Annotated in this window: 45 protein-coding genes (1 of these 45 running past the window's edge); 9 read left to right on the top strand and 36 right to left on the bottom strand. The window is 31.1% G+C overall.

Translation table 11 applies throughout. The features are described 5' to 3' along the window. The 26 genes from FIA58_RS00225 to FIA58_RS00100 form a co-directional block, all read right to left on the bottom strand. Positions 1-382, bottom strand: partial view of a tetratricopeptide repeat protein gene (locus tag FIA58_RS00225; protein WP_140958808.1) — the beginning only. The gene continues 1382 nt to the left of window position 1, outside the view; only the first 382 of its 1764 coding nucleotides appear in the window; its start codon is at positions 380-382; its stop codon lies beyond the left edge, outside the window. Positions 383-607: 225 nt separating this feature from the next. After that, positions 608-1153, bottom strand: a complete 546-nt coding sequence (locus tag FIA58_RS00220; protein WP_140958806.1) for a hypothetical protein — start codon at positions 1151-1153, stop codon at positions 608-610. Positions 1154-1186: 33 nt separating this feature from the next. Further along, positions 1187-1573: a hypothetical protein gene (locus tag FIA58_RS00215; protein ID WP_140958804.1), complete on the bottom strand. Its 387-nt coding sequence runs from the start codon at positions 1571-1573 to the stop codon at positions 1187-1189. A 24-nt stretch (positions 1574-1597) separates the two neighbouring features. After that, positions 1598-2215 carry a hypothetical protein gene (locus FIA58_RS00210; protein ID WP_140958802.1) on the bottom strand — a complete coding sequence of 206 codons (618 nt, stop codon included), beginning with the start codon at positions 2213-2215 and terminating at the stop codon, positions 1598-1600. A 7-nt stretch (positions 2216-2222) separates the two neighbouring features. After that, positions 2223-2894: a hypothetical protein gene (locus tag FIA58_RS00205; protein WP_140958800.1), complete on the bottom strand. Its 672-nt coding sequence runs from the start codon at positions 2892-2894 to the stop codon at positions 2223-2225. Positions 2895-2913: 19 nt separating this feature from the next. Further along, positions 2914-3681 carry an N-acetylmuramoyl-L-alanine amidase gene (locus FIA58_RS00200; protein ID WP_140958798.1) on the bottom strand — a complete coding sequence of 256 codons (768 nt, stop codon included), beginning with the start codon at positions 3679-3681 and terminating at the stop codon, positions 2914-2916. A gap of 536 nt (positions 3682-4217) precedes the next feature. Beyond that, complete coding sequence (locus tag FIA58_RS00195) at positions 4218-5921, bottom strand: eCIS core domain-containing protein (RefSeq protein ID WP_140958796.1); 1704 nt, start codon at positions 5919-5921, stop codon at positions 4218-4220. Between the two features lie 208 nt (positions 5922-6129). Next, positions 6130-7656, bottom strand: a complete 1527-nt coding sequence (locus FIA58_RS21270) for an eCIS core domain-containing protein (protein WP_208022730.1) — start codon at positions 7654-7656, stop codon at positions 6130-6132. Continuing rightward, positions 7637-10444 (bottom strand): eCIS core domain-containing protein, encoded by a 2808-nt coding sequence (locus FIA58_RS00185; RefSeq protein WP_165928818.1) that lies wholly within the window; start codon positions 10442-10444, stop codon positions 7637-7639. The genes FIA58_RS21270 and FIA58_RS00185 overlap by 20 nt, the downstream gene beginning before the upstream one ends. A 186-nt stretch (positions 10445-10630) precedes the next feature. Next, the gene (locus FIA58_RS00180; RefSeq protein ID WP_165928817.1) at positions 10631-12001 is read right to left on the bottom strand and encodes an ATP-binding protein; all 1371 of its coding nucleotides are present in this window, start codon (positions 11999-12001) and stop codon (positions 10631-10633) included. Then, positions 11992-13656, bottom strand: coding sequence for a contractile injection system tape measure protein (locus FIA58_RS00175; protein WP_140958792.1), 1665 nt, complete (start codon positions 13654-13656; stop codon positions 11992-11994). The genes FIA58_RS00180 and FIA58_RS00175 overlap by 10 nt, the downstream gene beginning before the upstream one ends. Before the next feature lie 6 nt (positions 13657-13662). After that, entirely contained in the window at positions 13663-16131 is a 2469-nt protein-coding gene (locus tag FIA58_RS00170; protein ID WP_140958790.1) for a hypothetical protein, read from the bottom strand. 51 nt (positions 16132-16182) lie between these two features. Further along, positions 16183-17238: a phage baseplate protein gene (locus FIA58_RS00165; protein ID WP_140958788.1), complete on the bottom strand. Its 1056-nt coding sequence runs from the start codon at positions 17236-17238 to the stop codon at positions 16183-16185. A gap of 36 nt (positions 17239-17274) precedes the next feature. Then, positions 17275-21414 carry a baseplate J/gp47 family protein gene (locus FIA58_RS00160; RefSeq protein WP_140958786.1) on the bottom strand — a complete coding sequence of 1380 codons (4140 nt, stop codon included), beginning with the start codon at positions 21412-21414 and terminating at the stop codon, positions 17275-17277. A 20-nt stretch (positions 21415-21434) separates the two neighbouring features. Further along, the gene (locus tag FIA58_RS00155) at positions 21435-21857 is read right to left on the bottom strand and encodes a hypothetical protein (RefSeq protein WP_140958784.1); all 423 of its coding nucleotides are present in this window, start codon (positions 21855-21857) and stop codon (positions 21435-21437) included. An 18-nt stretch (positions 21858-21875) separates the two neighbouring features. Next, complete coding sequence (locus tag FIA58_RS00150) at positions 21876-22292, bottom strand: GPW/gp25 family protein (RefSeq protein WP_140958782.1); 417 nt, start codon at positions 22290-22292, stop codon at positions 21876-21878. A 199-nt stretch (positions 22293-22491) separates the two neighbouring features. After that, positions 22492-24201 (bottom strand): type VI secretion system tip protein VgrG, encoded by a 1710-nt coding sequence (vgrG, locus tag FIA58_RS00145; protein WP_140958780.1) that lies wholly within the window; start codon positions 24199-24201, stop codon positions 22492-22494. A 2-nt stretch (positions 24202-24203) separates the two neighbouring features. After that, positions 24204-24926, bottom strand: coding sequence for a CIS tube protein (locus FIA58_RS00140; RefSeq protein WP_140958778.1), 723 nt, complete (start codon positions 24924-24926; stop codon positions 24204-24206). Between the two features lies 1 nt (position 24927). After that, the gene (locus FIA58_RS00135) at positions 24928-25095 is read right to left on the bottom strand and encodes a DUF5908 family protein (protein WP_165928816.1); all 168 of its coding nucleotides are present in this window, start codon (positions 25093-25095) and stop codon (positions 24928-24930) included. Position 25096: 1 nt separating this feature from the next. Continuing rightward, the gene (locus FIA58_RS00130; RefSeq protein WP_140958776.1) at positions 25097-25585 is read right to left on the bottom strand and encodes a phage tail protein; all 489 of its coding nucleotides are present in this window, start codon (positions 25583-25585) and stop codon (positions 25097-25099) included. Positions 25586-25588: 3 nt separating this feature from the next. Further along, positions 25589-26038, bottom strand: coding sequence for a phage tail protein (locus FIA58_RS00125; RefSeq protein ID WP_140958774.1), 450 nt, complete (start codon positions 26036-26038; stop codon positions 25589-25591). 71 nt (positions 26039-26109) lie between these two features. Then, complete coding sequence (locus tag FIA58_RS00120) at positions 26110-26583, bottom strand: phage tail protein (protein ID WP_140958772.1); 474 nt, start codon at positions 26581-26583, stop codon at positions 26110-26112. Positions 26584-26629: 46 nt separating this feature from the next. Beyond that, positions 26630-28264, bottom strand: coding sequence for a phage tail sheath family protein (locus tag FIA58_RS00115; protein ID WP_140958770.1), 1635 nt, complete (start codon positions 28262-28264; stop codon positions 26630-26632). A gap of 89 nt (positions 28265-28353) precedes the next feature. Further along, positions 28354-29127: a hypothetical protein gene (locus FIA58_RS00110; protein WP_140958768.1), complete on the bottom strand. Its 774-nt coding sequence runs from the start codon at positions 29125-29127 to the stop codon at positions 28354-28356. Beyond that, positions 29124-29708, bottom strand: a complete 585-nt coding sequence (locus FIA58_RS00105; protein WP_140958766.1) for a DUF4255 domain-containing protein — start codon at positions 29706-29708, stop codon at positions 29124-29126. The genes FIA58_RS00110 and FIA58_RS00105 overlap by 4 nt, the downstream gene beginning before the upstream one ends. A gap of 110 nt (positions 29709-29818) precedes the next feature. Further along, the gene (locus FIA58_RS00100) at positions 29819-31519 is read right to left on the bottom strand and encodes an alpha/beta fold hydrolase (protein WP_165928815.1); all 1701 of its coding nucleotides are present in this window, start codon (positions 31517-31519) and stop codon (positions 29819-29821) included. 639 nt (positions 31520-32158) lie between these two features. On the opposite strand from FIA58_RS00100, the gene FIA58_RS00095 reads away from it, so the two are divergent. The 5 genes from FIA58_RS00095 to FIA58_RS00075 all read left to right on the top strand — a co-directional run bounded on the left by FIA58_RS00095 (position 32159) and on the right by FIA58_RS00075 (position 37796). Then, the gene (locus FIA58_RS00095) at positions 32159-32587 is read left to right on the top strand and encodes a MarR family winged helix-turn-helix transcriptional regulator (RefSeq protein WP_140958762.1); all 429 of its coding nucleotides are present in this window, start codon (positions 32159-32161) and stop codon (positions 32585-32587) included. Next, positions 32584-33660, top strand: a complete 1077-nt coding sequence (locus FIA58_RS00090) for a serine hydrolase domain-containing protein (protein WP_140958760.1) — start codon at positions 32584-32586, stop codon at positions 33658-33660. Before FIA58_RS00095 ends, FIA58_RS00090 begins: the two co-directional genes overlap by 4 nt. A 196-nt stretch (positions 33661-33856) precedes the next feature. Continuing rightward, positions 33857-35107, top strand: coding sequence for an alpha/beta hydrolase-fold protein (locus FIA58_RS00085; RefSeq protein ID WP_140958758.1), 1251 nt, complete (start codon positions 33857-33859; stop codon positions 35105-35107). Between the two features lie 47 nt (positions 35108-35154). Continuing rightward, positions 35155-36561, top strand: coding sequence for a S41 family peptidase (locus FIA58_RS00080; protein WP_140958756.1), 1407 nt, complete (start codon positions 35155-35157; stop codon positions 36559-36561). Between the two features lie 1058 nt (positions 36562-37619). Continuing rightward, positions 37620-37796 carry a histone H1 gene (locus FIA58_RS00075; protein WP_140958754.1) on the top strand — a complete coding sequence of 59 codons (177 nt, stop codon included), beginning with the start codon at positions 37620-37622 and terminating at the stop codon, positions 37794-37796. A 191-nt stretch (positions 37797-37987) separates the two neighbouring features. Here the strand turns inward: FIA58_RS00075 and FIA58_RS00070 are convergent, their stop codons facing one another. The 6 genes from FIA58_RS00070 to FIA58_RS00045 form a co-directional block, all read right to left on the bottom strand. After that, positions 37988-39169 carry a peroxiredoxin family protein gene (locus FIA58_RS00070; protein ID WP_140958751.1) on the bottom strand — a complete coding sequence of 394 codons (1182 nt, stop codon included), beginning with the start codon at positions 39167-39169 and terminating at the stop codon, positions 37988-37990. A gap of 141 nt (positions 39170-39310) precedes the next feature. Further along, positions 39311-40612 (bottom strand): M20 metallopeptidase family protein, encoded by a 1302-nt coding sequence (locus FIA58_RS00065; protein WP_243754615.1) that lies wholly within the window; start codon positions 40610-40612, stop codon positions 39311-39313. A gap of 74 nt (positions 40613-40686) precedes the next feature. After that, complete coding sequence (locus FIA58_RS00060; RefSeq protein WP_140958747.1) at positions 40687-41277, bottom strand: Crp/Fnr family transcriptional regulator; 591 nt, start codon at positions 41275-41277, stop codon at positions 40687-40689. A gap of 435 nt (positions 41278-41712) precedes the next feature. After that, entirely contained in the window at positions 41713-43275 is a 1563-nt protein-coding gene (locus FIA58_RS00055) for an AsmA family protein (RefSeq protein WP_140958745.1), read from the bottom strand. A gap of 138 nt (positions 43276-43413) precedes the next feature. Next, a complete protein-coding gene (locus tag FIA58_RS00050; RefSeq protein WP_140958742.1) occupies positions 43414-43845 on the bottom strand; it encodes a DUF4252 domain-containing protein in 432 nt (143 codons plus the stop codon). Between the two features lie 105 nt (positions 43846-43950). Continuing rightward, entirely contained in the window at positions 43951-45915 is a 1965-nt protein-coding gene (locus FIA58_RS00045; RefSeq protein WP_243754614.1) for an endonuclease, read from the bottom strand. Between the two features lie 178 nt (positions 45916-46093). Here FIA58_RS00045 and FIA58_RS00040 point away from each other — a divergent pair, with 178 nt between their 5' ends. Both FIA58_RS00040 and FIA58_RS00035 read left to right on the top strand, forming a co-directional pair. Beyond that, entirely contained in the window at positions 46094-48913 is a 2820-nt protein-coding gene (locus FIA58_RS00040; protein WP_317167842.1) for a gluzincin family metallopeptidase, read from the top strand. A 177-nt stretch (positions 48914-49090) separates the two neighbouring features. Next, positions 49091-51496 carry an alpha-ketoacid dehydrogenase subunit alpha/beta gene (locus tag FIA58_RS00035; protein ID WP_140958740.1) on the top strand — a complete coding sequence of 802 codons (2406 nt, stop codon included), beginning with the start codon at positions 49091-49093 and terminating at the stop codon, positions 51494-51496. A 54-nt stretch (positions 51497-51550) separates the two neighbouring features. Here the strand turns inward: FIA58_RS00035 and FIA58_RS00030 are convergent, their stop codons facing one another. After that, complete coding sequence (locus FIA58_RS00030; protein WP_140958738.1) at positions 51551-52672, bottom strand: cysteine desulfurase family protein; 1122 nt, start codon at positions 52670-52672, stop codon at positions 51551-51553. Between the two features lie 371 nt (positions 52673-53043). Between FIA58_RS00030 and FIA58_RS00025 the strand changes: the two genes are divergently transcribed. After that, positions 53044-53457: a hypothetical protein gene (locus FIA58_RS00025; protein ID WP_140958736.1), complete on the top strand. Its 414-nt coding sequence runs from the start codon at positions 53044-53046 to the stop codon at positions 53455-53457. A gap of 386 nt (positions 53458-53843) precedes the next feature. Further along, on the top strand, positions 53844-54254 hold the full coding sequence (locus tag FIA58_RS00020) for a hypothetical protein (RefSeq protein ID WP_140958734.1): 411 nt from the start codon (positions 53844-53846) through the stop codon (positions 54252-54254). A 70-nt stretch (positions 54255-54324) separates the two neighbouring features. On the opposite strand, the gene FIA58_RS00015 is transcribed toward FIA58_RS00020, so the two are convergent. From FIA58_RS00015 to FIA58_RS00005, 3 genes are all read right to left on the bottom strand, one after another. Further along, positions 54325-55584, bottom strand: coding sequence for an aminotransferase class I/II-fold pyridoxal phosphate-dependent enzyme (locus FIA58_RS00015; RefSeq protein ID WP_140959777.1), 1260 nt, complete (start codon positions 55582-55584; stop codon positions 54325-54327). 262 nt (positions 55585-55846) lie between these two features. Continuing rightward, the gene (locus FIA58_RS00010; protein ID WP_140958732.1) at positions 55847-57334 is read right to left on the bottom strand and encodes an aminotransferase class V-fold PLP-dependent enzyme; all 1488 of its coding nucleotides are present in this window, start codon (positions 57332-57334) and stop codon (positions 55847-55849) included. A gap of 123 nt (positions 57335-57457) precedes the next feature. Then, positions 57458-57671 (bottom strand): T9SS type A sorting domain-containing protein (locus tag FIA58_RS00005; protein WP_140958730.1); only part of this gene is annotated, 214 nt, incomplete at its 5' end.

The following is a 57671-nucleotide window of genomic DNA, read 5'->3' as shown; positions in this document are numbered from 1 at the left end:
GCGAAACCTTTAAATAAGCTAAAGCTTTATTTTGAAAACCTTGAGACCAATAAGCAACACCTATTATACGATTTGCCTTTGCTAATCCAAAGGCATATGATAATTGCTCTGATAGTTGTAAGGCTTGCTCTCCATAACGAATGGATTCCTTAGCATCTATAATCCAATATTTATAGCCAATAGCATTAAGAAAATTTATTTGTATAGTGTCCTTTTTTTTATGCTTTTTTAATTGAATAAGTAGACTATCTAAAGGTTTTTCTTCTTGAGACTCTGCTGCTGCTGCAAAATGTACAGATAATATGACGACAAAATAGAAGGCAAACTTTCTTAGGAATAAATATCTTTCTGATTGGGATAAAAGAAAACGTAAAAAATTCATGAACTGTTATCTTTATGTATTATTACTTTTTATAAATGCATTGACCAACTACAAATTTAAGTTGAATTAGCATAAAAAGTAAAAAAAACATAAAAAGGTAACTACTCTTTCATGTGTTTTATAAAATCTTTAATGGCAACACTATTTTTTTTATAAGTTACATAAATATAATAGTATTTTTATCATATTAGTAACTTATATTATAAAAGGATATAGTACTCGTTCTCATAAAGAAATACCAATTAAAATACCTACTCCTACTCCAGCAACGCCTATGAGCACTTTTTCAAAAACCGTTTTTCTTCTTTCGCGTTTAGTGGCTTTTTCAACAAGTTCTAAGCTAGTGGTTGCACTCTCAAGACTTTTTACGGTATAGTCTAATGCTTTTTGGGTATTATTCAGTGTAGCTTGGGTTTTTTCATAAACTATTTGGTCTAGACTATCCGTTTGGGTAAAATTGATTTCCAATCTACGTTCAAGATCAATGTTTCTACTAAGGGTTTCTGTATACTTTTCAATAAGATCTTTGGTCATTTTATCTTGATTAATCGTACTTTGGTACACATTTTTAATGGCCAAAAAGGATTTTTTGTTTACCAAATATACATCTGCTGTTCTAAAGAGATACAGACTGTCTTGTTTTACTATAAAAGGTTCTCCAATTCGATTGGCATATGATTCAGGAATTTCTATTATTTTTAAAGTATCCATTTCTTGACCGAATGTGATGGATACGGTTCCCAAAAGGAAAGCAATGGCTATTTTTCTCATGATTTTATTTTTTTAGAATAGTACCAACAAACTTTATTGATGTAAACCAAAAAGACCATCTAATAAGAGACGATCTTTGTCCAATTTCTCATTCGTAAGGACTATAGAATCTTTAATCTTTTGTAAATCTTCCCAATCTTTAGCATTGTTTCTTTTGAAAGAAAGTATCAAAGAATCTCTTGTATGTATCAAAAAGTCTTTCTGAACTTTCATTTGTTGGAATTCTTGTTTTGTTTTTTCCAATTGTACTTTCGTTGCGAGTATCGAATCTGTAGCAAATTTCAGTTCTTCTTTTGCCTTTTCAAGTTCTGTTGTTACTACTTGCCAATTGGAACTAGCAGTAAACATAAAATAGCCTATGATGACTAAAAACAGTAGTGCAATACTCTGAAGAATGGTTTGAATGGGAATGTTTTTCATCTGTCTGTCTTTTTAATCTTCTTATTAATGCTCCTCAGGTTCTGAAATACTAGTATCTACTACTTCTTCATCATTTATCTTATATTTTTGTTGATACAAAATGATTAGGTTACAGAATGAAATAATAAATCCAGCAGAAAACAAATAACACAGAAATAAAAATAACATTAGTTGTATCCTATTAGACATAATACTTTTCTTGGTCCAAGCTCTTTCTGAATCGCCTAACAAAATCAGCATACGTTCATTTCTATCGGGTAAAAATCCATGTGTTTTTTTAAAACGCTCAAATGGATTATTTTCTAGCAATACATTTCCTATTACAATATCTTTTTCTACATAAGGTAATGTTTTGGCTTCTCTTGTAAAGTAATATGTCATATAACTGCTTATAAAGAGCACAAAAAAGAGAATAGACAACCGCATCCATATTTTTATAACTTTATTTTTCAAAGAAAATAAAATGAGAAAACCAGCAATTACTGTAGCTATAAACACTCCAAACTCCATCAAAAAAGAGGTACTTTTGTCTGAGGAGTACCAAGATGGTAAAGGAATAACCAAAGCACCAGTTACGGAGACAATCCAAGTACTCAGTAGCGTAATTTCTTTCCAAACTTCTTTTACTTTAGAAACAATCATATAGGTCTTATTTAGGTGTTTTTAAAACCAATTTTTGGGGTTCTCCAGAACCATCACTCATAATAAGATGCAGTTCTGGTGTTCCTACTCGTCCTTCTTTTTCCAACCAAAATAAATAATACCCAGGCACAACTTCTAGTGAAGCATTTTGCGTAGGTCTGTTAAATCGAAACCGCTTGATGGCTAAATCCTGTTCATAAGATAATTTTCCAAAAACGAAAAAGCCATCGTCCTCATTAGAATCTACAGTAACTTTTATTCTAGTATTGGCATCACTTGTAGCACTGCTATTAATGGACTTTAACTTGCTATCATAATCCAAATAGATGGCATTTAAAACAAAGGCTCTATCTTCCATGCTAGCAAAATTGTCATCTAACCGAACTAAGACTTTTTGTGCTTCTTCTAAAGTAGTCATATACGCTTTTGTTAGCTTGTATTTAGCATTACATTGTACTAATGCAGGAAATAATTCTTTACTCTTTTCTTCCAACTTTATAAAGGCAGTGGTAAGACTATCTTTTTCTGTTGTTGCTATTTTTTCTGCCAATTGATTCATGGTTTGTTGGGTAGCAACCAACAAAGCATCAAGCTCATTATTGGTTGATTTATAACTAGAACAACTCGTTACAAAAACCAAAACACTAAAGGAGAATAGCACTTTATAAGTATTTTTCATATATGTAAATTTTATTTAATTAAAATCTTTCTCCAATTTTTTCCCAGTCAAAAGCGGGGCCAATATCCCATTTACCAGAAGACCTATAATTGACGTGTGACACTATACCTTTGAAATTTACCAACTCACTTTCTTTTCCAGTCACATATCGTTTGTCTTCTGGTAAAAAGACGTGTGGAATGTTGTATTCAGCTGTTAGATAACGAAGTAAAAGTTGTAGGCTATCGTATTGTTTTGGTGTAAATTTGGCATAATAGAGTTCGCCTCTAAAAGGAGTCTCTAACTTGGTATAGTACTGAGTCTCTTGAAGGTCACAATACACATCTGTATCGCTGTATACAGTGACTAATTTATTGTCAATTCTTTTTAAGTAACCAATGTTAGAGAGTTCTATGGCAATGGAACGTTGGCTACCCAAAGTATTCCCACCTATAGCACCAGAACCTAAATGATAAGACCAATAAGCAGAAGACCACAAATTAAGAATAGTACCCTCTCTTGCAATAATAAACGGAGTAGATACATGATTGTTTGGCTTAGACAAAGCCGCTACATCGCCTTTTAAATACCCTGCTGTATAATGCAATACAATTTGCGTTTTGGTGTTTTTTTCTTGATAATAAAACGAACTATCTCCATTTATACATCTACACTGTAAGTAAGGCATGGATTGTTCGCTCCCCTTTATAGGTATGCTCATTTGAGTTAACAGAAATTGTTTTCCGTCTGAATCTTTACCTGTTTCAAAAAAGGTGCTTTCATGATTGGGAATACTAGTGGCTTTCATGTTTTTGTTTGCTTTACAAGAATTAATAATACATGTGAAATCTATTCAAATGTACTTAGATGCCTTTGGAAGTACTATCACAAAAACGCCAAATGAGAGGAATTTTACGACATTGGTTTTATAAAAGGAGGTGAGAAGAGTATTATTAAGTCGATTGGATTTAACCTATTGTAATTACTAAATTTATAGTTACAAAAACTAAATAAAATATAGCAAATACTAAATTTAATAGAGCAAACATTAAACTTAATATGTCAATTACTAAATTTAATAGAGCAAACACTAAACTTAATATGTCAATTACTAAATTTAATAGAACAAATACTAAACTTAATATGTCAATTACTAAATTTAATAGAACAAATACTAAACTTAATATGTCAATTACTAAATTTAATAGAACAGACACTAAACTCAATATATCAATTACTGAATTTATAGCTACGAAAACTATAAATTACAACAAATAAAAAAGCGAACCAAAAAAATCTATTTTGCTTCGCTTTTTATTTGATTCTGATACTTCTATCTTTTGGTTATAAAATACTAGCGCCTTTACTCAATTCTTCTAGTTCACATACCCTTTCATAATTTTTATTTGTAATGACTTTTAGTACAGCATTACGATGATGTGTAAAAAAAGCATCATTCATACCCCTAAATAAAATCATAAAGGCAAATTTATTATTGATCTCCGTTATAATACTTTTTATAGGATTACTAATTGTAATGTCTTTTTCTTGTATATCATTTAAAGTATAAATACTATCAACAAACCTTTCAATATAAAACCGATCATCGGTCTCTTTTCTTTCTTCTTTTTTTAAGTGATCTATACTCGATCTAATTAGTCTAGCTGCTATAGCAATCTCTCCCATCCTATTTCCTATATCCTTTTCTTGATTTCCTTTAAGTCCTTTTGAATATTCCCTAATATCCTCATTGAAATCAAAAATAGAAACCAAATCATATTTAATAGTATTTCTAAAGTGTTCCTGAATTTCCTGAACATGATACTGTCCAATTAACCAAATACCATTTACCTCGCGTTTTTTATTAGCCAATTCATGCATCGCTCTAGAACGAATGAAATTATGAGATATTTCTCTCCCATGCGGAATATCTTTTATCAATTTACTAATAGCTATATCTATATTATCAATAATTTTAATAAAACCTTCTTTATCTTTCTCTTCTAAAATTTTTTTTCTATCACCCTCTTCAAAATCAGTTTCACATAATACAAGGTATCTAGTAAAATCATGATTCTTCATGTCTTGAATCTCGCTAAACAGATTAGTATCTCGAATACCTGCATTTTCTAAATCTCGTTCTATTTCACTTTTCGCAGTGACAATTGCTTTTATATATACTTTTAAGGAACCATGTGAAGTTGTACCCTCCTTCTTTAGTTCTTCTATAAGAATAGTATAATAATACTTGATTCTATCAATGTCACTAACAGCTAAATGTTTAGGGTTCTCACTTTTAATAGCTTCTCCTTCCTTAATTCCAGGCATTTGGTCTTCTGTCCAAATCCATTTGTCAGATTTAGTATCTCCTTCTTGTTTCTTGATATTTTTAGCAAACTCCCCTTCAATTTCTCTATGCTGTGGTGATTTATTGTGAAGCTCTCCAGCTACGGTTAGACCTTTTTCTTTTGTTTTATAACGCTGCACAAAATTGGAACCTATTGATTTTTTAATTTTTAACTGTGTGGGTTCCACTACTGTAGTAGGGATGAACTGTGTTGCCCTTCCTCCCATTACATCTGCCTCTCTCTCTAACGCATCATCATCATTAATAGTCACTTTACTTTTTAACTGCCTTGTAGGCTTTACCCGTCCTTGCTTTTGCTGTACTACATGCCAAGCTTCGTGAGGCAAGTACTTTTCTTGTCCAGATGCCAAATGAATATCCGTGCCCTGTGCATAAGCGTGTGCTTGTAATTGTGCTGGTTTACTAGAATTGTAATGTACTTTTACATCATCCATACTATAACCAGATAAATTTTCAATACCTGTTTTTAGGTTGTCGGGTAAGCCTGTGTTATTTTTTCGTTGTATGGGATTTGTAGTATTCTCTGTAGCAGCACTCATGGAGTCTTGCAACTTACGCTGAACGGAAGTAGACTCTCGGTTATCTACCAATTGTGTTGTACCGCCATTACTAGTTTCTTGCTGTACTCTTTGTGTAGGACAACTTTGCTGTTCTTGGGTTATATCCGTTTGTGTTTTCATAGTTTATAAAACAAAATATTTTGCTATTTTATTTTTTTGGAAAGCCTACTATTGTTTGTGACGTTGTGTTATTCTCTTTGTTCTTAATGCTCCGAAGTCAGGAGACTTCGTAGAGCGGGAATTAGCTTCTGTAAACAGAATCAGTATATTTAACTCCTATCATCTTATTTATAGCTATAAGAATCTTTCGACTCTCTGACAGCACACCTTACGGCTGCGGAGGCAAGATCTCAGATTCAGAATCATGCCCTTTTATTAATAAGTAAACACTATCCATCATCGTTAAAAGTAACCCCTTCTGCGACTCTCTCATATTCTTACCCACTACCCAATAGGCATCCATAAAAAGTATTACTATAGTTTCATATTCTTTTTTAAACAACTCAGTAGAATTATTTTTAAGTTCTTTTTCATACCAGGGCCCAATAGTATTAGTAAAATAATCTAAAAATAAACCCAAAAATTCTTTTGTAGCAGAACGACCAATTACTCTATCAACACGAGGATTTACTGTCTTAAAACCTTCTTTAGATGAAATAAAATCAACACGTTGGCTAAAATCTTCTGGTAATTCATTTTTTTTCAATCCTTCAGTACTGCGATAGTCCGTGCGCAATGGCTCTCCAGTCTGGTAAGCCATTTTATTTTCTGTTATTAGTATATTATGTGCTTCAATTAAATATTGACCAGCAGTGGAATCTGCTTTTACACTTGCGGAAGCTCCTAATTGATCAAATTGTACAAAATGACCTAACTCATGGTATAGGGTTGTTGCAGCCGACATATAACCAAAATGAGTACCTTTATTCTTTTTAGATGGCGTTACAATTTTGAAATTAGACTGCGGGGGAGTTTTGCTTGTATCTAGTATACGCTCCCTGTTTTCATTCTTTGGAACTGACTCGGTTTGATTGATGTTTATGTTTAAAGAATTGTCTTTCGGATTATAATAAGCCCCTCCATATTGATCCTCCACATTAGAAAAATTTACAATAATGTCTACATCTGGATTCAGAATAAGTCGTCGCACCCTGTCATTATCATCTGTAAAATTCAATATTTTTTCTTCTAATTCTCTTAATTCTTCTTTCGCTTTTTTCAGGTCATATCCATCTTTAACACCGGGTATTAACTTTCTTTGTATTGATGTATATCGAGATGTTAACAATTTTGTTTTTCTTAACGGTTTGAATGCCTTTGGGTTTTCTACCTTTTCTCCCATCACATCGGCTTCTTTCTCTAACCCCGCATCATCATTGATATTTACTTTGCTTTTTAGTTGCTTAGTAGGTTTAACTCGTCCTTGTTTTTGCTGTACCACATGCCAAGCTTCATGAGGCAAATGTTTTTCTTGTCCTGGTGCTAAATGAATATCAGTGCCTTGCGCATAAGCATGAGCTTGTAATTGTGCTGGTTTACTAGAATTGTAATGTACAAGTACATCATCCATACTATAACCAGATAAATTTTCAATGCCTGTTTTTAGGTTATCTGGTAAGCCTGTTTTGTTGGCTTTTCGTTGTATTGGATTTGTAGTATTCTCTGTAGCAGCACTCATGGAGTCTTGTAACTTACGCTGAATAGTAGTAGACTCTCGGTTGTCTACCAATTGTGCTGTACCACCATTACTAGACTCTAGTTGTACACGTTGTATAGTTTCTTTTTTGGGTTCTTGGGTTTTATCGGTATGTGTTTTCATAGGTATATTTTGCAAACTAGCCATTGTTAAGGACAAGTGCTTCGAAATGTAAATTTTGTTGATGATAAATACATATGGTGTTTTGAAGATTAAGAAGCGAGTCGGCGTGAACAAAAGTTCTTTTACCAAATCCAGTAAATACCTCATGGTATTGATTCCCTGGTTGTACAATACAAATGTTTATATGGTATAATTCACTTAACGCGCCTATTTCTGAATCAGTAGCCCAACTTCCTTCCTTTTTCATAAAATTGAAATAGTTTTTCTGGTTGTCAAATGTATTTTCCCCAGTTCTGACACTTCTTCTACCTTCAGTGATAATGTTCCACGCATTGTTTTCTTTCTGCCGATAGAATTTAATTACACTCTTCCGGAGTTTGAATGCACTTATTGTTAATCCTCGGTGATGTTGAAGCAATTGCGAAATTGAATGGAACAGACAATCTCCTCCACCGGGATTATTTAGGCGATCAAAGTGTTTTATAACATCTGTCATTTCCTTCTTTTTTTTGTTTTTAAAAAAAGATTTCATCGACACCCAAGCATTTGATAACGAGAGGCTAATTTTAGTCAAACTACCTGATGGGTCGATCGTAGAAACCTCATCTCTTAAATATTGTTGACCTCGTTTAATAAGATGTATTAACTCCTTTTTAGATCTTCCAATCATAAAATCCTGCATATACATAGCCGTTGGAGCAAGGTCATTATCGAGTAGTAGTTTGTTTAGTAGCAATATTTGAATGGTCCGTCCATTGGCATCTAAAAATGGGTGAATGACACCTAATCGCCGGCAGCAGTCAATAATGATTTCCAACTTTTCATCCTTAGTCTTTGCATTTCCAATCTCAGCATTATATCTATCGATGGAATATTGAAGCAATTTTTCCGTTGATTTTTCTACATTAATTCCTTTACCTGAATGCCAACTATTTCCATTTCCTCCAGGGTCTTTAAGAAAATAAGACTTCTTTAATTGCTTGTCTAAATCAGCTATTAATTCGCCCAACTCTTTGCTCCCCTCAGGTGTTCCCTGATTTATACCCCATCTATTACTTTGATTCTTAATCCCTGGGGTTTGAAGAAATTTAGCATTTAAGAATAATGGTTTGTCTATGATTAAATCAGTATCTTTTTCAAGATTCTCAAAGTCTATATGTTTTTCTAAAATTTCTCCCTCTATTCCTTCATTTGTCACTTTTGAAGTAGCTTTATCGTGCAGTAGTGTCAGAAAATCAACGGATAACTCGTTACCAGCCTCTCTAACAATTAGGTAGAGCCCCTTCATCATAGATGCCATAAAACCCTTGGATCTGTTGTAAAAGTGTTTGTCTTTATACTTATGGACATTCCCATCAATTAACATTTTCCAATAGTTCTCCTTACCTATACTTTTTAATGGATTAAGTAAAGGGTTTGCATCTTTTTTATTAACTTCATTCTCTATCAAAGTCTCCAATATTTCGGTTTTCTTCAAATGAAATATCTTATGTAAATTAATGGTTAGCCCTATAGTCGTATCATCACTTTTTGTTATCAATTCATCTTCTAGCTTTTCAACGGCTTCAAGTGCTTCCTCTGTATTAGGAAGGTTATTTATAAGTTCTTGGATTACATTCTCTTTTGGCGAGTTTACGCTACGCAATGCAATATTTAAATCCAACAATGACCTTTCTGTGCCATTTTTATTTATATCATTGATAATCTCTAATAGTCTTGCTCCCTTATTAACATCTACTTCATTTAATTGTGCGGAAATATTATCTAATTCTTTGACGTTTTGTCGATCTATAATTCTCGGTAGTTCGCTGGTCGTATTATAAAATGCATCACCATTAGACAATAGAATTATTCCAAGGATATTACCTAGTGAGAATAATTCTTGAAATGCTTTGATGCTCAGTTTATGTTCGTTGGTCTCTTTATTATCGTTCTCTTCTTCTTGTTCAAACAAATTAATCCCTGTAAGAGGTAAAAATACTTTCTCAATTACTTGAATACTTACATCATTTCCGATCAGATTATTCATGTTTTCTTCCAAGACTCGAAGATCATCTATGCTCAACTTGACCAATAGGTTTTTGACATTTTTGGCAGTTTTATAAGAAACTCCATAATTCATAAATAATGTGGTTAACATTCTTTCTATTGACTGTTTTTTTTGTTTAGAATATCTAGAAAACGGACCAAATGAGGTAAGATTACTTAGCTGAGATTCTTTAGACTTTTTTTTCTTTCCTTGTTCTTTTCTTTGTACAATAAAACTAGACGAGGGTTTAGCACTTCCCCCTGTAGATACTGATTTATTATGAAATGATTGAAATACAGCTGAAGCTACTCTATCCCCCATCACATCCGCCTCTCTCTCCAAACCTGTATCATCGTTAATATTAACTTTACTTTTTAATTGCTTAGTAGGTTTAACTCGTCCTTGTTTTTGCTGTACCACATGCCAAGCTTCATGAGGCAAATGCTTTTCTTGTCCTGATGCTAAATGAATATCTGTTCCCTGTGCATAAGCATGAGCTTGCAATTGTGCTGGTTTACTAGAATTGTAATGTACTTTTACATCATCCATACTATAACCAGAAAGATTTTCTATTCCTGTTTTTAGGTTATCAGGCAAGCCTGTGTTATTTTTTCGTTGTATTGGATTTGTAGTATTCTCTGTAGCAGCACTCATGGAGTCTTGCAACTTACGCTGAATAGTAGTAGATTCTCGGTTGTCTACCAATTGTGCCGTACCACCATCGCTAGCTTCTTGTTGTATTCTTTGTACAGGAGTAGTTTCTTTTTCTTGGGTTATGTCGTTTTGTGTTTTCATAACTTATTTGCTTTTTATTATATTGGGTTACGATACAATTTTTCTCCATTAGCATTCCGAAAAATCACTCCGCCTGACGAGCATGTTTTACTTTTTTTGCGTCACATCGAGTGTTTTTTGTGCAGCAATAGCGGAACAAAAAATGTATCGAGATGCTTTTATACTAACTACTCAAATTCACGGTTTTTATCCATTCAAAATAATACCTTCCTTTTGTAACTCTTGCTGTATGGCGGTTTCAAGTTCTTTTTGTGATATGGTTTGCTGTTGTTGGGTTACGGCTCTTAATGTGGCTTTTCGTACTACATTAATCATCACACCACCAGCTAAGGCATACTTTTCGGCAATGTCTCTTAAATCTATGGCAGGATCTAAGGGCAATTTAGCAGAAAAAGATTGTTGCCACAGTTGAAAACGTTCTTCTGCATTAGGCATTCGAAAAGCTACCATCGATTGAAAACGACGGGTAAAGGCATCGTCAATGTTTTCTTTCAGGTTGGATGCCAAAATAACAACACCCGGAAAATCTTCTATGCGTTGCAACAAATAGCCTATTTCTTGATTTCCGTAACGGTCATTAGCACTAGTTACTTGTGTCCGTTTGCCAAAAAGGGAATCAGCTTCATCAAAAAATAAAATCCAGTTGTACTTTTCTGCTTGGTCGAATACCTTGGCTAAGTTTTTTTCGGTTTCTCCAATGTATTTAGAAACCACCATACTGAGGTCTAATTTATAAACCGGTCTATTAGTACTTTTTCCAAGTAAGGCTGCCGTCATGGTTTTACCAGTTCCTGGTGGACCATAAAAAAGGCTTTTATACCCTGGTTTTAGGAGTTTGCTTAATCCTAAGTCATGCATCAATATATCTCCATATTCCACCCACTGCTGAATTTCCAGTAAACTTTCAGCCGTTTTTTTACTCACGATAATATCATCCCATTCCATGTTTGTGGTAATTAGTTGCGCTGGAAAGTCTTCACTATAAGAAGGATGATAGGGTTCACCGCTTATAAGAGGTTCTACATATTCATTGGCAACCAACCAAGTACCGCTAAGTCTAGGCATCCCTTTTTTCTGCCCAACCCCTTTGATTATCTGACTGCTAGTCAAAATATGATTAGGGCTAAAAATATAATGATAGCTCAAGCGTTTTCCTAAATCGTCTCCTGCCAAAATAAACAGAGCGGTTTCTGCTGTAGGAATTAAACCTGAATGTCCTTCTAAAAAGAGACCTCCAAACTCACTATACCTTCGGTCATAATGGGTATTTTTGGTCATTAGAATATCCAATACTGCTGGTTTTATATGAGGTACCAATGCCAATATAAGCACCAACCTTTCTGCTGGGTTTAGTTGGTTTTTTTGCAGAAATTCGGCATAATAACCTTCTTCATGGGCTATGTTTGGAACAGGCAACTCAGCTATCGATTGATACGGTGTTTCCTGATGGAAATGAAGTGCCAACTGCGTTTCTATAACTAGGTTTAGCCACTCTAGTTCTCGGGTTACGACCACTGCATTCTGTTCGATTACTTTATTTAAAACAACTACATCCATTCTACTAGTATAATTTCGTTCATCCATGGTAATTTTATAGTATTAAAACTCCATGGTAATTTTTCTAAGGTAATATCATAAGTTTCTTTTTTGACTTGTAACAGCCAATGACCGTCTCGACTGCGTAGCAATCCTTCTCTTTGCAAATAAGAGGCACGAAATCCAGCTATGGATAAGTTTTTCCAATGCGGTCCTCGTTGCATCACAGCTTGTAATAAACCATCAATTATAGCTTTTTCATCTTCTTTTAAGGGTTCCACTGGAACAGTATCAGAAAGAGGTATACCACAGAGTACTTTGTTTAATGGCAGTAACCCTTCAAATAGACTTTCCTCGTCTTCTTCTACTATATATTGTAACAGACAAGCGGCTTTATTTTTAGCAAATACATCCTTAAATTCCTTTTGATTTAGTAGTTCCAAATTTTCAAAAAACCGTGGTAGAAAAGGCCATAAAAGTACCAATCCTGCATTTTGCACCGTAATAAAATCAGTATCTTCAAAAGACGATTGCAATTGTTCAATAACCATAGGTTTAGCTTCTGGTTGTAGTTTCTGGATCGTTTTTTGTATCAACTGAACATGTTGTGCAATAGGTAGCAGCAGGGTTTCTGTTAAACTGGCACTACTTTTTTCTAAACTTGTTTTTGCTAGAGCCAATTCTTGTTTATTCTTATTTTGTTCTAAATCAAGGTTTACCAATAATTTCTCAAACGTCTTTAATAAATGAGATGGTACTTGTAAAAAAGAAGAGCTGAGTGCAAATACAGCTAGTTGACTAAAAAATTGTTGCCAGACGGAATTATCAAGATGTTCGTTTCGTTGTTTTTCTATCAATACTTGAATTTGATGTCTGTTTTTGTTTGGATTTTCAGTGTGTTCTTTTGTGGAATGAATTCCTAATGCTAAAAGGGTTTGTGCTACACTTTCTTTTAGTAAGCTCTCATAGTTTTCAACTAACAGTATCTGGTGAAAAACAGTTTTCCAAAAGGTAATTTCTATCTTGCTATTGTTCCCTGTTTTTTTCTTTTTTGCTAGTTGTTCTTTTACTTCTTTTAGTCCTTCTTGTTTTACCAATTCTAAATTGTGTAGGGAAATATCAGTCAATAACTGAAGGCACTCTAAAATCTGTTCTGCTGTACAAGTGAGTAAAAATCGTTCCAGATATACTGTATTGAGATGAAGTTGGGATAGCATTTTGATAAAACCAGTCTCACGTGTTTGAATCAATACTGCTACTTGTTCTTGCAAAAATACTTTGCTAGATGCAGTAGCCCACCAAGGTAATAGACTCGTTTTTAGAAAATAACCCAAGATGCGTAAGGGTGTTTTTTTTGTTTCGGATATTTTTTCTGCTTCTACTTCGGTAACGGATTGCGAAATCACAACAGCTGCGAGTTCTTCTTTCAGTTTTTCTTCAAATACAGTGGTTAGGTCTTTCATTTCTAACACTCCTAAATCGATAGTTAATGTATCAATCTGTAACGATTTTTGTTGGGTTCCTCCAAAACTAGTAGTCAATAAAGTATCAATTATAGGTATCCATTTTTCTCTATATAAGGTACTCAACTTTTGCTGTTCCTCAAATACATTTGTTGTTATAGGCAGTTGTATTTCTAAAATCTGCTTATTAATAATATGTTTTTGACGGATCATAAACTGTTATTTTTGGTTATTAATACGTCCTAAAAAGGTTTGAAAGCTTTTGTCGAAATCTTGCATTTCTGTACTATCAAACCACTTAATATACGCAGTGATATGTGCTGGTGTCTCTTCTCTTACAGTTTGCTCCACAAATTTTCTAAAGGAAGTATTTTGGTATCTTTCCATCCATTTTGGGAACACAAAAGTCAACTGTAAGGAATAAGGATCATTTGGTATTGCCAATGGCATCCATCTTCCAGTAGTTTCTCCTTCGCTAAAAGGTACCGCTATTTCAAAACCATTTTCAAATACTGCGAGTACTTGGTACACACCATTATAGTGTTGTGTTCTGGTTATTTCTATAAAATCATTTACTTGTAAGCTGTTTTTACCCACTTCGCAAAACGTACGATCTGATGAAGAAGCAACTTCTTTAAAAACACCTATGTTTGCTGTTTTAATAAAATAACGTATATCTTGTTCATGTTGCCAAAGACCAGTAGCAGTTGCTTCTTGAAAAGGGGCTTCTATTTCAAAATAGTTATCTCCAATGCTACTTATAGTATAATTTTCCTGATAGATTTCGTTAGCTGAAATTTGTATCTCTTCACCTATTTTTAATGTATGACTGCTAACCATACATCGTGTCATTGCAACATTAGTTTCTACAGCTTCAAAACTGATAATTTCTTTTGGACTGTAGGATACATTAAGAGCAAATGGATAAGATTTGCGTGGTCTTAATAGAATATGTTCTACCATATGAAAACCTTCTGTATTTCCATCTCCAAGATTTCTACGAGTATACTCTTCAATACCTAATTTTCTAGCAATACGTTTTTCCAAACCTGAAATATTATCATTTTGCCAATAGGTTTTGGTATAATCATACGCTGTAGCTCTGTTTGCACTTAAAATAGGATACTCTTTTAAGAAAGTAACTTTGTCTTTAATCAACTTTTTATCTGTAGCATGTGTAGTTTCAGAAACATCTTGCAACAGCATACCATATCCTGTAAATTTTTCTCCAAAACGAGCTAATAAATGATTTAGAAACTTGTTTTTACGTTTTAATTCTTCGGTAGAATCTGCTGTCCTTTCTTCAAGATATTGCTCATAACTTTCTTTGCTTACTAAAACATCTTCTAAACCAGCAACACTATCAAGTAACGACTGATTAAAGTAGGTACGTGTATCTTGATCGTCAAAACTCATTAACTTTTTAAAATTGGCTAACTGAGAGAAATAATTGCCCAAGAGTTGTTCAAAAAACACCAAATAAGCAGTTAGTTGTTTGGCTTGAGCCTTTCTACTTTCTGGTGCTGAATCTGGTAATCCCATCACTCCTATACCGTAATTAGAAGGGAATTGATTTTGAATAGAAAAATAATTTTCTAAATGCTGTTCCTTTGTTTCTTCTGTAATAATATCACGTTCCTTTATGGGTAATTTTTTAGAAAATCCTTCTTTTTGTTTTTCATTATATAAGGTTTTGATAAGTACTTTATCTAGATTTACGGTAAGCCCTTTTGCCATAAAAAGCAATTTTTCTAAGGTACCTTCTACATCAAGTTTAGGAACTTTGGTGGTATCTAGTGGTAAGATCCAAGTTCTAACTAGATTAGATCCTGTAGCAAGGGCTAATTCATCAATAGCTAAAACTTCCACCTCATCCATGATTTCACGAATAATATCTGAGGTTTGTATTTCTTTTTTTCTTTCGTGTTTTAGTAAGTCGGCTTCATCTATAAACCCATGATCAAGTGATGGGCCATCAAAGATTTCCTCAGTTTTCTTTCCTTTTTTTAACAACTGCTGTAAGGTATAGAAAGGAATTTGCGGAGATAAGTTTGTAGCAACTCTATGCAATATAGCTACAACCAATTGATTGATATCATCTACCGTATCTGCAATTTCAATAGCTCCTTCTAATCTAATTTGTTGAGGTTCTAGAATTTTTATTACTTCAAAATCTTCGCATATGGAACGACTAGCTTGCAATCTATCTTTTACATTCGTTAATAATTGAGTACCTGTAATTTCAAACAAGGGATCTAATTCAACAAATACACGATACAACCCTTTGGGTACAAACGTTTCTTGCAGTTCATTAGTTATCTCGTTTTGTGTTACTTTTTCTACCCAAGCATTCTTTACCCCTTCTATATCCATTACTATTTTTCGCAGATCTAGTAAAGTAACTGGTTTTGTAGACAATATGGTTGCAGCACTATACAAATCGGTATAGGAACTGTTGGTATTACTACCTAATAACTCTTTAATATCATAATCCATACGATAAGCCAAATCAGTAATAGCATAGCATACTTGTTCTAATATTGTAATACCTGGATCGTGGATATTATGGTCTGTCCATGTGTTTCCTCCTAATTGTTGAATTAACTTAATTCCTTCTTCTCGTAGAAATTCGTAACTCAAGGCGGAATTTTTTGGTACTTCTTTGGATATAGTTACTAAGTCTGTCATCTTATAGTATATTTTAAGTTGGATCTAAAAACGGATTTAGCCGTTTCCGTATTAGAGTTTGATTATATATGCTAATACATAATAAGGCGGTCGGTTTTCGTGAGGTTGGTTCCCTCCAGTTGGGTTTGTTTCAAAAGAATGACTATGAATACCTGCTGCAGCAGTAGTCCTAGTTAAAGCACCATAATAAGCGTTTGAACTTCCTGTTCCTGTCCCATCTCCCTTTTTTGTTGCCCCTGTGAAACTGTGTGCGTGATTGCCTGAATTACTAGTAGTTCCAGCATGACTATGAGCTGGTAATTGTCCTGTGGTTAGTAGTACTTGATTCGCTCCTCCCGTTTTTCCTGTTACATTATAGTCTCCTGTATTTTTATCAAATCCTACAATAAATCTTCCTGATAAGTTAGGAGTTCCATTAGTTCCATCACATAAGGCCCATCCTACAGGAATGTCTTTTCCTGACCACATAGAGATTAGTCCTTTAGGAAGACGAGTATCTATATAAGTTTTTACTGCTTTTTGTGTAGCAATGGCATCATTACTAGCTTTATCACTATCCAGATCAATATTACTAGAAATATTATTAGCCCTAAAGTTTCCGTCAACATGTAATGAACCTTTTATTGAGACACCATTTTGTTGCGTTACTTCTAAAATTGTTTTATGCTCATTAGTAGCATCCACTACTGCTAATAAAGAAGCGTCATTATTACCTTTTATGGTTAGTTTCGCACTAGGTTCTATAGTACCAATTCCAACATTACCAGTACCCGATTTGATAAATAAACGACTCTTCCCAACACTGTCTTTGAAATTCAATCCAGGTTGGTTACTTCTAGGGTTTTCTGAGTCAACTCTTGGATTAAGATTAAAAGTCCAATCTGGAGTATCTTCACTAAAGCTTCGATACAAACCCAAAACTTCCTGAGTTCCTACATCTTCGCCTTGTGCTTCAATAGCTAATGGGTTACCTTGTAGTTTAACTATTCCATCTTCTACCTGATTAATCCCCGCTTCTATAAAATCTGCAAATTGCTTTTCTGTAGGCTTATCATTTGCTTTAAAATAGTGTTTAAGTTCTGTACGGTTTTTTTTATCAATTTCCATGTGTTTATTATTTTATATGTTTTTTTAATGATTTGTTTATGTCTTGTTACTAAAATCATTGGCTACCTCAAAGTCTAGTTGTATTTGCATGTAATTGATCCCTTCAAAACTGTCTTCATCATAGCCTTTTTCATCGACTATATCAATGAAATGATTGGCAGCAGAAACCATCACCATATCTGGACGAGAAGGGATTACTATAGATTTACCATCATTACTACTTCTAACATCTGTAAAGTCTATACCATCTTCACTTTGAAATAATTTTAAATTGGCTACATAATCGATATAAGGACGTTCTGCAATAAAATTAATAAGTACACTTGCATGAAGATTACCACCAATATTTATATCACTATCGTGATCGTATGCCCAAGGAGACAAAAAGCGTTTTATTTCTTCTACCAATTTTTCTTTATAAAATTCTGGGTCATACTCTGGATAAAACTTTACAGTGCATCTAGTTAACACCTGTAAATAAAAAGGATTAATGACCTCTAGTTCTGCATGTATAGGCATATGGTTGTTCAGAAAATTATGAATCTGAAATAGCGTATCTGCTGCTACTTTTGGTGCAAAAGGATCAAAAGGAAGTTTTCCTTTTATATCGGGTATAACAATAACATCGACCTTACCTAATTGCTCTCTAGACGGAAGACATTTTGCCTTATAGACTTGAGGGAATTCATTTAAAACCATGTGTTCATAATCCCACATAGTAAGCGCTCTATTTTTATGTCGAAGTCGTTCACTAATACGCTCATACATAGCATTACCTTCTTCGGCTGGTTTTCCTTTACTAGAAGTGAAAGGTTGAATAATGTTTTCAATTTCAGGAATAGGAACTAAAGATTCGGTAATTGTATTGGCTAACAGTGGTTTTTCAAAATGAGACGGAGCTATTACAGTACTTGAAAACGTAGCACTAATCACTTGACTTTTAATACTTATAGTATCAGACACTCCAGTAATAGTATTAGGTGTACTTATTTTAAGCCAATGTAAAGCTTCTGGCATCAATGTGCCTCCTTTAGTTGCATCCGCTGGAATGCTAATCTTAACAACTCCTGTATTAACGAGTCCGTTTGTGCTGTCTGATATGATAGCTGTTGCTTTTAGAGTTATCCATTCATTATTTCTTAAATAACTCCATTGTAATTTTGGTTTCTCTACATCTGGATTACCACTTCCTTCTGCCATTTGAAATAAAATGGATAATGTTTGAGGAACTTTAAGCGCTTCCAAACCTAAATAAAGAGCACCTTCATCATCATACTTAGGTAATAAATTAGGTTCTATAGCTATATCCAAAGCATCAAAACCAAAAGGATGAATGTGGAAAAGTGCATCTACACTTTTGGTAGCTGTTTTTTCTACTAAAATATCGGTATAAGCAGTATATCCAATTTGAATATTTTTAAGCTTAGGCTGATAAGGTATTTCAATCTTTAAACTTTTTATTTCTGGTTTTATAGAAAAGGCTTGCCTCGTAAATAAGGTATTGTATATCGTGTGCTGAAAGTCTATAGGATCGAGTTCTAATTTAAAATAACGATCCCATTCGAGCACTTCTTCTTCGTCTACTCTTGCGGTAGTGTTTGACTTATAGTGATAACTTGGTGTGGTCTCTTCTATTCTTGATGCCATACTGGTTATATTGATTTTACCTTCATTAGAAAACAACGCTATAGGTTTTATAGGTACCTCAACATTTTTGTCATGAAAAAAAAGAGTGGCTTTAAAGTTGCTGTTATCTGTAATGATGTACTCATCCTCTTTAAGTGCTGGATTATCACTATCTATTAACCAATAATTTTTGTAATATTCTTTAAAAGATGCTGGTTGTTTTATCCATTGTAAATTCAAACGCAACTGATCTAGTTTTTTTAAGCAAATTTCTTCATTGGCCAAGTAAAAACTATCTCCTGTTTCGGGTTGAAAACCAAAAGGTTCAAATGGTTTTTTTATATCGATACTATAATGATCATTTTGTAAGGTGATATTATTTATACTTTCAACAGCTACTCGAACATGTGCTTTTTTCAATACTAGATGTGCTAGTTCTTTATAATAGCTTGTATAATTTTTCTGCTTTATTGCATCTTCTAAAAAATGATTTAATAGCACCATCATTGATGGATACTCTGATTGAATAAACGAAGAAGCGCTATCTTGTTCAAAGGGAACGACAGGAAAGTCTTCTTCTTGAAGTGCTACTTCTATTTTTAAAGCATTTAAGTAGACTTGATTGGCAGCATATTTTTGGGATCTATCCAAATTCTCAGTAAGATCACCCACTTCAATTACTTTTACTTTGGTATCAGAAATAAATTCTTTTATCTCATAAATAACATTGGTATCACTTACCATAAATTTACCTATATCTTCATCATCAAAACTCTTTCCACTATTTATTGTAAGGATTGTATCTTTAACCACTATATCGTAAATACCCTCAGATTCTAATCCTAGATAATTTCCTAATGTAAAAGATACTTTTTCAGGTGTAAACCATTTATTATTAGTTGAGAGCTGTACTTTAAAAGGGGTCTTTTTATCAAAAATGGTCTCTAAATTATCTATAGTAACATTTTGTAATCCTAAATCTAACAATGTCGATATTGTTCTTTTACCTTCTTTTACTAATAAAGTAGGAGAACTAATCGCAAAACCTATTGTCGCTGGTTGTAGTTCTTGGTCTGATTCAGTTTCTACTTTATTACCAAAAGTCTTGAAACGTTTACTTTCTTCTTCCTCTCCATATTGACTAAAGGTAAAAGCAGTAGCGTCTGACGTAGCATAGATGTCAGAAAATTTTTCTATACTAGGTGATGATAAGATTACAGATCGTATTTGACGATCGGCAAATTCTAGAAGGCAATAAACTTTTTTCCAATCCTCTTGTGAAGCATTTTGATTCTTACTAGTCTCTATCACAACATTAAAATCTTCTTTTTTAAGTTTAAGATGCTCCACTATATATTCTAAAGCTAAATCTGAATTTTGACCTACAGTATTTAAATCATCATAAATAGTATTAAAAGAAGCTTGGTGGCCTTGATATAAAGGCAAGTTATCTCCTGGTTCTGGATTCCCATATACTTTTTTTAGCATTGGGTCAAACCCTTGTTCTTCATGAATTACTTTTAATTCCTGTTGTCTTATGTGTTTCGTTTTATTTTTATAAGCATCATCAAGCGTAGTGTACACCATTTGCCAATCTACTGGTAAGCCTTCTTTCTCTTCTTGATTCTTCTGAATAATTACATTAAAATCACCTATTGAAAGAAATAATTGTTCTGAAACATAAGAAAGTGATTTAGCTTCTCCTTTCTGTACTGAATCAATTAGTGCCTCAAGATTATTTACACCATCTGGTAACTCGGGAAGTGCATCTCCAGGTTTTGGGTGTCCCAACGCAAATTCCATCATACTGGTAAGCCCTAAATCCTCAGTATTTTCATTATTTATGTGTACTTCTTTGATGGTAAGAAACTGTTTTTCTACAAAAATATTTTTTAGTTGTGTTATTTTGGCTTGACTAATAATAGTGTTTTCATTAGTAGAATAGTGCAACTCGTTTCCCAATTCATCTTCTCCTGCCAGTAATACCGTTCCTTTTTTTACTTCTAAAGCCTCACAATTTTCTACTAATTCTAGCAAAACATGCACTACATCTGGAACAGCCTCTTTAGGTGTGAGACCTAAACGTTCTCTGAAATAAAAGTCAAGGTGTTTTTGTGTCAATCCATTAATCTGAGATTTTACATAGTTTAGCAACTTCAAAAAAGTCATAAACAAAACTAAATGAGGTCTAGATAACTTTTTCACCTTTTCCTGATCCTTTAGAAAATGTTCTGGATCTTCAACATAAGTTGCTAATTGGTTAGCCCATTGTTCACGTAAATTTCTTCTTTGACTTCCAATTTCTGGTTCTTTGTTGTAAACTATTGGATCATCAATTAAAAAAGCTTCCCAAGTTTCTCCAAGTATCACTTCGTTATTGGTATTAAAAAAGTGAAGTTCTTTGGCTAAACGTTGTGCTTCAGCAATTAACTGTTCCATGCTACGCTCTTCCACTGGTATGTAGTCTGGTTGGATAGCATCTGTTTTACGATCTTCCTGACTGGTTCCATCCCTAAAAAGGAGGTTATGAGATTTTAAACTATTGATCATCTTTTCTAAAACTATATTTATTAAGTAGCCTTTATTTTAGTATTATTTGCTATAAATTCTCCTTTAACTATATAGAATGGTAAAGGATCAGGTGCATTTGTAGGTGGAGGCTGTTTCGCTGGAGATTCTACTTCAAAAATGGCTATAAATAGTTTACCTTTCAAAATAAGACTTTTAGTACCACTTTTGGTTTTCTTAGTTAACTGTTCGGGGCTTAAGCTTTGTATTTTTAATTTTCCAGAACCTGGTATCATAAATGGTGGCACGGTATAAGAACAGGATATCTCTACTTTCTTTTCGTCTCCTTCTATACAAACCTTTTTACCATTAATAGTTGTTTCTCCAGTAGCTTTGATAGCTGTTACTGGTAAAGGAGGCAGTAACATAATAGGTCCTGAACTTGAGAAAACGACGCTATCACCATTCCTAATTATTTGATTCATTATTAATTAATGTGTTTATTAAAGGGTAAAAGCTCCAGTTGATGCCTCATTAATATAAAAAGGATACACCAAATTGAAACGATTGTTTGTAGTACGAACTATATAATCTACAGCGATATGTACTACTCCATTTTCTATATCCATATCCTTAACAGTCACTCCTTCTACCTTTATTCTTGGTTCATAAAGAAGTATCGATCTTGATACCATATTACTAATATCATTAACAAAGCGTTGATCTACTTCTTCAAACAAGAAACGGTTAAGGTCACAACCAAATCCTGAATGCATTACTCGTTCTTTTAGTGAAGTAGATAATAGAATTTGAAGGCTTTGCTTGATATCTTCTTCACCTGAAACCATTTCTACTGTTGTTCCACCTGATGCAAATACAGGAGGAAAAGCCCAACCACTTCCTAAAAATTTATTTTCCATACTTTATCATTTTTTAATTTTTATTCATTCACTATAAGATTATCTCCTACAGTAAGTTGTAACTAAAAACATTATTATTATATTTTCCGAATTAAATCGGCCAGAGCTGAGTAGGTTTGTTGACTTAAACTTACTGATATTATAACTATTTCATTGACTGATAACTCTAGATGTATTTTCTCATTTCTAGTTTTTTTATTTATAGTAAATCAACTTTTTTTCCTTTAATTTTAACATTCCCTTTTGCTTCAATACTAAAATTACCATCTGTTTTAATTTGACAGTCTTTTATACTTGTAATCGTTATTCCGTTTTTATTTAACTCGATTTTGTTTCCGTGAGCATCTTCTAGATTGATGCACTTTTGCTTTTGGTCTATACAAATTTTATTTTCTTTTTCGTTATTCTCATCAGCAGTAGAGAGTATGACCATTTGAGTTTCTTCATCAAAAAGCAACTTATAGTTTGATTTTGTAAAAATTCCTCTGTATTTATTCTTTTCTTTGACTGTGTTTGGCAATTTATAACTATGCATTGCTCCTAATATGATAGCTTGTCTAGGATCGTCATTTAAAAACCCTAAGACCACCCGATCTCCAATTTGTGGTGGAAAAAAAATCCCATGATTAGCACCAGCATCAAGAGAAGTATATAGAGCACTCACCTCTGTTGGTTTACTATCTTTATGAAAAGCGGGAATACTTACCAATACAAAAAATTGATTATTTGGATCTTCTTTATGTCCAGTGACTGTGCCTAAATGCAAACCATTAACTCCTGGAAGCAAACCTGCCGCTTGTGGATCTACCATATCTGTTCTTGATGTAAACCATGCCCTATCCATACCAATTTGCAGATAGGTATACCAACCCTTGTTTTTTGTATATACCTGACGAACTCCGGATATAATATGACTGCCATTAAAGCGACTTACATTTTCCATTTTTAAAGTTTGTCCTACTTTTATTGTTCCGTTACCAGATATTTTGATTGCACCTTGTATTAATGACAGTCTTGATTTTATAATTTGAGCATCTGACCAAGCCTGGAGTTCAGAAGACTGTAAGGGAGCCGCATGGACTATTTGAGCTTGTTCCGCTCCTATTACCGAAGCTATATTAGAAATATCATTATACCCTATAGTGTCTAATTTATACTCATTTCCTTTTTTAGGATTTGTGAAAGTTAATTCTTTATCCTTTTGCTCCTTTTCACCTTTTTTAATCGCATTAACCTTTATATCCAAACCAAAAGCAACCACCTCTTTATATTGATCCTGACCATTAAACTTTAAATCAAAGTCATACAGGTCAATACCAAACTTTAATGTTAAAAAAGGATCTTGAATTTTAGGTGAAACAACTTCTATTTCTCCATCATTTGCTACTACTAATTGACCATTTGCTTCTGCCCTAGATAGCATAAAATCCCAATCTGAAACATAGTATTGTACCATTTGTGCATGTCTAGTTGTTGTTTTGTCAATTTCTCCAACCTTCAATTCATGTTTTTCTACTAAACCTTTTATAATTTCTTTATCAGTTTCATTTTTATAAATAGTACTGCTTCTTAAAGCTGTCATTTTTAAAGACATATCATAAAGTTCTATTGTTAAGATAGATCTATCCATCGACCGCTCTAATCCCTGATTAACTACAATACCCTCAAAAACTTTTTCCTCTGTAGCTAATTCGCCCTCTTTTTTAAGAAAAATTTCAATTTTAGATCCTGGTAAAAAAGCATTGTCATTTAATGTTTTAAATTCTTGTTTCGCTACACTACCGTCATATAACTTAACTTCTGCAGTAGGTATTTTATTAAACTCCTTATTTGTATCTATAGAAATAAGTTCATAAGTACCCAATTGCAGAGTCTGTCCATCACTTTTTATCGTTTCAGTTATTGCCATAATTACTTCACTATAGGTGGAAAATAAATTTCCTGTCCTAGTTTAAGATTCCTAAAGTCTTTTATTTTATTAACACGTGCCACCTCCATATAATAATTCGGGGAACCATAAATAGCCTCACACATAAGAGGTAATTGATCTCCCTCTTTCACCATTCTATAATGTGTTAAATCTGGAGACTCTAACTCGGCTTTAACAACCTGTGCTACAGGCAAATCATCTTCTATAAAAGAGACCGATAACTCAGCTCGTAATGGACTACCACTTCTATCAAACAAGGTGTAGTTAATATCCAAAGATTGGAGTCTGCATTGATAATTCAAGGTCTTTCCCCAACTAATGGTAAGATGCGGTGTTTCATGGGTGGCACCTTTTCTTTTTACGATAAGTTTTAAAAACTCATCAATTCTGTCTGATACCGTTCTATAGTTAGAATTAAATTTATTTATCGCTATCACATGTGCATATTCATTTACTTGCGTATCATCAAAAATAAGCTTCATACTTACTGATGATGGTGCACTATGTGAATAATCTACCGTACCCTGACCAATAGGTGTTACTGGTACATTATAATATCCATTATTAAATCTTTTTTGTACAGACTCTGGATTGAACATAACCTCAACCTCTTCTCCTGTTCCTATTTCTCTAGCTGCTTTTTCGTAGGAACAAATTCTCAGTTTTTGAAGTTTAAATGGATTTAAATTATCTATAATTGACATATTATCTTCGATTTTTCTTTTTCAATATCTTTAAAACTTGATCTACACATTCTTGCACCAAAGCATCATTATTCCCTTTAGAGTAATATCCTTCGTTATTATCTGCTCCATTTTGAACAGTGCTAGACACGATTGCTCTGATTACTATTTCTTTAATTTCTACAGCCATATTACATTCTTAAAATTTGAAATCTGGTATAGGCTAATTCCATTGTATCGACAGCAACTGAATTGGACTGCGCATCTAAATCGGATACAGACCACTTTACTGGATAGGCTTTCTTGAAAAGCCATCCACCGATAGGAACACTACTTTCATTAAACAGGGTAATCAAAACATCTGATGGATTAAATTTGTAAAATGAAAATGCTGCATTGAACTCTATATTTAGTGGAGAAGGTATCGCACTAGCTATATATCCTCGCTCTAGTACCAAATTGTTATAACTCATTCTGGAAGGTAGTCGATGTGCATGCAGGTTTTCTCCTCCTTCATTAATGGTCTCTAACTGTACTTCTGTACTGATACCACTAACCCGTTGAAACCTTAAATCTATTGGATTTGGTATAAGGCCTCCTTTTAAGAAAAAAACGCCAAACCTGTGCGATAATGTAGGCTCTCTATCTGCAAAATTTATTGCTTTTAATACTTCTGACATATACTACTCTTTATTATATTTTATCCTTAAATCGTGGGCAATTAAATCTAGACTTTCTATCGCTACATCGTTGTTACTTGCTCCAAATGAAGGTGCCTCTAGTTTGAGGGGAAGTGCTCGCGACACTTCCCAACTTACTACTGCTATACCAGCTTCATCACATAGTTCTATTCTAATGTCTTTTTTTGTACCAGATGTCATCCAATCATACAAATAGCTTCGCTGTCTAACAACACCTCTTTTTAGGCTAACATTAATAGGCTTACGTTGCGCTCTAATCAAGTGATCTCCAACAACCCAACTAAACCCGTGTCTATATAAAACATGCTCTCGCTCTATTTCTAATCCTGAAATTTCTGAAAAAGACATTACCTCACTACCATTAATGATTACCTGATAATTATACACAGGTAAAGGATAACTATCTATAATTGTTTTTTTATCTATTGCCATTAAAAATGATTTTTATATCCATTAGAAATTCATCCAGTAAAATCTGGTAACTTAGCTTAGTTCATTTAAAACTAAACTTCTTCCATGGTTACTCGATAAGCCATTAAATCCATAGACTCAATACCAACATCGTTTGAATTGGCATCAAAAGATGGTGCTGTCAGTTTTGTAGGAAAAGCATCAATTACTTTCCAGCTTACTACGGTAGTTCCAGTTTCATCTAATAAATGAACTACAATATCCTTTTTATCCACTTGATTGAGTTGAATTGAATTAATCCAATTATAAAAAACAGGAATACTTTTCCCTTTTACTAACCCTTTTTTCATCGAAATAGTAACAGGTTGAATTTGTCCAGGCATGTACATAATATTTGGTCCCACTTTACCTCCTGATGCATAACTTTCTTTATACGTAAAAGTTTCGAAAGATAATTCTAGCCCAGAAACCTCTGAAAAGCTAATAGATTCTCCGTTGATATCTACTCTATAATTATAAATAGGAAGAGGATAATCGGTTTTAATTTGTTCTTTTGTTAAAGCCATGATATTTTTATTTTTTAATATTTTCTAGTTAAATAATGTATCCTAATTATGCCTCTTGCAATTTGTGTGAAAATTTCAGTATAATAAATTCTGCTGGTCGTACTGCTGCTAAACCTATTTCTACGATCATTTTACCTTCAAGAATGTCTTGTTGCGTCATGGTTTTACCCAAACCAATATTTACAAAATAAGCTTGACTTTCAACAGAACCTGCTAAACCACCTTGTTGCCAAACTCCATAAAGAAAACTTTCAATCATAGCTTTTACTTTTAACCAAGTAATAGCATCATTAGATTCAAAAACAGCAAACTGAGCCGCTTTTTTTGTAGATTCTTCAATCATATTGAATAATCTACGGACAGAAACATATCTCCATTCATTATCATTACCTGCAAGTGTTCTTGCTCCCCAAATCATTGTACCTTTACCTACAAAACTCCGTATGGCATTGATAGACTTACCAGATGTAGCATCTACATTAAGTCTTTCTTGCTCTTTTGACGTTATCTTTTCTACAGGTGCAACAACGCCATTTAAACTTATATTTGCTGGAGCTTTCCATACGCCTCTCTCACGATCTGTGGTTGCATAAGCTCCAGATACAGCTACACTAGGAGGCAATATGATACGTTGTTTTGCTAGTTCGCTTATAATTTTACTGTATAATGCGGTTCCTTTTTTACTATCTAATTTAAAAGTTTCTCCACTAGTAGTAACTTTTTCTAAAGTAATTAGATCCGTAGACTTTACTGTAGTGCCTTCTGTTATTAATAGTATTTCGAAATTCCCTCTATCTGGAAAATTATTCCATGCCTCAAGTACTTCTTCCACTGGTTTTCCTTCTCCTACATTAGAAATAGTTAGTACTTTCGTATCATTTATTGAAAAACCAAAGGATGTTCCTGTTTTGTTAATTTTAAATTTCGGATTATCTTCCGCATCACCTTTATATATGATAGTGATAGCATTATCATAATCAAACTTAAGAGTACTTTCTGAAGAAGAAGATAAACTAGATATATTCACATCACTATCACTATACACATAATTAAGGGAAGTTTGTAAATAAGGTGTGTAGGCTGCTCCATATTTTAAGTTATTAGCCCCTATTCCATTTCTAAACTTTTCTATGGCATCTCCCTCATTCTTCTGAACGTCTAAAATGCAAAATCGGTCTTTTAAGTCTGCACATTGTTTTAAAGCTTCTTGACAAACTTCATAATAATCCACTTCTTGTAAATGAGTTGCCTCACCTAGCATGATCAAAGTAGGCTCGTCTTCTTTACTTAATGTTTCAAGTCCGTTTAAAAAATCTTGTTTGTTGTAAGTGTCTGAATAACTTCCTATAGATACTATATAACAATCGCCTCCTCCATTTTTAAAATAAAGTTCTATAGCATAGTATAGCTTATTTTGCAGTGATTCAACCTTAACATTTGTTATTGTTTCATCACTAGCAACCGTTACATCAAAGGATACCGATTTAGCTCCACCAAAAAACTCTTTGTACTCTAATAAAGTTGAAATTCTAATAGCTTTATTGGCTAAAGATTTTCCTTCTTTTGTTGCTTTTTCAGTATAGCCAATAAAAGCTGGAACTGCTGTTGATACTTCTGCTACTGACTGTGGTAAAAGAGGGATTTCCTCTGTATACACATCGGGTGTAAAAAAATTAGACATATTTATTACTGTTTATTAAATGTTTACAATTTTATTTTTTATAAAACTCTTTTATTACTTTAAACTCTTTTTGAAATATTCATATTTTATTAAATTTTAATAATCTGAATACCATTGTCTTGTACTTCTGGATTAGGCAAATGATTAATAAGTATTAATCCATTTTGTTTAAGGTTTATATTTTTTATAGGTGTTTTACTGTATGGAATGTCGATATTAGATTCAAAAACTATAATTTTAGTATCTTGAAAATTTAACGTTAGAGATTGGACTATCTTATCTGAAAAGTCTTCCTTAATTTCTAACTGAGTAAATTTCAGTTGCTGATCTCTTGTTGCAATAGCTAAATCGGTAGTTTTTGAGTTAGATACAAAATAATATTTCCATTTTATTGCTCTTGATTGAAAAAGAGCTTTATATAAATGAGGTGAACCATTTGATTGAGATATAATTTCTCCTCCCTTTATTTCCACTCTAGCTATTGCAGGAAAATTTTGATATTTCCCCTCTTGAAAGGTTTTAGATTTCATTAACTCAACATTACCTTTACTTAATCCTTCATTAGAAAATAATAACATCTTACCCGTTTCAACCATAGAGGTGTCAGTAAACTCTCTAACATTTTCAGATGTTGGAAAAATATTAAAAACAAATACATTTTCCACTTCTATAGCAGTCAACTTTTCATCATTCTCATTAATAGCTCTTAATATCTTTATTCCATTTATTGTCCTTCTAATTAGAAAACGTTGCTTACTTAAAAACAATGTTGTTTGAGCATCTGGTAAAATAATGAGATCCGCTGCAGCAGTAGAAAAATAAGGATGAACAATTTCTATTTGAAAAAAAACACGGTATCTCATGTTGTTGTTGTTTCTTTTATATTCATTTGTAAATCATTTATAGAACTTCCTGTGACCTTAATAGTAATATCATCTATGAATGATAATAGTCGAACTCTATATAAAACAGAAGGCAGATAAGAAGTATTCAAAGAATGCCATACTTGATTTTGCTCTTCAAGAGGAAGAGTCACAAGTTCTATAGTTAATTTTTCTATATTCTCATCTAGAAGTTCTGGGGTATTATTTTGAGTAAAAACCCGGTTTGCTTGAAAAAACTTAATTACATAAGAAAGGAATTTAAGAGCTTGGGAATAATCATTGAATTTTGAGACAAATAGAACCAATAGTTCAATTCTTATTTCAGGATTTATTTGAGTTCTTATTCCATCTTGAACCATTCCAGAGTAAAGATCTGGATTTCTGAATTTGCGGTCCTCTGAAATATTAATCAAAAACGGTGTTACTGAATCTGTAGCAAAAGTTACAGGATCATTATTATTACTTTCAATAAAATTAATAAGGTTATGATCTACGTCTGTTTTTAATCCAAAGTATTCGTTAAGCTTATCTTTTAAAATGCCAAGAGTGGTATGAATCATTGCGTTTGAATTTTATTAAAACTAATACCTGAAATCAGATATCTTACAGGATCAAAATTAGAGGTAATTTCAACGATCAACTGTAACAATTCCGCACAATCCTATTACATTTACGACATCATAAACTGAAGGCTTTCTATCTTATTTTCAAACTTTTGCAAAACAGAAGTAGGACAAATACCATATTCTTTTTTGAAACATTTGGAAAAATAAGAAGGACTTGTAAATCCAAATTGAAAAGCTATTTCTGAAACAGTATAATTATAAGTAAGTAAAGCTTCTTTAGCTTTTTTTAAACGAATAGAAGTAATCAATTGATTAGGTGATTTATTAGTAGTTTCTTTAATTTTACGTTGTAATTGACGTTGCCCTAATCGCATTTCTCTACTAAGCATTTCTACACCAAAACCATCATTTTCCAAATGCTCATCAATAATCTGCAAAGCATCTTCTAAGAACGAATCATAAGAACAAAAAACATAAGGTTTAGCTGTATCATTTTGATTGTTTAATTTTGACTTTTTAGTTACATCATATAGTTTACATAAATTATTAGACTTGAAATCAAGTATGGAAGTATCCTGAGTAAAATCGAAGCCTGATCCTGACAATAAATGCTTAACTGTTTGAGTCACTAAGATTTGATTAGGATTTAATTGTGAAAGTATTGACGTAACCATATGATTATCCTTTTCATCCAGACACTTATCACCTTCATGAAAACCTTCTTTTATATAAATTCCCATAGCTACAGATATTTCTAAATCTTGTAAGGCTTTTAATAAATCGGTACTACAGTTAACAGCTTTACTAGAAACTTCAAAAGCCACTGCAAAACAATTCTTATCTTTATGTATAATACTTCCTCCAAAGGTTGTTACAAACTCAATAATCATATCAAGTTTAAAATTAGATTTTAAAGAAGACACTATTTGCCCAAATAAAACCGTTAACAATCCTTTTTTTGTGTATTCATCCGCTTTTGTATTTCTAATAAAATCTTTCATCTCTTCCAAAACTTCATGTGTGTTTCCAACCCAAAAAAGATGATCATCTCCGTCAAGCTCAACAAACTTCGAATTTTTAATATGTTTAGCTATAAACTTCCCTTCCTCAATTTTCACATCAATATCATGAGTACGTTGCATTAATAAAGTTGGTACTTTAATATAGCCTAGAATATCAATAATATCTACCTCTGTATTCATTTTAGTAAGCTTCATAGCTGCCGTAGGACTTGCACCAGACCTAAAGTAACTAGCCAACCAATTCATAAAATCCTTATCTGTAGCTTTAGAAGGCACTAATGTTTCCAATTGCATTTCACCACCACACCAACTGTTTTCTATCATATCATACAACCTTTGTCGCTCTTCAGTTGAGGGTGCCCAAGGATAATTAGGAGCACGCATGCGTTTAGCAAATATTCCAAAAGTAATTAAGGAGATGGTTCGGTCTGGATAAGTGGCAGCAAATAAAGCAGATGCAGAACCACCTTCAGAATGGCCAAATAAAACAGCCCTTTTAGAATCTACAATATCCATAACAGCTCTAATATCATCCATACGTTCTTCTAAAGTAGAAAAATCAACAACACGATCAGAAAGTCCAGTTCCGCGCTTGTCAAATAGAATAACTCTGGCTATTTTCCCTAGTTCCACTAAAAAGCTAACCAACTCTGGACAAGCCCACATTAAATCAATATTAGAAACCCACCCTGGAATATAGACCAAGTCAATAGAACCTGAACCAAAAACTTGATAAGCAATATTAATTTCTCCACTTTTAGTGTATTTCGTTTCAGGCTTCATAATTTTTTTTTTAGTTGAAAAATTCTTTTGAAAATAATTTTTCATAAAAAATAATGAATAGTAATTTTTCCTCAATAAACGGACTATCATCTTATTTTTTTATAAAATATTATTGAATAGTAAAAATAAAATAGAGATAGATAATACGAATATAAATTACGTATACATTAGGTAAACGCTACATGTTTTACTAGTAAAAAAAGTAGACAACAAGTATACAATTAAAAACCAAAGTGCTGAAAATCAAAATTTTAATTATTTCAAAATTATCAAAACCTAATAAGCTTACTTTCTAAAGCTTTTCTATAAGTATTTCTTTTTCATTTTCCAGAAGCATATTTCTAGCTCATTATAATCTGTTTTATTCCGAAAATAGCTATAAAAATGAGATATTAGTAAACATGATAAACAGAGATTATAAATAAAATCATTGTAATAAATTATTAAGTGTAAAAGTTAAAATAGAATTTTAGATATTTAATAAGTCTTTACACTTACTGTAGCTTTAAAAATAATTCTAAAATGAACTACCACTTTAAACTACTCTCCTACTACATTTTACGTATAACAAATTTAAAATAAAGAAAGAAAAGTTTTTTTTATTTGATATATCAATTATATTTGTATCAAATATATAGTATGAAAATTCCATCTAAAACAGTTTTTTATACCATTGAAAAAACAATAAAAAGCTATCGAAAATTCTCTAAACGAAATTTTTTAAAAGTAGTTGATGATATCACAATCGATCAAAAATTAATTCTGCAATATCTTAATGATTTTCCTGGATTAAGTCAAAAAGAAATAGCCGAATTAGTTTTTAAGGATAATGCTTCATTAACCCGAATGATAGATTTAATGGTTAATAAAAATTTTCTCAAAAGATCTATGAATATTGAAGACCGCAGAAGGTTTAAAATAGAAATCACTCCTAAAGGTAAAGAAGTTTTAAGCAAATTAGAACCTGTGATAGCAGAGAATAGAAAAAAGGCATTTGCTGGGATTACAGAACAAGAATTGATTCAACTTGACATGATATTAAATAAAATTTTATTCAATATAAAATGAAGAATTACAAAACACTATTATTTCTATTATTAGGAACTTCACTTTTATTTTGCTGTACCAGTAAAGCACAAATTTATCCCAACAAAAACTGGTCAAAAAACAAAAATCCTTCTCTAAGCGGATGGAAAGATGTAGAACGCTCTGTTTTTACTCGTTATCTAATCGATAGCACCAATATTACTGGCTTGGTTATAGTTCATAAAGGGCAAATAGTACTAGAATATGGAGATATACAAGAAAACAGCTATATAGCATCATGCAGAAAAAGTATTCTTGCTATGCTATTTGGAAAATATGTTGAAAATGGCACAATAAATCTTAATAGAACACTAGAAGAATTAAACATCAACGATGTATCCGAACTTCTTCCTATAGAAAAAAAGGCTGAAATAAAAGATTTAATTTCTGCTAAGTCAGGTGTATACTTAAGCGGTTCCAATGGTGGAGATTTTCGTAGATATGCTCCAGAAAGAGGTTCTGTAAACCCAGGAACTCATTGGTTATACAGCAATTGGGATTTCAATGTTGCCGGATATATCTTCGAACAAGAAACGAATCGGACTATTTATGATGAAATAGAATCTCAACTTGCAATTCCCCTACAAATGCAAGATTGGAACAAATCGCTTCAACAAAAAAACGGGAACTATGAGATATCAAAATTTCCTGCTTACCACATGTGGTTTTCAACAAGAGATATGGCTCGCATTGGTTTACTAATGCTTAGAAAAGGAAAATGGAAAGACAAACAAATCATCTCAGAAAACTGGGTTAATGAAATAATTACACAACGTACCTCCTATTTGGAAACTCAAAAAAGTGTACCAATTCTTAAAGAAGATGGACTAGACTTAGGATATGGTTATATGTGGTGGTTAATTGAAAATACAGGTGATTACAGACTTAAAAATGCCTATTCGGCTCAGGGAGCTTTAGGTCAAAATATTACTATTTATCCTGAAATAGATGTTGTTTTAGCTTTTAAAACTAAAAGTGATTACAGAAGAAGAAATTCTATTCAAACTCAAATGAAAGTCATGAAAAAGGCAGTTGAAATTTATAACTCCAACTAATTTATAAGTTAAAATAATAGTAAAACACCAATTGCTATTACTTACAATTGCCGCAATGTCTTTTGCTTAAAAGAAAAAAACATAGTAGAACCTAGGCATTTGAAAAACAACAACTAGATAAAAAACAACATATTAACTATAAGATACTTAAACACTAAACACATACAAATCATTAACCTTTATTAAAAAATAACTAATGAAAAAATTTAAAATATTCTTAATTACAGGAGTTGCTATCTTCTTTCAACATTTTGGAAATGCTCAGACAAATGAAAACAATCATTTTTTACAAAAAATAGGTGTTTTAGATAGTCTTTATTCACAAACCTTAAAAGAATCTAGAGATATTTATGTACAACTACCAACTAACTATAATCCTAATAGTGACAAGAAATACCCTGTCGCTTTTATTTTAGATGGAGAAATATTTCTTCCGACAGTTAGTAATGTACAAGATTATTATAGTGGAGGTTTTACACCCGAAATGATACTAGTTGCTATTTCAAATAGTAAGAATAGAATGAGAGACCTTACAACTTCAAATATAAAAGAGATGTATGGAATGCCATTTAATGAAGAAAATGGAGCCGCTATTAATTTTATTAAATTCATAGAAACTGAACTGATTCCTTTTATAGAAAAGAAATATCCTGTAACCCATTTCAGAACTTTAATTGGGCATTCATACGGAGGCTTATTTACTATTTACACACTAATTCATCACCCACATTTATTTTCAAACTATTTAGCTATCGATCCAAGTCTAGATTGGGACAGTCAAAAATTAATTAATGAATCAAGAGAGATACTATCAAGTCATAATTATAAAGGAAAATCTTTGTTTATGTCCTTAAGTGGGCAATTGCATATGCAAAACCCACTGATTACTATAGAAAATGTTATGCAAGACACATCAACCTTTACATTATTTGCAAGATCTAATATTACTTTTTCAGATATTATAAAGGAAAATAAAAAAAATGAATTGGCTTTTAAATGGAAATTTTATCCAAGAGATTTACACGGCACCATTCCTTTTCCATCTATTATGGATGGTTTGATATTTGATTTTGAATGGTATCAATGGGAAGAAACAGATAAATTCAATTCACCAGATACTCCAAAAGAGGATTTATTTAAAATAGTAAAATATAGAGAGAGTAAACTTAAAAATTATTTTGGTTATTCGGTTCCGCCTTATCCAGAAGAAATTTTAAATATGTCTGGTTATATGAATTTAGATATGCAACAGTCAGAAAAGGCAAAAATGTTTTTTGAATTGGCAATTGAATATTATCCTAAAAGTGCAAATGCATACGATTCAATGGCAGATTATTATGAAAGAAACAAAGAATATAAAAAAGCATTAAAATTGGCTACAAAAGCTTATGAAATAAATGCAACCGATTATTATAAGCAAAGAATAGAAACATTGAAGAAAAAATAAATAACCTGAACCGTTTGAAAGAATAACATAATAAAAATAAGAACTAAATGAAAAAAGTGAGAATTAACACCCAACTATCTATATTGTTTATAACATTACTTTTTAATGTAAATTTATCTAAAGCACAGGACAATTCATTAACCAAAGAATACAAAAAAAACGTAATTCAAAAACTTGCTCAATTAATGAATGATTTCTACGTGTTCCCAGAAGTTGCTAAGTTAACTGAAGAGCACTTAAAAACACAAATGTTAGAAGGTTATTTTGATGAATTTAAAAATAACGAAACTTTTGCAGCTGCCTTGACAAAGTCTGTACAAGCTATTAATAAAGACAAACACATGCGTATAAGATCAAATCAATCCTATACAACATCAGAAAAACCTCAACAGAGCATGATTGAAGAACATATTGCTGGAATTGACAGATCCAGACAATCAAATGCAGGATTTAAAACTGTTAAAATTCTAGAAGGAAATGTAGGTTATTTGGACTTAAGAGGCTTTGCTGGAATGGAAACTGGAAAAGATATTGCAGATGCTTATATGAAATTAATGTCAAGAACAGATGCAATTATCATAGATCTAAGCAAAAATGGAGGTGGAAGCCCTAGAATGGTTCAATATTTATGTAGTTATTTCTTTAATAAAAAATTGCTTTTAAATAGTCTTTATTGGAGAGAAGGGAATACAACAGAAGAATTTTGGACATTAGATGAAGTTGGAGGACATAAAAGAGAGAATGTTCCTTTATTTATTATTACAAGCGAAAGAACTTTCTCTGGAGCAGAAGAATTTTCATATAATATGCAAACTCAAAAAAGGGCAACTCTAGTAGGGCAAACTACAGGTGGAGGTGCTAATCCAGGAAATAGTATAAGAATCAATGATAATTTAAGCGTTTTTATTCCTAAAGGAAAAGCTATCAACCCTGTTACTAAAACTAATTGGGAAGGAGTTGGAGTTATTCCAGAAGTAGCAACATCCTTAGAAGACTCTTATGAAAAAACACTTAACTTTGCTCAGAAAGCCGCAGAAGTTTATAGAACCCAAAGAAATGAAAAATTCAAACAGCTATTTACCAATTTAAACAACCAACTAAACCATTATACCGTTGGAAAAACAGACAACATAATTCTTGAAAATTTGAGAAAATGTAAAGAAGTTAGTTTGTTTGATGAAGGAGATATCAACAATCTAGGGTATGACTATTTAATAACATACAAAAAAAACAAAATAGCAGAATCTATTTTAAAAGCAAATACAATCCTATATCAGAACTCTGCAAATGCATTCGATAGTTATGCTGAACTACTAATGATAAATGGTAACTTAGAAGCATCAATTAAGAACTATCAACAAGCAGTTAATATTGCCATTGCAAATAAAGATAGAAATCTTGAATTATTTCAAAAAAATTTAGAAATAGCAGGACAGAAATTAAAAAACAAATAATTGTAGTAGTAACTACAATTATTTTCAATCGAAAACCTGAATAAATTGAGATAAAAAGAGATTTATATTCTAGAAAAAAATCAAAAAAACAAACATGTAATCTCATTAATTTCAAATAGTTATAATATTTATTAAAATTCCAAGTATAGATAAAACATAAAATTTGACATCTAAGCATTTAGAAATAGATTTAACTTAAAATGACAAAAAAATCTTTATTTGATCCCATAACCTACCCTTTTTTATGTAAACTTATTTTAGAAAAAATAAACTGACCCTTCCTAAATAATCTGTATCGATGATTTAGAAGGATCATATCTTATAAACTTTCCCACTAGTTTGACTATAACAAGTAAAGAAACATAATAGAAAAATCGTTTATATACCTTTTTTTTAACATCGTAAAACTTTTTAAGCTACAATAAAGGTGTATTTTTTAAGGCTGAAATACTGAAAATCATAATATTATTTTAAATGTGAATGTAAAATCCAAACCGTTTTTTCATGTATTTCCATTAATTCTGTTATAAAATCACTAGTTCCCAAATCTTTAAATGAAACATATACTTTTTTTTTGTATTGGTTTGCTCAGTAAGATGGGTTAGTTTCAAAAATTCCTTTAATGAAGCTGGTGTATAATATCCTAACATTCTTACTTTCTACTAAAACCTGACTTAAGGAATAGGCTATTTTAGCTAAGTATTCCTATTTGATTCCTATTTGATTCCTATATTTGCTTTCATAAATTATTATTTTATAGAATTGACTTGTCCTGAAAAATCAATACAGAACCAAAAAAAAACACTAATAAACAAGCACATAGATTTAAAACAAATTGAAAAAAATTCCGTTATCTTGTAAATTTATGAAAGTCTTATAGAAGACATAACTTCTTAAGATAAATTTCATACTATTTCAGGAAAGATAAACCTGCTTCGATTTCATACTAGGCAACCTGATTCTACTACTAACCTAAATAATACTAATATTTAACAGTAATTTATTTAAATTTTAAAAACAAACATGCTATTTTTGCCCTCTAATTTTAAAAAAGTATCATGAAAGAGTTAATTGAAAAAATCAATGCTGAATTCGAAACATTCAAAGCAGAATCGGCATCATTGATTGAAAATGGAGTAAAAGCTGCTGGACCAAGAGCGCGTAAATCAACTTTAGAGCTAGAAAAACTATTAAAAGAATTTAGAAAAGTCTCTATAGAAGAATCTAAAAAATAAATAGTCACAAACAAACAGCCCTCTAAATTTTTAGAGGGCTGTTTTTATAGGTCTTCATTGGAACATTCGGTTAACAGATTTTTTGTTTTAATTGCTTAATGTTATGTATATGAAAAATAAAATGTTGTTTATAAATACTTTATACATAAAACTCAGAAAATAACTTTTATTTAATCTATAAAATATTTTTTTTATTTCAAAATCTTCTTTAAAATACTATCAACTTCTTTTTCCATATTTTCAGAAAATCCTAATTTAGAATATTCAATTTCTCCATTTTTGTTTATTATATACAAAGTCGGATATGCTCTCACTTTATATTTTTCCGAAATGGTTTTGTCAATTAGTACAAGTGGATATTTTATATCTTCTTTATGAAGAAAAGGTATTAATTGCTTTCTTGAAATAGAATCTGTATCAATGTCATTTAATCCAAATAATTTAACTCCTTTAGATTTGTATTTAGAATAGATACTATTTAATTGAGGTATTGATTTGATGCAAGGTGGACAAGTTCTATACCAAAAATCGAGAATAATTGTATTGTCTGAAAAAGCTGCAAGGTCAAATTCGGATTTGTTTTTTGTTAAATATTCTCCTATAAAACCTTCTACCTTTTCTCCTTTTGTCAATGGAGAATTTTCTTCTTTTAAAGGTGATTCATATTCTGTGAATACATAGTCTTTCGTTATCATTCGGAATTTTTCTTCAAGATCCTCTGCTCTATAACTATTAAAATCTATATTGTTCAAATTCCATTCATTATACTCTTGTAAGTTATCCAATTCTGCTCTGAAAATTATTTGTTTAACTGTCTGTAATGACTTATCAAAAAATATTTCTTTTTCTTGATTAACAATTTCATCTTCATCTGGATAAACTAAACTCAATTTTAATAAACCTCTTTCTTCAGACACTTTTGATTTGTAGATAGAATCTTGAAGTAGTTTTTTTAAACTTTTATCTTGAAGAAAGTAAGTTTTTAATAGTTTACCGTCAAAATTATTAGTAAAACCATAAGGGATAGGTTTTTTAGGGTTATATCGTATTACTCTATTAGTAATATTATTTATAATATAAAAAGAGTTTAAATCATAGTATTTAATGTAATCGCTTATACTATCTTTTCTCCAATACCAAATAGAACCACCAAAAAGCGAATCCGATTTTTCTTTAACAATAATTGTTTTGGCAGAAATATTTGTTGTATCTGGATAGTCAAAATATTTAATTCGGTAATCCAAATCGTAGCTTATAGAAGTTCTATTATTAATATTAGAAAGAACTTTATTTAATTCCTCTTCGGGTGTTATATTTTCTTCTTTACAGTTCGTAAACAAAGTAAAAATAACAAAAACTAAAATAATTTTCAACTTTACTCTTTTATTTTTAAAATATTGCACAACGTGATTGTATAAGATTAATTGCGAGTTTTTAAGTACTAAATTTAGCAAATAAAAACCGAATAAAAATTCTCGTAAGCAATTAGTTTTATAAGATGTAACAACTGTACTTTATTGTTTTAGTCTTTCTATTATCATTGATGAAAAAAAGTTTACTCCTGTTTTAATACAACTTTCATCTACAGCAAAGTTTGGCGAATGAGGCATTGAAATTATTCCTTTTTCAAAATTTGAAGCGCCCAGCAAAAAATAGACTCCTGGAATTTTTCGCTGAAATAAAGAAAAATCATCACCACGACCATCAGGTATAGCCCCATAAAGTGGAAGAACGTGTTCATTTCCATAAATCTCACCAATACTAGACATCGTTTCTGAGGTTAATTGTTCATCATTAAGCACTAAAGCAGTTTCTTTATAAAATTTAATATCCAAAAATTGTGCAGAGTATCTAGATTTCTTAAGTTTCATTCTTAATTGATTTAATATCAACTCCAACTGAGTTTCCTTTTCAGCACTTAAATATGCTCTAACTGAAATCTCATTATCAGTTTCTTTAACAGCGATATTTGGATTAACCGTGAGATAGTCTTTAAATATTGTATTTGGATTTCCTAATCCTATATTTGGATCTAATAGATTTTTATTATCCCAGAATTTACTGTCAGGTAAAACATTTTGAAGATTCAAAAAAAGGGCTTTTGTATAGTCAATTATGTTTTTCTTACCCTTTGTATTTTCGAAAGTAATTTCAATTCCTTTATAATCTGCAAAAGGGTTCCTTGCCTTTGTGGTAATAATTCCTTCAGACATCGGTCCAATATGTAATGCGTATATTTCTTCTGGATCAATAAGATCAAACAAACCGTCATCAATCATAGCTTTTGCTCCTACCCAATTTTCTTCTGAAGGTTGAAATATAAAATAAACAGTTCCTCTAAGGTTTTCTTTTAAGCTTGTTAGTACTTTTGCTATTCCAAGTGCAATGGTTGTATGCACGTCGTGTCCACAAATATGTCTCACGCCTTTATTTTTTGATGAAAAATTGACTACATCTGAGTGGTTCGATTCAAGAGCATCAATATCAGCTCTCCAAGCAATTCGTTTTCCTTTTTTATTGGTTCTTAGAATTCCAACTACTCCATAACCTCCAATATGAGTATATACCTCTAAGCCCAATGATTTTAGATAAAATGCTATCTTCTTTGAGGTTCCTTCTTCTTCCTCTGCTAATTCAGGATAAGTGTGAAAATCTCTTCGGATTTTTACAAGACTATCAAACATAAGTTCAGTTCGTTGCTGAACCATTTTATGAAGAGCAATGTCTGTCGTTTTACTTTGTCCCAACATAAAAAATGGTAAGAACGTTAATTGTACAGCAAATACTATTTTGACAATTTTTTTATTTGAAATCATTTTTGAAATATTTTGTTTTACATTACAAAGATCTGATTCAATATTGAATTGTACCTGACACATATGTGACAATCTTATTTTTTTGCAATTTTATTTCGTATCCTACTCAATGATTGTCTTTCAATGCCTAGATATGAAGACAAATGAGTTAAACTTATTCTATTAATAAGGTCAGGGTTTCGATCTATGAAGTTTAAATACCTTTGTTCGGCATTCTCAAATAAAAAACTTTCAACTCGGTCAGTTTGAACTGTCAAAACATATTCTGCAGTTAGTCTACCATACTTTTCATTGTTCTTAAATTTTTTATAACCTTCCTGTATGTTTTCGTAAGACAATTCTATAATTATTGATGGTTCAAGACATTCCATAAAATACTTAGTTGGTTTTTGTCTTATGAAAGCAGGATAATCCGTTGCATATTGATTTTCCCTAACAAAACCCGTTGTTATTTTATTTCCTTTTTCATTTATATAATACCTCCTCAATAACCCTTCACACACGTAACCCATATTTCTTTGAATTTCTCCACTACTAAAAAAAAAATCTTTTTTATCAAACTCTTTTATAATTAATTGTGTGCGTAAAATTTCTAATTCCTCTAAGCTTGAATGTGGAAATAATTTGAGATATGATGCTATATATTGCTTAAACTCTTCTTTCATTCTGCATTTAGATTTTGTATAAGAATAGTAAGGTAAAAAATGTACTTACTTTCGGTTTAATACTTAGTCAAAAAATACAATTATACCGTTATTCTATATATGATTGTCAAATTATATGTTTGACTGACTTTTTTCAATATTTACCAACTAAGGGTTTAGCGCTTTAACTCTTATTATTTTATATCGTGAGCTAGTTTGCATATTCTTTTTTATCCTCTAAATATAACTTATAACGCTGGAATGTTTCATCTTCTAGTTTGTGGCTATTTTGTAAATTTAGCACTTAATTTTACAACTACAAGTGCAATATGTATAAAATTTAAAACGTAAAAACAAGACTAAAACTACGACTAATCACACTAAAGTACAATGACTTTAAAAAATAAAGGATATTTGACAAACTACTTGGATTCAGATGTGCTTCTTTCATCTCGTTTAAATCAAAATGTGCTTAAGTCCTTCCGCTATACTTATCCATAAAAAGTTATAAAATGATTTCTCTGGTTTGCGTTCAACTTCAATTTCAGTCGTCTTTAAAGCTTCATCAGAGTCGTCTTTAATAAACAAATTCCCAATAGCAGATAAAAATTTATTAATTTTTTGTCGCTTATTATTTCTATAAACATCAACTACTAAATTATCATATTGCAAAGCAAAATCACCTTTATTACTAACATCATTACCTGCAAAATTAAAATAAACTTTGTCTAAGGTTCCTTTTACAATAACATTAAGATAGGGCTTTGTAAAATACGATAATTTCTCAGTATTAAAATTTAAAATAGTACCTTTAATCTTAAAACCATCTGATACATCCAATGTGTTAAAACTCCAGTCAACATTTAACATAGATTCTTCCATAAATCTACATTGTACAGTTATCTTGGTATCAGATACTTTGCTTTTTTGAAAACCGCTTTGAAGATTTAAAACTGTCATATTAAAATCGGTAAAAGATAATTTACCAGGACCTTCTGTAAAATCTTTTTCTTCTTCGTATACCAACTTTGAATGGGTAATTTGGAGCGTGTCTACCTTTAAATCAAAAGATAGATCTCGTAATAGGCTGTTATATAATTTCTTTTTAGACAAATCATCTTCAGGCATTTTGCCTCGATAAATATTAGCATTTAGCGCATTAATATGTATCGCATTACTAGTATAGAAAAAAACATCATTTTTGAATCCCCAATCCATTTTTGAAAGTGCAATATCTGTCACAAAAACAGTATATAAATCGCTCTCTTTCGGAATTTGTTGCACAAATTCTTTTCTACTACATTTAGGAAGCAATTGAAAAGCCGCTATATTTAAGGACGAATCAGTAGCTATCATTTTATGCGAACTCACTTTATAAAAATCATTCACGTGATAAAATAAGCTATCACAAACTAGCGAATAGTTTTTATAGGTAAAAGGAATTTTCTCTTGTAACGTTTCTTCATTCAAAACGATGCCTTCTAATTTTAAATTAAGATTGCTAAACCCAGCTAAACTTTGTTTTGTAGTGTTGTTTTTCACTGTTAAAGTACCTTCGCTTAAAATAATATCAGATACCAATATTATTTTCTCAAAAGGCTGAATCACTTTAGCTTGAATACTTTTAGGGTCACTAATAACATTTTTAGTATTCTTATACAAAATAATTTTAGGTTGAATTACTACTAATTGTTTAGCTTTTATTTTATCACCAAATAAAATACCCCAAAGATTAAAATCAACCACTTCAATTTCAGATACTGTAGCGTAAATTCCTGTTTTTTGGTCTGTATTTTTAAGATTCGATTTTGGAACAACTGAAATGTGATGCATTTTTATGTTAGCATGCCACAAAGACAAATCAATATCCTCATAAGAAACTTGATAATCGGAATCATTTTTCTCGTTAATAATTTGAGGCAATTGAATTTCAATCCAAAGATTTATTCCAAAATTGAGTATACCTAGAGAAAGGATAATACCAAAAAAGAATAGAATTATTTTTTTTATACGTGTCATGATAATACATTACTTCATCTAAAATAGTCATTTTTAAGAAGAAAAGATAATAGTAAACGTATAAATGGGAGTTATTAAATTAAAAAACCTGTAAGACAGAATCTTACAGGTTTTAACTAATTCAGTTACATAAAAAATCTAACTTAGAGAAAAAAGAATCAAAACACTATCACTTTTACCAGATCCTTCTACAAAAATCATCAATTCTTCTAATTCTTCTTTTTTATTAGTTTTCATTAAAAAACTAGCTTCTTTACCATTTTCTGAAAATCGCATCAATTGTTCCAAATTTTTATTCTTTTTGTATTTTTTAGCAATAGTTTTCATGTCATTTCTAAGACTAACATTGGAAGTAGAAAAAACCTTTACAAATTCTATTTTCTTTAAGAAGTCTACAATTTTTGTCTCTTCTGAGTTACCTCCTTTTTCACTAATTTCAATATCTGAAAACAAGTTTTTATGGACAACAAAAGAAGAAACTTCTTTATTATTTTCAAATTTTTTAAAGGATTGTGCAAAGATGATACTGCTACAAAATACAAATACTAAGGTGTACAAAAAGTTTTTCATAAGGATTCGTTTTATTGTTAATGATAAATTTAAGACGACCTACTCAACAATTTGTAACAAAAAAAACGACTTTTAGTCGTTTTTAATAATATATAGCTTTTTCTACTATTTTTTTACTACTATTTTTTTATGAATAGATTGATTCCCATTAGAAACTTTTACAAGATACATACCAGAAGCTAAATCAATAGTGAATCGAGATTCATTTTCAAAAACATATTCCTTTATCAATTGTCCAGATAAATTATAAATTCCCGCTTTGGCACTACCTTCAATACCAGAAAAAATCAAATAATCAGTGGTTGGATTTGGATAAACTTTAATAGAATTCGCTGCAAAATTCTCATTCGATAAAGAAAAAGACCAGGGTTGACCAAAATTGGCTCCAAAAATATAATCAGCCAAAAGAGGATAATCTATAAAAGGATTTCTATTCACTTGCCAAGTATAAATGTAATTATTACGATGCATTTCAAAATCATCTGCTGGATCTTGCGTATTCCAAGCTAATAAAGAAGCTAAATCACCCATTTGACCAGCAATAGCATCAGATGGATCTCCATTTACTAAATTAAGACCATTATAACGAACAGCCATATAGAACAAACCTCTAGCTACATCACCATGCCAACTTCCTTGGCTTCCCACTGGCCCATCATAATCCACACCATAATCCCTATTACTTCGAGTAGAGTTTTCAGCTCCATCTTCTGCTCTAATATGATGAGCATCACCATGCCCAGCCATAATATCATTAGCATCAGTTGGCAACCATACATTTATACCATCAGCTGTGGAAGAAGTACCACTTGAAAAACCACCTCGAGACTGTGGAAATATATGCTCTCTATTCCAAACACCTATGTTACTAGAACCAGTTTGATAATCTATTATAGGCTTAGGTGTTTCTACATACATTTGCCAAACCTGATTAGAATTCTCAGGATTTTTATCCGATTCTTTTAAAATATATTCAATATCACCATAATTATGGGCGTGAACCGTATTAGGATCAGCAATAATATCTTGTAAAGCTTGTTTTAAAGCTGCACCAGATAAACCTTCTAAAGAATCGTAATAACCAGCTGGTGTTGTTGGTGTAACGATTCCATATGTAGGGTTTAAAGGAGTACCGTAAGCTTGAACCACATAATCATTATCATAAACTCTTATAATAACATTATCATTGGCAGAAGAATAGCCAAAAGGTAAGGCTTGAACATCAATAAGCATTTCTTCGTCACCTTCATCTGTACTATCATCTGTAAGAGTTACAAACGTTTGCCCAGTAGTTTGTCCAACTGGAATAGAAACAGTAAAACCTCCAGTAATATCATTAGCCATAAAGGTACCATTTGCAGTGGTAAAATTAACAACCAAGGTCTGGTTAGTTACAGGAGTATCGGTAGTAAACACTATATTAAAACTATCTCCTTCTGTATAACTAGCTTGAGAAGTAGAAACTGTTACATAATTAATTACAACTCCACTGCCATCATTATTAACTCCTGGAGTGGGAGCTTTTGACTCATAAGTACCATCATTTTTTCTTTGTACTGACTTTGCAACTGTACTCCCTGTGCAAACAGTAAGTCCTAAAATAGTCATTAAATTTGAAGGTTGAGTAGTTGTTGAATTAGAATAAGCCAAAGCATCAATTAAATTTGTAGTAGTTGCTAAAGTTCCAGTAGAAGTGGATGTGTCATATGGAAAATCACTAGGATTAGCTTGATACAAACCAACAACATCAGGACCATTTTGAATTGCACCATTAAAGAAAACACCCATAGGTGAAGGATTTACTGCACTATTCCCAAAATGAGCAATTCCATTAATATCTGTTGTATAACCATCTAAATCAAAAGTAAAATAACTAGAAGAATTAGTTTCATTAAAAAAAACTAAAACATAACCGTCTAAAGGGAAATTTGGATTAGTAGATTTTAATTCTATAAATTCTAGTTGATCTGAACCTGCTGTATCTGCATCAATTTCATTGATAAAAATTTGCGAAGAACAAATAGAAGCAGTTAAAAGACTAAATAGTAAAAGTAATTTTTGAGGCATCATAATTCTTTTTTTACAAAGGTAACTATTATGATCTTACTAACATTACCTTAAAATATTGATTTTATTAACATTACCTACTTTAAAAAAAGATTTGTAAAAATATATTGACATTTTCTTATGAAAAAATCATAAATGACGCAACTTTTCACTAAAATTGTAATCTTATTATAAAAATGCTTTGAAAATTAAAGGTTTAGTTTTACTATTATTTTCGTGCCTCAGTTTTTCTCAACATAATTCAACCATTACTGTTAGAGTAAATCAAGAGGAGAAAACCCTTATGGTACAGCAGGAGTTGAATTATGTAAATACTAGTAATAGTACTATTAATTCTATAATTTTAAACGATTGGAATCATGCTTTTTCTTCAAAAAACTCCAATTTAGCCAAACGTTTTTCTGATGAATATGTAAGAGCTTTTCATCTCGCAAAAGAAGAAGATAGAGGGTATACTGAAATTAAAAATGTAGTCGATGAAAACTTTAAAATCCTAGAATGGGAAAGAGACAAAGACAATATTGATATTGTAATTTTAAATTTAGCCCAACCACTTACGCCAAATAGAAGTACAAAAATAACCCTATTCTATACTCTAAAAATTCCAAATGATAGATTTACCAAATATGGTTTTAATAACGATGGAAAGCTGTACTTAAAAAACTGGTTCTTAGCTCCTGCTCGTTTTGAAAACATGCAATTTGTAAAATATAGTAATGAAAATTTAGACGATATTTCAAATGCACCTACAGACTATACTGTAAAATTTGAAATTCCAAAAGGACATTTTATAGTTTCCGATTTAAATTCTGAAAACTCAAACACTACAAATGCTAGTTTTGATACTTATACCTTTACTGGAAAAAAAAGGTTAGACATAACTTTTTGTATAACTCCAAAAAAAGAGTTCACCAGTTATAAAAATGATCTAATTGAAGTAAGTACAAATCTAGAATCAAAACTAGAAGATATTGATAAAGCAATCATTATTGACAAAATAACGCATTTTATAAAAGAGAAAATAGGAACTAGTAAAACTGAAAAAATAATTGTTTCCAAAGAAGACTATGATCGTCAACCTTTCTATGGATTAAATCAGCTTCCTTCCTTTTTAAGTCCTTTCTCAGACGAATTTATGTTTGAATTAATGTTTTTAAAAACCTACACAAACAATTTTTTAAAAAACACATTACAACTTAACCCAAGAAAAGACCAATGGATACAAGATGCAATTCAGGTTTTTGTAATGATGCAATATATGGACGAATTTCATCCTGACATGAAAATGACTGGAAATTTAGCCAAGCTTAAACTGTTAAGATCCTATCATTTTATTAATTTAGACTTTAATCAACAATATAACTACCTATATATGTTGATGGCTAGAAAAAATTTAGATCAACCTTTAAGTACATCAAAAAACAAATTAATCAAATTTAATGAACAAATAGCCAATAAATACAAAGCTGGTCTTAGTCTAAGATACTTAGATAGTTATTTGGATAATGATGTTGTTGAAAATACTATAAAGGAATTCATCATTTTAAATCAAAATTACCAAACGAATCATATTGATTTTGAGATGATTTTAAAAAACAAAACGTCAAAAAATATAGATTGGTTTTTTAATACAATAATAAATAGCAGAGATTTAATTGATTTTAAAATAGCTAAAGTTTCTAAAACAGAAGATGAAGTTATTTTAAGGATAAAAAACAAAACAAAAACAAATGTTCCTATTTCAGTTTACCAATTAAAAAAAGATAGTATCATTTCAAAAGAATGGGTTGAAAATATAAAAACTGATACTACATTAGTATTCTCAAGGAATGAAGCCACAAAATTTGTTTTAAATTACAACAACGAAGTTCCAGAATATAATTTACGAAATAACTGGAAATCTTTAAAAGGTTTTTTCTTTAATCATAGACCTTTAAAATTTAATTTTTACAAAGATCTAGAGGAACCAAATTACAATCAAATATTTTATATGCCAGAATTTGAATATAATCTTTATGATGGTATTTCTTTAGGCGTCAGATTGAATAATAGATCCATGTTAAACAAGCCTTTTAATTTTAGCATAGCTCCATTTTATTCAACAAATACTGGAACAATAATTGGTAATTTTTCAGCTTCAGTAGATGATTATATTAGAGATGATAGTAAACTATACAGAATTATTTATGGTCTAACTGGAAATCAATCTCATTATGCTCCAAATGCAAAATATACTCGAATTATTCCATCCATTCAATTTATTTTTAGAGATAGAGATTTTAGGACAAATAAAAAAGAATACATACAAATTAAACAATTTTTTATTGATAAAGAAATTCCAATAAACTCATCTTTAAATAATAATGATGCTAAGCTTTCCGTTTTTAGTGCAGCTTATACTAATTCTCAATCAGAAATTACAAAAGTGTTTAACATATCTAATCAAGTACAAATTTCTAATTCTTTTGGAAATATAACCACTGAAATTAATTACAGAAAATTATTTGAAAACAATAGACAACTTAGTTTACGCTTCTTTGCTGGAAAATTCATATATTCTAATACTACTAATAACTCACATCGTTTTGGATTAGAAAAGCCTGTAGATTTAACTTTTCAAACTAATTTATTAGGAAGAAGCGAATCGGTTGGTTTATTCAGTCAACAATTTGTTTATTCAGAAGGTGGTTTCAAATCAAAACTTGACACTCGTTTTGCAAATAATTGGATGACCACAATAAATGGATCTTTAAACATTTGGAATTGGGTTCAGATATATGGAGATGTTGGTCTATTAAAAAATCATTTTGAACCTACTAAATTCCTATATGATTCTGGTATTCATTTAAACTTAGTTCCAGACTATTTTGAATTATTTTTACCCGTTCAATCTTCAAATGGTTTTGAATTAAATGATAAAAATTACGGACAAAAAATAAGATTTATAATTACTATAAGTCCAAAAACTTTAGTTTCATTATTTACTAGAAAATGGTTTTAAGCAATTATTAGCCTGTTTTTTGAATAATCATCAATAAAACCACTTTAAAAACCCTAATAAATACAGTATTTATATTAAATACAATGTATTTGTAATAATTATTAATATTTCAACAAGAACCCTCTTGCTTTTTTACTACCATTTAACTATATTTGTAGCAACTTCAAAATTAGCTATATGAGTAATCCTGTAACAAAAGAAACTTTATCTTTTCAAGATTTTAAAACTGAAGTCCTAAAAGACTACAAAACCGCTATAATCAGTAGAGAATGTAGCTTATTAGGAAGAAGAGAAGTTCTTACCGGTAAAGCAAAGTTTGGTATTTTTGGTGATGGAAAAGAAGTACCTCAGCTTGCTATGGCTAAGGCTTTTAAAAACGGAGATTTTAGATCAGGTTATTACCGTGACCAAACATTCATGATGGCAATTGATGAGTTGACAATAGAACAGTTTTTTGCTGGACTATACGGTCATACAGATATTGATTTTGATCCGATGAGTGCAGGTCGTCAAATGGGAGGTCATTTTGCAACACATAGCCTAGATAAAAACGGAGAATGGAAAAACCTAACACAGCAAAAAAATTCAAGTGCTGATATTTCTCCAACAGCTGGTCAAATGCCCCGTTTATTAGGTTTGGCTCAGGCTTCAAAAATATTTAGAAATGTAAAAAAATTAGAAAATCATTCTCAATTCTCTATAAAAGGAAATGAAGTTGCTTGGGGTACGATTGGAAATGCATCTACATCAGAAGGATTATTTTTTGAAACTATAAATGCTGCTGGAGTATTACAAGTTCCTATGGTTATGAGTGTTTGGGATGATGAATACGGAATTTCTGTACATGCAAAATACCAAACTACTAAAGAGAATATTTCAGAAATATTAAAAGGTTTTCAAAGAGACGAAGACGATAATGGTTATGAAATCCTTAGGGTTAAAGGTTGGGACTACCCTACTCTAGTAGATACATATGAAAAAGCTTCTCGAATTGCTCGTGAAGAACATGTGCCTGTTTTAATTCACGTTGACGAATTAACACAACCACAAGGTCATTCCACATCAGGAAGTCATGAACGCTATAAAAGTAAAGAACGTTTAGAATGGGAGAAAGAGTTTGATTGTATTGAACAAATGAAACTTTGGATGATTAGCAATAACATTGCAACAGAAGAAGAAATAAATGAAATAAATACTCTTTCAAGAAAAGAAGTTCTTGAAGGAAAAAAAGTTGCTTGGGCAGCTTATAATAATCCAATATTAAGAGAAGTAAAAGATCTAGTAAGTGTTTTACAAAATATTGCGACATCTAGTCCTAATAAAGTTTTCATTGAAAAACAAGCAAACGATCTAACTTCAATTAAAGAACCTATTAGAAAAGACATTCTTACAACAGCAAGAAAAGTATTACGTTTGGTTATAAAAGAAGAAGGAAAATCATTATTAGCAAATTGGATTACCTCTTATACTGAAAAAATTCAGCCAAAATTTAGTTCTCACTTATTTTCGCAATCCGATAAAAATGTTTTTTCAGTTAAAGAAGTAAAACCTACTTATGACGATTCAAATGAAGATGTAGATGCTCGTTTAATTTTAAGAGATAATTTTGATTATATTTTCTCTAAACATCCTGAAACTGTAATTTTTGGTGAAGACACTGGAAATATAGGTGATGTAAACCAAGGCTTAGAAGGCATGCAAGAAAAATACGGTGAACTTCGAGTAGCTGATACAGGAATTCGAGAAGCAACAATTCTTGGACAAGGAATAGGAATGGCAATGAGAGGATTAAGACCTATTGCAGAAATTCAATATCTTGACTATTTATTATATGCCATTCAAATAATGAGCGATGACTTAGCGACTCTACAATACAGAACTCATGGGAAACAAAAAGCTCCATTAATCATTAGAACTCGTGGTCATCGCTTAGAAGGAATTTGGCATGCTGGTTCACCAATGGGAATGATTATTAATGCTATTAGAGGAATTCATGTATTAGTTCCAAGAAACATGACTAAAGCAGCTGGCTTTTACAATACTTTATTAGAAACAGACGAACCTGCTCTATTAATAGAATGCTTGAACGGATACCGTTTAAAAGAAAAAAAACCAACTAATATTGGTGAATTCAAAACACCAATCGGAGTGGTTGAAACCATAAAAGAAGGTTCTGACATAACTATCGTTTCTTATGGCTCTACTTTACGTTTAATAGAACAAGCAGCTAAAGAATTATTAGAAATAGGTATTGATGTAGAAATTATAGACACTCAATCTTTATTACCATTCGATATTAATCACGATATTGTAAAAAGCTTAGCCAAAACAAATCGTTTATTAGTAATTGACGAGGATATACCTGGAGGAGCAAGTGCCTATATCTTGCAAGAAATACTTGAAACTCAAAAAGGATTCTATCATTTAGATAGTGAACCGCAAACACTAACAGCGCAAGCACACAGAACCGCATATGGTACTGATGGAGATTATTTTTCAAAACCTAGTACCGAAGATATTTACGAAAAAATATACGAAATCATGAACGAAAGTAATCCTTCAAAATATCCAAGTTTATATTAAAAATTTAAAAAAGGAGATTTAAATAAATGAATCTCCTTTTTTATTCCCAACAAATTAAATTGTTTTCAAAACCTCTATCAAATAGTCAATTTCATCTTTAGTATTCAAATGACTAAATGAAATTCTTATGTTTGGTTTTTGTTGCTCTTCTAAAGTCAAAAATTCAGCTAACACATGAGATGGTTTACTACTACCGCTTTGACAGGCACTTCCTCTTGAAACTGCAATTCCTTTCATATCCAAAGTAAATAATAGCATTGCTGTTTTACTAGTATCAAAAGGTAAAACCACATTCATTATATTATAAAAAGCCTGTTTACCAATAATTTTCACATCTGGAAAAACCTTTATTAATTGAGATATACAATATTCTTTTAAATCTGTTATATACTTTTTCTCCTCCTCTAAATGAACATAAGACAACTCTAAAGCTTTTGCCATACCAGCTATCTGATGAACTGCCTCAGTACCTGCTCTGAAACCTTTTTCTTGTTCTCCACCGTACAATAATGGCTGCAAAACAGTTCCTTTTTTAATATAAGCAAATCCAATACCTTTTGGACCATGAAATTTATGAGCTGTTCCAACCATAAAATCAATAGCTAATTCCTGTAAGTTAAAAGACAACTTACCAATGGCCTGCACAGCATCACAATGAAAATAGGCCTTTTTTTTGAAGCAAAACTCACCTACTTTTGCTATATCCAAAATCTCACCTGATTCATTATTTACATGCATTAATGAAACCAACGATATAACTGATTCATCTAATAATTCATCTATTAATGAAATATCCAAAACACCATCATCCAATACAGGTAAATAATCTACTTTAATATTATATTCTCGTTCTAAAACTAATATCGTGTGCAAGGTTGCATGATGCTCAATTTTCGAAGTAATAATTCTCTTAACTCCAAGATCTTTTACTGCACTTCTTAAAATCCAGTTTGTAGCTTCAGTAGCACTAGAGGTAAATATGATTTCAGAAGCCATTGCGCCTAACTCCTTAGCAATACTCTTTCTAGATGATTCCAAAATATTTTTCGAATTTCTACCAAAACTATGCGAAGATGAAGGATTTCCAAAATTTTCCATTAAAACAGAAGACATTGTATTTACAACTTCCGCTCTTAAAGGGGTAGTTGCAGCATTATCTAAATATACTTTTCTCATAAAAAAAATCTTAGCACAAAGATAACAAACTCAAAAGAGATTTCTCTTAGGTAAAGCTTTTTTAAAACAAACCCACATTTTACTGAAACATATTCACGAATAAAACAATAACTTATGTTAATCTCAATCATCATTTAACTAGTAAAAACTTGTTTTTAAATACTTAAAAATAAAATATTTAACACTAATTAACTTTAACAATTTCGGCAAAAAAATTGTAAACTATTTTCAAATACACAACCTACTTTTACATTAAGTTCATTAAAATATTTAAAAATAACTACTAAAGTGTTTACATACTAGCACAAAAAAAAATGTATGTAGTCGTATTAACGTTCAAGACTAAATGGAACAAAAAAAGCCTCAAAAAAATGAAAAACTTTACTCTTCTATCATTAATAATAACAATTGGATTTTGCACAACTGGTTTCTCACAGTGTAATGACGGGACGATAACTGGCTATTTCACTCTTATTTTAGGGCAAACAACAAGTTTCACTGCAACTCCAAATGCTCAATGTGACAATTGTTATGATTGGGATATCAACAATCATTGCTCTTCCTCAGACAACCAAACAATAGGAACACTTAAAATCGTAGGTAATGATATGGAAAAAACACTACTTATTGAACCAACAGCAGTTGGTACATTTTCTATTCATTTATCATATATAGATGAAAAAGGATACCATACAGCAAGCTTTATGGGAAATGTAGTAAATAATCCAAACGAAATTACTTTAAAAGAAAATACTGTTACATATGTAAGGGATAAAAAGAAATAGCAAACAAATAAACAACTATAAATAAATTTTCTTGTTACTAACGACTTACTAATCAAAAATTAGGAGTCGTTTTTTTTAAATCTATTTTACCTTTAATTTACTAAAAATTTAAATTACAAACTACACTAATTCCTTTTAAAGCCCTTCAAAAACATTAAACAAAAACATATTAATTTAACATATAAACAACTACAAAATACACTTAATCTGCAAAAAACAACATTTAAACTGTATTTTTTAACATTTTAATTAAAATATTAAAAAATATATTATTACATTTATAAAAAAGAAAAAACAGCTAAAAGTGTATTTATACTAGCACATTAAATTTGTATGAGGTCATATTAACGTTCAAGACCAAATGGAACACATTAAGCCCCAAGAAAATGAAAAAAATCACCTTAACATTAGTATTAGCAATTGGATATTGCTTTACCGGTTTCTCTCAGTCAAATAATGGAAAAATATCAGGCTATTTTACTATTATTCTAGGGCAAACTTCAACCTTTTCAATAAATAGCTACGAAGAGTTAAATTCATATGAATGGGAAGTTAATAACAACTTAACAAATAGTAAGAATAAAAAAAGTCTTGGAACATTAAACATAGTAGGAAATAGCAATGAAAAAATTTTAACTGTTGAACCTACAACATTAGGTGTTTTTTCTGTACAAGTCGTTTATACTGATAAAAAAGGATACCATACAGCAAGTTTTATAGGCAATGTAGTAAGTCCTAGCGAAATAACAACTGAAAGTTCTTTAACCTCTTTAGATGAATCCAAAAAACAGAAATAATATTTTTTTTATAATAAAAAAACAGAGACTATAAAATCTCTGTTTTTTTTGCATGTATATAATTTAGAAACTAAGATACATCTATAGTAGTAGCTTCTGCGATTTTCTTATAAGTTCCATTCACTAATTTTTCTCTAATTGCCTCAAATGCAGCTAAAGTTTCATCAATATCAGATAAAGTATGAGAAGCAGTAGGAATCATTCTTAATAAAATAATACCTTTTGGTATAACAGGGTAAACTACAATAGAAAGGAAAATATTGTAATTCTCTCTCAAATCATTAACCATCACCATTGCTTCTGGAATAGACCCCTCAAGATAAACAGGAGTAACACATGTATTTGTATCACCAATATTAAATCCTTTATCTTTCAATCCATTTTGCAATGCATTTACATTCTCCCAAAGTTTATCTTTTAAACTTGGATTATCTCTTAATAATTGTAAACGCTTTAAAGCACCTACAGTTTGAATCATCGGCAATGATTTAGCAAACATTTGAGAGCGTAAATTATATTTTAAATAATCAATTATATCTTTATCTCCAGCTAAAAAAGCACCAATACTTGCCATAGACTTAGCAAAAGTAGAAAAATACACATCAATACCATCTTGACATTCTTGCTCTTCTCCCGCACCAGCTCCCGTTTTTCCCAAAGTACCAAAACCATGTGCATCATCAACAAGCAAACGGAAATTGTACTTTTCTTTCATAGCAATAATCTCTTTTAATTTACCTTGTTGTCCTCTCATTCCAAAAACACCTTCAGTGATAAATAATATCCCACCACCAGTCTCCGTAGCCATTTTAGTTGCACGTTGAAGGTTTTTCTCCATGCTTTCTAAATCATTATGTTTATATGTAAAACGTTTACCCATATGCAAACGAACACCATCTATAATACAAGCATGAGCATCTACATCATATACAATAATATCATTTTTAGTCACCAATGCATCAATAGCTGACATGATTCCTTGGTATCCAAAATTCAATAAATAAGCGGCTTCTTTTTTAACGAAAGTAGCTAATTCTCTTTCTAACTGTTCGTGAACATCTGTATGACCACTCATCATACGAGCTCCCATTGGATACGCAGCTCCATATTGAGCAGCAGCTTCAGCATCAACTTTTCTTACTTCTGGATGGTTTGCTAAACCTAAATAATCATTTAAACTCCAATTTAAAATTTCTTTCCCATGAAATTTCATTCTTGGTCCTAATTCTCCTTCTAATTTAGGAAAAACATAATATCCTTCTGCTTGTGAAGCCCATTTCCCTAGAGGTCCTTTATTATTTTGAATTCTTTCAAATAAATCTTTTACCATAATATTTTTCATTTTGAAAACTTGGCAAAAATAAGAATTAAAATGAGTTTTTTTAGCATAATACCTAAGTAATATTAAAAATCATTTTTTTTCCATATATTTTTTCAAAGTTTTAGTTTACAAAAATAAATAAAAAAATAAGGTTGAAATCTAAAAAATTAAATTACATTTGCACCCGAACGCACAGAAATGTGGTTACACGTTCAACATAAAAGTCGATCGCTCCAGATCGGCTTTTATACTTTATAGATTTTTTTTAAAACTAATTAAACCAAGATTCAACCATCTTAACTTCTAACTTTGAATCATTTCTATGAGTAAATTCATTACTATTTGAATGATACAAATAATCCATTTTAAACTCCTTATGGTGTAATGCTAATTCTTTAATACTATTACATACATACTCTATCTCTTCGTTAGTTGTAGTAGGATGAATTGACATTCTTATCCATCCAGGTTTTTTCTCTAGATCACCAGCAGAAATTTGGCAAACAATAGAATTCGACGTTTCTTGATCTACGTGAAGTAAGTAATGTCCATAAGTACCCGCACAACTACAGCCACCTCTAGTTTGTATTCCAAATTTATCATTTAATAATTTTACTCCTAAATTGTAATGCAAATCATTAATGTAAAATGAAAACACACCCAATCTATCTTGATGTTGTGGAGCTAAAATATTAATATTTTCTACTTCTCCTAAAGAATTAAAAATTATTTCAGTCAATTCATGCTCTCTATCTAATATATTCTGAATTCCCATTTCTTCTTTTAATTGGATAGCTAATGCAGCTTTAATAACTTGTAAAAAGCCAGGAGTACCTCCATCCTCTCTATCTTCAATATTATCAATATATTGATGATCTCCCCATGGATTAGTCCATCTCACTGTTCCACCACCTGGACAATCAGGAACATTATTCTTATATAGGTTTTTATTAAAAACCATAACACCACAAGTACCAGGACCTCCTAAAAATTTATGTGGTGAAAAGAAAATAGCATCTAAATAAGCTTCTTGATCATTTTCTGGATGCATATCAATTTCAACATAAGGACCAGAACATGCAAAATCAACAAAACAAACACCATTGTTTTGGTGCATTAATTTAGCAACTTCATGATAAGGTGTTTTTATTCCTGTTACATTTGAACAAGATGTTATAGAAGCAATCTTAAAACTTCTATCTTTATATTTTTCAAGTAATCCCTTTAAATTTTCCAAACAAAACAATCCATCTGCATTAGCTGGAACAACTACTACATCTGCAATAGTTTCCAACCAAGAAGTTTGATTAGAATGATGCTCCATATGAGAAATAAAGACAATTGGCTTTAATTCCTTAGGAAATTGAGTGTAATTTTTTAAATTTTCAGCTATTCTAAAACCAAGAATTCGTTGTAATTTATTCACAACACCAGTCATCCCTGTACCATCAGTTATTAAAATATCATTACTATTAGCATTTACATGTCGTTTTATAATATATCTAGCTTTATGATAAGCCATAGTCATAGCAGTACCAGAAATTGTAGTTTCTGTATGTGTATTTGCTACAAATGGGCCAAACTCATTAATTAATTTTTCTTCAATTGGTCTATACAAACGACCACTCGCAGTCCAATCTGTATAAATAATTTTTTTTTCTCCATATGGTGAAGAAAAAGTTTGGTTAATACCTATAATATTATCTCTAAATTTTTTAAAATACAATTCTAATGCTGTAGCAGATTTAATATTTATCATAACATTTCATTTTACCACAAAGATACATTTTTAAAATATTAATTGTAATCTATACATATAATTAAGAAAATAAAAAAAGCTCCGAAATATATCGGAGCTTTTAAAATATATATTAAATTTTTATTACTCTTTAATAACTTTAATTACTTGTTGCTCTCCATCAATAGCTATATTAACAATATAAGCACCACTGTTTAATTGCGACATATTAACTTTTACAGAAGTCGAATTCACTTCTTTAGATAATACTTCTTGACCTAATAAATTAAAGATACTAATAGAAGTTATATCTGAAGTATACTCCAAATTAAGCATATCTTTAACTGGGTTAGGATAA

Source organism: Flavobacterium jejuense (assembly GCF_006491595.2).
GTDB classification, from domain to species: domain Bacteria; phylum Bacteroidota; class Bacteroidia; order Flavobacteriales; family Flavobacteriaceae; genus Flavobacterium; species Flavobacterium jejuense.
This window is presented reverse-complemented; position numbering and strand designations above follow the sequence as displayed.

Coding starts and splice junctions, on each gene's coding strand:
- FIA58_RS00155 (WP_140958784.1), bottom strand. CDS start 21,857: ATGAATCAAATAATTAGGAATGGTGATAGCGTCGTTTTCTCAAGTTCA.
- FIA58_RS00170 (WP_140958790.1), bottom strand. CDS start 16,131: ATGACAGACTTAGTAACTATATCCAAAGAAGTACCAAAAAATTCCGCC.
- FIA58_RS00075 (WP_140958754.1), top strand. CDS start 37,620: ATGAAAGAGTTAATTGAAAAAATCAATGCTGAATTCGAAACATTCAAA.
- FIA58_RS00115 (WP_140958770.1), bottom strand. CDS start 28,264: ATGTCTAATTTTTTTACACCCGATGTGTATACAGAGGAAATCCCTCTT.
- FIA58_RS00085 (WP_140958758.1), top strand. CDS start 33,857: ATGAAAAAATTTAAAATATTCTTAATTACAGGAGTTGCTATCTTCTTT.
- FIA58_RS00100 (WP_165928815.1), bottom strand. CDS start 31,519: ATGAAGCCTGAAACGAAATACACTAAAAGTGGAGAAATTAATATTGCT.
- FIA58_RS00010 (WP_140958732.1), bottom strand. CDS start 57,334: ATGATAAATATTAAATCTGCTACAGCATTAGAATTGTATTTTAAAAAA.
- FIA58_RS00160 (WP_140958786.1), bottom strand. CDS start 21,414: ATGATCAATAGTTTAAAATCTCATAACCTCCTTTTTAGGGATGGAACC.
- FIA58_RS00165 (WP_140958788.1), bottom strand. CDS start 17,238: ATGGAAATTGATAAAAAAAACCGTACAGAACTTAAACACTATTTTAAA.
- FIA58_RS00090 (WP_140958760.1), top strand. CDS start 32,584: ATGAAGAATTACAAAACACTATTATTTCTATTATTAGGAACTTCACTT.
- FIA58_RS00125 (WP_140958774.1), bottom strand. CDS start 26,038: ATGGCAATAGATAAAAAAACAATTATAGATAGTTATCCTTTACCTGTG.
- FIA58_RS00185 (WP_165928818.1), bottom strand. CDS start 10,444: ATGAAAACACAAAACGACATAACCCAAGAAAAAGAAACTACTCCTGTA.
- FIA58_RS00150 (WP_140958782.1), bottom strand. CDS start 22,292: ATGGAAAATAAATTTTTAGGAAGTGGTTGGGCTTTTCCTCCTGTATTT.
- FIA58_RS00015 (WP_140959777.1), bottom strand. CDS start 55,584: ATGGTAAAAGATTTATTTGAAAGAATTCAAAATAATAAAGGACCTCTA.
- FIA58_RS00200 (WP_140958798.1), bottom strand. CDS start 3,681: ATGAAAGCCACTAGTATTCCCAATCATGAAAGCACCTTTTTTGAAACA.
- FIA58_RS00080 (WP_140958756.1), top strand. CDS start 35,155: ATGAAAAAAGTGAGAATTAACACCCAACTATCTATATTGTTTATAACA.
- FIA58_RS00110 (WP_140958768.1), bottom strand. CDS start 29,127: ATGAGATACCGTGTTTTTTTTCAAATAGAAATTGTTCATCCTTATTTT.
- FIA58_RS00055 (WP_140958745.1), bottom strand. CDS start 43,275: ATGACACGTATAAAAAAAATAATTCTATTCTTTTTTGGTATTATCCTT.
- FIA58_RS00210 (WP_140958802.1), bottom strand. CDS start 2,215: ATGATTGTTTCTAAAGTAAAAGAAGTTTGGAAAGAAATTACGCTACTG.
- FIA58_RS00045 (WP_243754614.1), bottom strand. CDS start 45,915: ATGATGCCTCAAAAATTACTTTTACTATTTAGTCTTTTAACTGCTTCT.
- FIA58_RS00205 (WP_140958800.1), bottom strand. CDS start 2,894: ATGAAAAATACTTATAAAGTGCTATTCTCCTTTAGTGTTTTGGTTTTT.
- FIA58_RS00025 (WP_140958736.1), top strand. CDS start 53,044: ATGAAAAACTTTACTCTTCTATCATTAATAATAACAATTGGATTTTGC.
- FIA58_RS00195 (WP_140958796.1), bottom strand. CDS start 5,921: ATGAAAACACAAACGGATATAACCCAAGAACAGCAAAGTTGTCCTACA.
- FIA58_RS00060 (WP_140958747.1), bottom strand. CDS start 41,277: ATGAAAGAAGAGTTTAAGCAATATATAGCATCATATCTCAAATTATTT.
- FIA58_RS00130 (WP_140958776.1), bottom strand. CDS start 25,585: ATGTCAGAAGTATTAAAAGCAATAAATTTTGCAGATAGAGAGCCTACA.
- FIA58_RS00175 (WP_140958792.1), bottom strand. CDS start 13,656: ATGATCCGTCAAAAACATATTATTAATAAGCAGATTTTAGAAATACAA.
- vgrG (WP_140958780.1), bottom strand. CDS start 24,201: ATGGCAATAACTGAAACGATAAAAAGTGATGGACAGACTCTGCAATTG.
- FIA58_RS00020 (WP_140958734.1), top strand. CDS start 53,844: ATGAAAAAAATCACCTTAACATTAGTATTAGCAATTGGATATTGCTTT.
- FIA58_RS00135 (WP_165928816.1), bottom strand. CDS start 25,095: ATGGCTGTAGAAATTAAAGAAATAGTAATCAGAGCAATCGTGTCTAGC.
- FIA58_RS00140 (WP_140958778.1), bottom strand. CDS start 24,926: ATGTCAATTATAGATAATTTAAATCCATTTAAACTTCAAAAACTGAGA.
- FIA58_RS00095 (WP_140958762.1), top strand. CDS start 32,159: ATGAAAATTCCATCTAAAACAGTTTTTTATACCATTGAAAAAACAATA.
- FIA58_RS00035 (WP_140958740.1), top strand. CDS start 49,091: ATGAGTAATCCTGTAACAAAAGAAACTTTATCTTTTCAAGATTTTAAA.
- FIA58_RS00180 (WP_165928817.1), bottom strand. CDS start 12,001: ATGGATGTAGTTGTTTTAAATAAAGTAATCGAACAGAATGCAGTGGTC.
- FIA58_RS00030 (WP_140958738.1), bottom strand. CDS start 52,672: ATGAGAAAAGTATATTTAGATAATGCTGCAACTACCCCTTTAAGAGCG.
- FIA58_RS00105 (WP_140958766.1), bottom strand. CDS start 29,708: ATGATTCATACCACTCTTGGCATTTTAAAAGATAAGCTTAACGAATAC.
- FIA58_RS00050 (WP_140958742.1), bottom strand. CDS start 43,845: ATGAAAAACTTTTTGTACACCTTAGTATTTGTATTTTGTAGCAGTATC.
- FIA58_RS00220 (WP_140958806.1), bottom strand. CDS start 1,153: ATGAGAAAAATAGCCATTGCTTTCCTTTTGGGAACCGTATCCATCACA.
- FIA58_RS00065 (WP_243754615.1), bottom strand. CDS start 40,612: ATGATTTCAAATAAAAAAATTGTCAAAATAGTATTTGCTGTACAATTA.
- FIA58_RS00120 (WP_140958772.1), bottom strand. CDS start 26,583: ATGGCTTTAACAAAAGAACAAATTAAAACCGATTATCCTCTTCCTATT.
- FIA58_RS00215 (WP_140958804.1), bottom strand. CDS start 1,573: ATGAAAAACATTCCCATTCAAACCATTCTTCAGAGTATTGCACTACTG.